The sequence below is a fragment of the Cytobacillus gottheilii genome, from assembly GCF_900166665.1.
Classification (GTDB): Bacteria; Bacillota; Bacilli; order Bacillales; family Cytobacillaceae; genus Cytobacillus; species Cytobacillus gottheilii_A.
The window spans coordinates 802,766-860,436 of the sequence record NZ_LT800494.1; the positions used below are offsets into that span (position 1 = coordinate 802,766).

Below are 57,671 nucleotides of genomic sequence, written 5' to 3' on the forward strand. Positions count from 1 at the left end.
CAGCCTGCAGCGGGAGTGCTTGTTGGTAAAGGGTGAAAATTATCTTAGTGATCATCAGTCGGTGCTTTTATTGGCTCTTACTATGCTTGATCAGGAAGTAACTTTTAAAGTCCTATCAGAGAAGGAAGAAATCATAAGCAAGGTGATTTATCAGCTGACAAATGCAAAACCGGCACAGCTAGAGCAAGCTGACTATATTTTTGTTTTACATGATGCAGAAGCAGGAGCATTAGAACAGGCAATACATATGGCGAAGGAAGGCACTTTATATAACCCTCATCTATCAGCAAGCATCATTGCTGAAACAAAGTCTGTCAGCAGTGGAGAAGAGTTTCTGCTAAAAGGGCCTGGAATTCCGGAAAGTATTGTGATTGCAACAGATCTGCCTCGTGGATGGGCAAAAAAGCGCGCTGCTAAAAACAAAGAATATCCGCTGGGCATTGATCTCTTCCTTATTGATGCAGATCAGCAATTACTGGCAATTCCCCGGACAGCTCAAATGACTGAAAAACAGGTGATGATCTAATGGGTTATGTAGCAGTAAAGGGTGGAACAGAAGCGATCGAAGAGTCAATCAAACGTTTGCAGTACGAAAGAGTGAAAAGCGGAAAAAGCATTGAAGTGGAAAAGATTCAAGCAGGTATGCGGGGGCTTGTCGACCAAGTGATGTCTGAGAGCAGCCTCTATGATGAGACTTTGGCTGCATTGGCAATTAAGCAGGCAGAGGGCAATCCTGAAGAAGCCGTGTTTTTATTAAGAGCATACCGGTCGACCGTTCCAAGAAAGCATTATTCAAGAAGTATTGAATCACATCAAATGTTTATTGAACGAAGGATTTCAGCAAGTTTTAAAGACATTCCCGGCGGCCAAATTCTAGGAGCCACAACAGATTATACACATCGGCTTCTAAATTTTGATCTTTCACAGGAAAATGACGATGAGGCTCTAAAATGGCTGAACAGCAATGTGCAAAGTGTAAATTCAGAGGAAAAGGTAAAAACGTTTCCGAAGGTGCTCGATTATTTGAGAAATGAAGGATTAATTATTCCCTGTGAAAATAATGATGAAACCCCTGATGATATTACAAGAGAAAGCTTGGAATTCCCAGCCAGCCGCAGTGCAAGACTGCAGGTTCTGACAAGAGGTCAAACGGGGACCATTACTTCCTTAGGATATGCGGTCATTCGCGGCTATGGAACCACTCACCCTACAGTAGGAGAGCTTCGTGTTGGGACACTGCCGGTAACGGTGGGGCTTCCTCAGCTTGGAACTGACGAAATAGATGAAAATGATGTTTATTATATTGGGGAACTGAAAGCGACAGAGGTTGAGATGCTTATGCCAGTAACAGCTGAGAAGGAGCTTGGGAAAAACGAAATGGAATTCGAAATTGGCTATGGCTTTTGCTTTGGCCAGAATGAAACAAAAGCGATTGCAATGGGAATCCTGGATTATTGTCTTGAGCATCCGAATACCGATTTTCCTAGCCATAATGAAGAATTTGTTTTGTATCATATTGATTCTGTTGAATCAACTGGGTTTATCTCGCATTTAAAAATGCCTCATTACGTAACATTCCAATCTAAGCTGGATTCTGTACGGAAAACAAAGCAGCAGGAAAAAGAAGAGGTGGCAAGTGTATGAAAAATGCTTATAATTTTGCCTTTTTCGATGAAGGCTCGAAAAAAGAGATTCGCAGAGCCACTCTAAAGGCCATTGCAATCCCTGGTTATCAAGTTCCATTTGCATCCAGAGAAATGCCGATTGGGCGTGGATGGGGAACGGGCGGACTGCAGTTGACTCTTTCTCTAATCGGCAAAGAGGATACTTTAAAAGTGATTGATCAAGGCTCAGATGAATCGGTCAATGCAGTGAGCATTAAAAAACTTATCTTTGATACAACTAGGGTGCCAACGACAGACCGGACTGCAGAAGCCACTTTGATACAGTCCCGCCACCGCATTCCTGAGGTGCCGTTAACCAAAAAGCAAATTCTAATTCTGCAGGTGCCCACTCCAGAACCACTGCGTTCTTATGAACCAAGTGAAATGGAAACGAAAAAGCTTCATGGTGAAAAAGAATATAGCGGTGCATGGCTTATGCTGTTTGAACAAATTATGAAGTATGGAAACATGACAACTGGAGCCGATCATCCTGTCCTCGTAAATAATCGTTATGTGATGGCACCAAGTCCGATACCGAGGTTTGATAATCCTAAAATGGAAGATAGTGAAGCGCTTATTCTTCTTGGAGCAGGCAGGGAGAAAAAGGTATATGCTATTCCTCCTTACACGAAGGTAAAATCATTGGATTTTGAAGATTACCCGTTTCAAAAAGAAGAGTTTTCTGGAAAACAATGCCGTCTATGCGGCGCTGCAGATGTTTTTTTAGATGAATTGATTGATGAAGAAACATCAGAAACCGTCTATCAATGCAATGATACAAGCTATTGTTTGGATACGTTAAATGGAGTCCAAGGAATGGAGGCAGTCAATGAATCAATTTGAAAAGCCAGTATTATCGGTGAAAAATTTAAATAAGCAATTCGGGAAAGGCTGCTCGCATTGCAGGCAAGCTGATTCGCCTTCTCTTATTAAAAATTACTGCCGGGTTTGCGGAACGGTGTATGCGTGCAGAGAGGTTTCGTTTGATGTATTTCCCGGAGAAGTGCTTGGCATTGTCGGTGAAAGCGGGAGCGGCAAGTCAACATTAATGCAGTGCCTGTATTTCGATCAGCCAGTGTCCAGTGGGGAAGCCTATATGAATTCCTATGAAAATGGACATCAAAATCTTTTCGGGGAATCCTCCCAGCAGCAGCGGTATATTCGCAATCATATGATCGGAAAGGTGTATCAAAATCCGCTGCTTGGCTTAAAAATGGATTTCTCCTCCATCGGAAATATAGCAGAAAAGCTGATTGCAGCAGGAGGCACAAATGTAGGTGTTATGGAAGAAAGAGGAAGTGACCTGCTGAACCAGGTAAATATTCCTGTGCATCGCAGGAAGGAAGCACCAAAGAACTTTTCAGGTGGAATGCAGCAGCGTGTGCAAATCGCAAAAGCATTATCAAATAAGCCTCCGTTGCTGCTGCTTGATGAAGTAACTACAGGTCTGGATTTGTCTGTACAGGCAAATGTACTTGATTTGATCAAAGGTCTTCAGCATGAACTGCAAATCAGTATTGTTCTTGTATCGCATGATCTCGGGGTGATCCGCATGCTTGCAGACCGAACACTCGTTATGCTCGAAGGAAGAGTGATTGAACAAGGTTTGACAGATCAAATTCTAGAGGATCCGCAGCATGCATATACGCAGCAGCTCGTTCATTCTCTGCTATAAGAAAGGGGGACACATGAAATGTATATCATTACAAACGCTCAGATCATTACAGAAGAAGGTATTTTAATTGGATATGATCTTTTTATACAGCATGACATCATTCAGAGCATCGCTCCAAGAGGCAGTCTCAAGTTTGAAGAAGGCATCGAAATCATTGATGCTGCGGGAGGGTATGTCTCACCAGGATTTATTGATATACATTCAGATTATATTGAACATATGGCTGCACCTAGACCTACATCGCTCATGAATTTTAATATTAGTTTGCGGGAAACAGAGAAAGAATTAATCACACACGGCGTCACAACCATGTTTCATTCCCTCTCTATGTTAAAAGAAACAGAGTACGACTATAAGCCGATCAGAGAGCCTGAAAATGTCCGCAAACTCATTGATATTATCGATCAGAGCCATCATATCAAGCATTTAGTCCGGCATCGATTTCATGCCCGTTTTGAGATTGATAATGTGAAAGAAGTAGACAATCTGAAACAATATATTGCTGAAGGAAAGGTTCATCTCGTTTCCTTTATGGATCATACTCCGGGGCAGGGGCAGTATCGTCATTTAGAAATCTATAGAAACACCGTGAAAAGCTATAACAACTTGAATGATGCAAGCATTGATGTGCTCATTCACAATCATCAAACAAAAGAAAAGCTGTCGATTGAAGATATGCGAGACATTGCCGAATTTGCCAGAAAGCATGATGTGGCAGTTGCTTCTCATGATGATGATTCATTGGAAAAACTGGATTTAGTAGAGAGTTTTGGAACAAGTATCAGTGAATTTCCAATCACACTTGAAGTAGCGAAGAGAGCACAAGAACTTGGGATGTATACCATTGCCGGTGCACCGAATGTGATGCTAGGCGGATCACACAGCGGGAATCTATCAGCTGCCGAAGCAATTCAGGATGGTGCAATCGATATTTTATGCAGTGATTATTATCCTGCTGCCATACTTCATTCCATCTTCAGGCTCGTTCATGAATATGGAATGGACTTGGCGGAGATGATCAAGCTTGTCAGCATCAATCCCGCAAAAGCGGTCAATATGGAACATGAACTAGGTTCGATTGCAGAAGGGAAAAAAGCAGATCTGTTAATCATTGAAACCATCAGTGATGATTTTCCGGTAATCACAAGTGTATTTGTAGATGGGAAGCTGATACAAAAGACGAATTACCGTGTGTGATGGTGCGGCAGGCGTTTAACCATGGAAAGCGGGTGAGAATATGAATGCTTTATTAGAAATCAACAATCTATCAAAATCGTTTCAGCTTCATCAGCTCAATAAGAATATTAAGGCTGTTGAGGGGATCGATTTGCTGGTAAATGAAGGAGAGTTTGTTGGAATAACAGGGAAAAGCGGCAGTGGAAAGTCAACTATTTTAAAAAGCATATATGGTACATACCGAATTAAAAGCGGAAGTATAATCTATCAATCTGCTCAATTTGGAAAGATTGATTTAGCACATGCAACCCAGCGGCAAATGCTGTATTTACGCAAGCATGAGATTGGCTATGTCTCACAATTTTTAAATGTGATGCCTAGAACAACAGTGAGAGAGCTTGTGCAGCAATCCATTCTCGAGCGCGGAGTCTTCCTTACACAGGCAAAAGAAGAGACAGAAAAGATCCTTTCGCATTTTGAATTGGATAAAGAGCTGTGGGATAGCTACCCAACAACCTTTTCAGGTGGGGAGAAGCTCAGAGTTAATATTGCCAGAGCGATGGTGAAAAAACCGCGATTGCTTTTACTGGATGAACCAACGGCGAGTCTCGATCAGGAATCAAAGCTCAAAGTGAAAATCCTCATGGAGCAGTTAATGGCGGAAGGAACCACGATGCTTGGCATTTTCCATGATCTCGAGTTTATGAATCATCTCTGCAACCGGGAATACAACATGCACAATGGTGTTGTTCTAAGTTAATATTTACTATTCATTAACAAAATAATACAGAGTATTAACAATATTCGACATGAAGTTAATAGTAGCTTGACATCTTCTTTTTATAATGAGATCGAATGCGAAAAAAATAAAAATGTGTGGGGAGAATGATGATGAAGAAAAGGATGTTGTTTATTTTACTTACGTTCGTAATGATCGTGGCTGCAGGTTGTTCATCTTCAGCAAATTCAGAAGGTGGCACATTAACAATTGCTTGGCTTCCAAATGAATCTGGAGCTGATCTTGAAGCGGCTCGTGATGAGATTGGAAAGGTAATTGCTGAAAAAACAGGTATGGAAGTAGAACATCAAACAACAACTGACTATATTGTCGCAATTGAAGCAATTGCAAACGGAAATGCAGATATGGCATTCCTTGGTGCTCAAGGATTTATCGAAGCAAATAATAAAAATGATAAAGTGCTTCCACTTGTTGTGCCAACAGGTCCTTCCGGTACATTAGATGACGCTGTCTACCACAGCTGGTTAGCAGCAGAAAAGGCAAATGCTGAACAATACAAAGATGGCGATGCTTATGCGATTGACAACATCCAAGGAAAGAAATTCTCCTTTGTTTCCAACAGTTCAACATCAGGTTTTAAAGTTCCTTCTACAGGAATTGTTGATTATTTCTCACAAAAAGACGAGTTTAAAGATCTAACAGCTGAAGATTTACTTGAAGGCGGTTCAGACAAATTCTTTAGCGAAGTATTATATGGCGGTTCTCACCAAGGCTCTGCAGTCAACCTATTATCAGGCAAATCAGAGATTTCGGCATTCTGTGATACATGTGTGAATAACTATGTTGAATTAGCTGATGGCGATGAAAATACAGCTGGTGCTGTTTATAAAGTTAAAGAAGATGCTGCGGAACCATTTAATACAGTAACAGGAAAAGAATTCACTCTTATTTCTGTAACGCCTGTTCTAAATGCACCGTTTGTTATTAACACAGACAATATTAATGAAGAGCTTCAGGCTGAGCTTTTAGAAATCATGACTTCAGATGACATTACAAATAACGAAAAAGTATTCATTCCAGAGGATTCAGATTTCTCAGGGTTGTTCTCCAAGACAGCGGACGAGCGTTTAGTTGAAGTAGAGAATTCATGGTTTGATCCAATTCGTGAGCTATCCAAATAAAGAATAGGTTAGGAGAGTTAACATATGAGCGCCTTGCTTGAAGTGAAAAATATTTCGAAGCATTTCGGTAAAGACACGAAGGCATTATCAGATGTTAGCTTCTCCGTCCAAGAAGGAGAGTTTGTTTCAATCATCGGACCATCCGGTGCAGGGAAATCAACTCTCCTTCGCTGTATCAATCGCATGGTTGATCCAACAAGCGGAGAAGTGCTTTTCGAAGATGCCAATTTAGTAGAACTGAAAAAGAAAGAGCTGAAAATGACACGCACAAAAATAGGCATGATCTTTCAGCATTACAATCTAGTAAATCGTCTGAGTGTCATTGAAAACACACTGCACGGCGTCCTTGGCAAAAAGTCAGTCATTGCTGGTGCCTTAGGATTATATAATCAGCAGGAAAAAGAACGAGCGGTGGAGTTATTAAAAATCCTTGGTTTAGAGGACCATATTTACAAGCGGGCAGATCAGCTGAGCGGAGGACAAAAGCAGCGTGTCGGAATTGCTCGTGCGCTTATTCAGGATCCGCATATGATGCTATGTGACGAGCCGATTGCTTCACTGGATCCGAATTCAGCTAAAATCATTATGGATCATTTGCAGAATATTTCACGAACAATGGGAATCACAGTACTAGTTAATCTCCACCAGGTGGATGTTGCACTAAAGTATTCCGACAAAATTATCGGTGTAAATGGCGGAAAAGTCGTCTTTAATGGAGTGCCAGAAGAAATAACAAAAGAAGATATTCAGCGTATCTACGGTTCGGAAGCTGAGGATCTTATTTTTGATATAGGAGGCATCCATGCAAGCTGATTATTTCAAAAAGAAAAGGCTTAGTTCACTTTCTTTTTTCGTCGTGTTAGCAATTATTACCGTAATGGCCATCATCATTACGGAATACAACGTGGTAAAAGGATTTACTTCTCTTCCACAAGCTGTACAGTGGGCATTAGGCAACTTTTACCCAACTGTTGAATCATTAGAAAAGCTGCCTGATATTATGGACAAACTGATCGAAACATTGCTAGTTTCTGTTGCGGCAACAACCATTGGTGCCCTGTTTGCCTTGATTTTTGCTGTGCTAGGCTCTAATACAACTAGAGTAAATGCCTTTTTTGGCAGTATTTGCAGAGGTGTCGCGACTGTTTTTCGTAATATCGATGTTGCAGCATGGGCGATGATTTTGCTGTTTTCTTTTGGACAAAGCTCCTTAACGGGTTATTTTGCCTTATTTTTTGGCTCATTTGGTTTTCTGACAAGAGCCTTTGTAGAAACGATTGACGAAGTGAGCAGCGGTTCTGTAGAAGCCTTGAGGGCAACTGGAGCAGGCTACTTTTCGATCATTTCTCAGTCTGTTATTCCTGCCAGCATTCCGCAAATGATTAGCTGGATTCTATTTATGATTGAAACAAATGTGCGCAGTGCTACCCTTATTGGCTTGTTAACAGGATCGGGAATCGGATTTACGTTTAATCTCTATTATAAAAGTTTGAATTATGATATTGCAGCTTTAGTTGTGATTAGCATTATGGCAGCTATTCTTTGCATAGAGGCGATCTCAAACTATGTAAGGAGAGTGATTCTTTAATGGAAGTAAATGAGCATGTAAAAACAGATCACTTAGTAGAAGCTTCACCGAAAAAACCGATCAAAATTAAAGTGAAGACCAAATCGTCTTTCATTATCCGATTGACCCTTTTTTTACTGGCATTTCTAACTGTTTTTGCATTTTTTACTTTTGACTATAAAGAAATTAATGTAATAGATGCAATGGGAGCAACTTTGGTCAACATTAAGACCATGTTTCTGGAACCTCATTTTGCACGGTTTTCCTTCACACATGCATTGTACCAAGTATTAATCACGTTAGGATTAGCGTTCTTAACAACCATTTTCGGCGCCATTATTGCGTTATTTCTCGGCTTGCTGGCAGCTGAGAATTTAACTTCGAGAAGAGTTTCAACCGTCATAAAAACTGGAGTTGCCATCATTCGTGCTATTCCAACCGTCTTATGGGTACTGATTTTTGCTGTTGCTGCAGGGCTGGGAAGTGTGGCAGCTGTTGTCGGCATGACCTTCCACTCTGTAAGCTACTTAGTTAAAGCATACTCTGAATCATTTGAAGAGCTGGATAAAGGTGTCATTGAAGCACTTCAAGCAAGCGGAGCAAGCTGGTGGCATATTATTTTCCAAGCGGTCATTCCATCATCTCTCACCTATTTAATTTCATGGACATTTCTGCGATTCGAAATTAATTTTGCAGTTGCCGTGGCCATGGGTGCAGCAGCTGGAGCAGGAGGAATTGGATTTGAAATGTTTATGGCAAGTAACTTCTATCTTGATATTAGAGAAATTGGCACCATTACCTTCTTCATACTAGCTGTAGCGATTCTTCTTGAAGTGGTTGCTGTTAGATTTAAGAGAAAACTGAAGGTGAATGTGTAAGGGAAAGTGGCTGAGACAATTGTATTCAGTTCAACAATAGATCCGAATGATTAGCGTTCTAATCCATTCGGATTTTTTGTATGTTCAGAAAGCGAAGAGAAGGAGTTGCTGATCCCCACCAGCTGGAGTTATGATGACATCTGAATAATCATGGTAACTAACATAGCTTGAAAATAGACGGAGGAATTCCGCTTATTGAATAAAAATCTAGGAAAATAGCTAAAATAGACGGAGAAACTCCGACTATTGACCCCTAAAACTTGAAAAAGTAAGGTTTTTCTTTGAATAAACGGATATTCTCCGTTTAAATCTAGCTCAAAAGAGGGTTTTCGAGAATTAGCCGGAAAATCTCCGCTTATTTATAGAAGCTTACGAGTTTAAGTACCATAGGTCATACTTAACTGTACAGAAGGCTGCAAGCCTTCAGGATGATTCGTCATTTTGGTTGCTTTGTTCCTGTATTCTTTTTACGAAAGAATCAGACTAGGACAGATTGCCATGTTGTTTTATAATAATAGTAAGATTCTGATATAACGTTTGGGGGATATAGCATGGCTAAAATAAAATCTATACAGATCGACGGGGAAAATATATTTTATTTTAATAGTGCCATCTATGTGTTCCATACGAATTCCAGCTGTACCCTGCAATTAGATATAATTGTTAGTGAAATTACGATAAAAAAATATAATGATAGAGAAAATCATATTATAGAAGTAGAATTGGAGAATGGCAGTCTGATTACTTCATTTATGACCGTGAATATATTGCCGGGAAGGATACCTCACTTGAATTTTGTCAGTGAAGTGGAGAATGCTGATGAATATAGTGAATTGCCGGCAGTTCACGAAAACGATCTTGATTTTCCGGATATAGAACAAGGCATTACATTAGAAGAAATTCGTAAAGTAGAAATGCCATATGAAAAGGTTGCCTTAAAACTTACTTTGCCTATAGATCAAGCTGAATGGCTGCAGCAGAAATCAAAAAAGGAATTGAATGTAATTTTTAAAGAGATGTTAGAGGGAAGAATGAAATAAGAACCATAACTTATTATACTTGCATCGCATAGAATATGCGGTGTTTTTGTTTGTCTAAAAAATGAAAGTGCAAAATGAGAAACTTTTATTGACAAGGAATGTCATTTTTCATAAAGTTAACTATATTAATAGTTCATGTATTGAATAATTAAAGTGGAGAATAATTTCAAAAAGAGGTGAATATATACATGGGGGAACATTCTATAAAAGATCTGATTGATCGTTATATTGAAATTTCATTTATTGTAAACCGCTGTGGACAGAGCCTGGTGAAAAGCCAGGTTGGCAATGACTTAACGTATGATCAGCATTATACATTGCGTCATATTTATAAATCTGGTTCTTGTACTTCATCAGAGCTTGCCGAAGTGTTTGATGTGAAAAAAAGCGCAATTACAGCCATTATTACAAGGCTGTGGGAAAAAGGACTAATACTGCGGACACGGGATGAGAGTGATCGCAGGGTGGTCTATTTGACGCTGACAGACAAAGCAAAGGAATTGTTTGAAGATACAGAAGAACGTATTCAGAAATTAGTAGAGTCGTTGATCAATAACTTTGAAGAAGACGAAATCAATCAATTTATGGATTCGTTTGAGAAGCTTAAGAATTTTATGCTGCAAAGTAAAGAAAATATTCAGACGGGGGATATAAAGTGAGTACAATCATCAAACGAAAGTGGTTTGTCATCATTGCATGGATTGCCATTGTTGCTGGACTTTTTCTTGCTGCGCCGAGCATGGGAGACCTTGTTCGTGAGAAAGGTCAAATTACCGTGCCAGATGAATACTCTTCAGCAATTGCTGGTGATATCATGTCAGAAGTGCAAAAAGATGAGGGTGGCGGCAATGATACAGGAGTCGCATTGGTTTTTCATAACGAAAATAAGCTGAATGAAGAAGATATTAAAGAGGCTGAGAGAGCGATTCGGTTACTGGAAGACGAGCAAGAAGAGCTCGGAATTACAGAGATTCTGACTCATTTTAACGAAGATTCACTCAGAGATCAGCTTGTGTCAGAAGACGGAAAAGCAATATTGGCTCAAGTTACCGTGAATTGGAATGACCGTGAAGCAAAAGAGCTAAGCGAAGCTCTATATGCTGCAGTTGAGGATGTAAAGGTCGATCATTATTATACAAGTGAATGGATGATTAGTGAGGATGTAATGACGAGCTCACAGGAAGGACTGAAGAAAACAGAGGGCATTACAGTTGTATTCATATTAGCTGTTTTACTGCTTGTGTTCAGATCGGTCATAGCACCGTTAATCCCGCTTGTCACAGTTGGACTCACCTATTTGGCATCTCAGTCAATTGTCGGTTTTCTTGTAGATCACTTCGACTTTCCGATATCAAGCTACACACAAATTTTCCTTGTAGCCGTTCTTTTCGGAATAGGAACAGATTATTGTATTTTGCTGTTAAGTCGTTATAAAGAAGAATTAAGTCATTCAGAGAGTATAGCTGATGCAATTATAGCTACTTACAAAAATGCTGGAAGAACGGTATTTTTTAGTGGTGTAGCAGTGATGATTGGATTTGCAGCGATTGGTTTTTCGCAATTTATTCTTTATCAGTCAGCGGCCGCTGTGGCAATTGGGGTAGCGATTTTACTGGTTGCCCTTTTTACCATCGTTCCATTCTTTATGGCAGTCCTGGGCAAAAAGCTGTTTTGGCCATCAAAAGGATCGGCAGAGCATGCTGACAGCAAGCTTTGGGGAACGGTTGGCAAGTTCTCTCTAGCAAGGCCATTTATTGCCTTGCTGATCGTTGCTGTGGTATGTGTACCTTTCCTAGCCACATATGATGGAGAGCTTTCCTTTAATTCGCTTGAGGAAATTAGCGGAGATGTGAATTCCATCAAAGCATTTAATGCGATTTCTGACAGCTTTAGTCCTGGTGAATCCATGCCAACACAGGTTGTTATCCGCAATGACGAAGAAATGGATTCAGCTGAGTATATTAGTCTGGCAGAGAAAATCAGCGATGAGCTATCACACATTGATTTAGTTCAAAGTGTCCGCTCTGTTTCAAGACCAACCGGAGAGGTGATGGATGATTTATATGTCAGCTCTCAGGCGGAAACACTCGGAGATGGAATTGGAGATGGCCGTGACGGAGTTGAACAAATTCGGGACGGCTTGAATGAAGCAAATACAATGCTTACAGATCAGGCTCCAGAGCTCGAAAAATCGACAGATGGAATCAATCAATTAATAGATGGAACAAATCAGGCGAAAACAGGCCTGGAAACCATCCAGACAAACCTTGCAACGATTGAGCAGGGAATGCGTGAAGCTTCAATGGGCTCAACTGAGATTATTGCAGGATTAGGAAATTTAAAAGCCGGGGTTCTGCAGCTAGCAGGTGGATATGAAGAATTGAGCACTGGTTATGAGGATGCCGCTAAAAATTTAGTTCAAGTATCAGATGGCCTATCACAAGCAAATTTAGCTTTATTCAATCACTTAGAAGGAAAATATGCAGACTTAGGTGAAGATGCTATGTACCAGCAGCTGAAAGGGCAGATTACGTCAATTCAGGGAGGACTTCCGCAAATAGCAGACGGAATCACTCAAGCAAACCTTGCATTCCAAAAAGCAAATGAAGAGCAAAACAATATCGTCGCAGGATTTGATCAACTACTTGCAGGACTAGAACAGCAGCAGGCGGGCTTAGAAGAAATGGCTAATGGCCAAGGGCAAATTGTCGGCAGGATGCCTGAGTTAACTGATGGTTTAGCTGGTATTACGACTGGACAGGAACAATTGCTTGCAGGCTTTGGAGATCTTGGCGGACAGATCGGCGAATTAACAGACGGCCTTGGCCAAAGTGTTGATGGTTTAACAGAAGTATCTGATGGACTTGGGTCTGCGCAAGACTATTTAACAGGATTATCAACTGGTTCAGACGCATTTTATTTACCCGAAGAAGTGCTTGGCAGTGGCGATTTTGCTCAAGTGTTAGATGTCTATTTATCAAAAGATCGAAAGGTAATGACATTGGATGTGATTTTCGAAGCGAATCCGTATTCGAATGATGCGATCAGTCAAATTCCTGAAATTAAGGACACTGTTGAAAAAGCAACCAAAGGAACGAAGCTTGAAAATGCAGTGGTCGCCGTTGGGGGACCAACAAGCATGAATGCTGATTTAGGAACAATGAGTGATCAGGATTACACCCGCACAGTTATTTTAATGCTTGCTGGTATAGCGATTATTCTTGTTTTCTTGTTCCGATCACTTATCATGCCACTATATTTAATCGGCTCACTGATTCTGACATACTATACTTCTATGGCGATCAATGAAGTGATTTTTGTCAATATTCTTGGCTATTCAGGCATAAGCTGGGCTGTTCCATTCTTTGCTTTTGTTATCCTAGTAGCACTTGGTGTGGATTACAGTATCTTCCTGATGGATCGTTTCAATGAATATCGAGACTTGTCTGTATCAGAAGCGATGCTGCTATCTATGAAAAAGATGGGTACGGTAATCATTTCGGCCGCTGTTATCTTAGGCGGGACTTTTGCGGCGATGATGCCTTCTGGAATGCTGTCGCTGCTGCAAATTGCAGCAATAGTCATTGTAGGATTATTCCTCTATGCACTTGTCATTCTGCCATTGTTTATCCCGGTAATGGTGAAAAATTTTGGTGCTGCCAACTGGTGGCCGTTTAAAAGGTAAAGAATCTGAAAGGCAGCGATTTCCTATTATGGAGTTGCTGCCTTTTTTATTTTTGTATGGTCAAATAAAAAAAGAGGCTGGGACATAAGTATTTAACAGACCCAGAGAACCGAATGGTTAGGAAGTCATCTTTCTAATCATTCGGTTTTTTATTTATGATTATAAAATACATTTTATTAACATGAGTGAAATGGAGCGAAGGACACTCGACTCCTGTGGGCAATAGAGGAAAAGGTGAGACCCCGCAGGAGCTTGCTCCGAGGAGGCTCAGCTTTTGATCCCACGAAAAAACAGGGTCCGCAGCGCAGGTGGAACGGACTTGTTTAAATACCCAAACCAAGATATATTGAATATTCGTATTTTAGAAAGATTAATTTCATTTTGTCCCAGCCTCTCCTTTTAAAAGAGATTAATGAATCTCAACTGAACCGCTTGTTACTCGAACATTGACTTCATGTGTCCCGGCTCCGCTTTTACCAGTAAAGCCATGATCGCTTTCGGATTTATTTTCTAATGGGAGGTTTGCGGATATATGCCCGCTATTATATTCGCCGTTTATGGTATAGTCTCCATCATCTGGTAAATCAAGCTGAAGTCGTCCAGAGCTTGCGCGAAGATCAATATCATCTGTAACCTCTTTAAAGGAAGCTGTTAATCGGCCGGAGGATAACTCTCCTGTTAATCCGCCAGTCATGTTATCTAGTGAGAAATCTCCAGAACTTAGATTTGCCTTAATATCAGCAGCTGTTATGCTGTCCCCATCAATTCTTCCGGAAGATGCTTTAAGGGATACATTTTCTGCAGAGACATTGTTAATATCAGCTTTTCCGGAACTTATGGAAAAGTCACTTACTTTAGCTTCAATACCATCAACGCTCATCACGCCAGAAGTAGCCTCAAGTGAAACGGTTTCTGCTAGGATGTTTTGCACGTTTATTTTACCTGAACCTAATTTGACATCCATCTCGTCAAGCTGCCAATCATTTTCACCATTTACGTCAATCGTACCAGATCCGCCTCTAATGGATAAAGTGCGGTCAAATGTCTCAGGAACATGAATGACGACCGTTGCTGTTCTATTAAAGGGGCTGCTGAACCAAGACTTCCGTTCATATTTTATTTTCAGCGTGTCGCCTTCTTCAGTGATCTTTACTTCCCCTTTTCCTTCAAGCTCTGTTTCTAAATCAGCACCGTTCGTTTTTTGAATTGTTGCATTTGCACCTTCTAACTCAATGGAAATTTCTTCGATATTGGAATTGACTTTGCCATTAGCTGCACTGCTTCCAAGCGGCAGCCATTGATACGCAGTAGTGGCGATCACATATAAGCTCACTAATACTAAAAATATGATAAAGATTCTTTTCATAAATCCTCCTTGTTGTACTCTGTTTTCCTTATTTTACTATAAAATAAGGGAAGCGGTATTGAGCCGCAGCAGGATTCTGATATAAGACTTAAGGAGTATAAGGACTGAGGTGCAGCATGGATTTGAAGATCATTGAAATGACGAAGAGTTACGAAATGGAAGCGAAAGCGCTAATACTCGATGGATTTCTAGAAAGATTCGGCTTTATTGATCATAATCTAAATCCCGATCTTAACCATATCTATGAACATTATTGTTTAGACGGTTCTGTATTTCTCATAGGACTCTTACATAATGAATTAGTTTGTACAGGAGCATTGACCAAAGAAGCTGAAGGGACAGGACGGATTCAAAGAATGTCGGTTAAACGAACCTTAAGAGGTAAAGGTCTGGCAAAAAAAATGCTAAAAGCTCTTGAACAAAAAGCGTTGAATTTACATTATAGCAAACTGGTGCTTGAAACGAATAGGAACTGGGAAAGCGCAATAAACCTATACAAAAGCAACGGTTATAGCCTGGAGGAAGAAGAAAATCAATTTGTTCATCTTTATAAAATGTTGTGAAGACTTGCTTGAAAAGCAAAAGCAGTTTTTTTCTCTGAGCCTTTCAAAATTTGAGTATAAATAGTTATCTTTCTAAAAAAAAGAAAACCTTTTGCTTATTCAGCAGTCTAATATATATAGAAATTAGGGCAGGGGGGAACGGTGTGGAGCTCGAAAAGGCTGTCAGAAAAGCTCGGCGAGGAAATGATGAGGCATTCCTTTTCATCATTAACACCATTAAATTAGATTTATATAAAACAGCATATGCATATCTTCACAATCAGGAGGATGCCCTTGAAGCTGTCCAGGAAGTCACAGTTCGGATTTATCAAGAGATCAAAAAATTACGGAAAGAAGCTTTCTTTAAAACTTGGGCAATCAAAATTATGATCAATTATTGCAATGACGTGCTGCGAAAAAGAAAGCATACAGTGCTGAATGATGAACTTGTGCATGTGAGCGGTAAAGCGGATAGCTATACATTGTTAGAAATAGAGGATGCCATGAACCAGTTAGATCAGCGTTCTCGAGAAATTCTGACACTGAAATATTTTCATGATATGAAACTCAAAGATATCGCCATTACTTTGGAATGCCCGGAAGGAACAGTAAAAACCTGGCTGCACAAAGCCTTAAAATCATTGCGGAAACTGCTGGATGAGAAAGGCGGAATGTCAAATGTTTGAGAAAGAAGAGCAAAATCTAATTGGATGGAAAAAGGCGTATGATGAATTACAATATCCTGTAGAAGATATAGATGCTGCCATTCAAGCAGGTTTTCAGAAAGGCAGGCAGCAAAAGAAGAATGTTATGCGAAAAAGATGGCTATATAGTACTGCGGCTGCAGCTGTATTCTTCATCACCTTCTTTGTCAGCATCCGCTACTCAAATGTATTGGCAAACTATATTGCGGTTATTCCAGGCATGGAAAAGGTCGTCGAGATGATCCGCTATGATAAAGGGTTATTAGCTGCCGTTGAGAATGACTATGTGCAGGAGATTGGCGTTTCTCAGGAAAGGAATGGCCTGAAGGTAAATATAGATCATGTCATTGCAGATGAATATGGAATGGTTCTTTTTTATTCGATTGAGTCAAATGACAACCAAACGAACTTTCAAGTCCATAACTTAGAACTGAAAAGTGCTAAAGGAAAAGACCCAGTGATGGCTACGAGCGGATATGGTGTTGATGTTCCAAATGATACTCCAAGAAATAAAGTAGATACTACTGCAGAGCTGTTTTTCAGTGAACCATTAGAAACAACTGATTTTATATTAGCTATAGAAGTAGGAACTGGCACGCAAAAAGAGCAATTCGAGATTCCTTTTTCTTTAAATAAATCGCTGGAGCAAAAGAGAACTTATGAAGTCAATAAGACTGTATCAATTGAGCAGCAGAACATTACTATAAAACAAGTGGAAATCTACCCGCTTAGGGTAGCTGTTACCTTAGAAATGGATGACCGCAATAGTAAAAAAATACTATCATTTGATGATTTAAGACTTGTTGACGAACATGGGGAAGCATGGACAAAAATTTCCAACGGTGTTACCGCTAATTATATAAATGAAAATGAACAGATTTTATATTTGCAAAGTAATTATTTTAAGGAACCAGAAGAGATATTTATTGTTCTAAATAGCTTGCAGGCGATTGATCGTGAGGATGATACTGTAGTTATTGACACAAGCACAGAGAAAATATTAAAACAGCCTAAGGGAGAGCTTCTTTCAGATTTGGAGATTATCGGGAATGAGTTGTGGTTTAAGCTGAAAACCGAGAGAGAGTTTAATTACTCGTTATTTATGTTGTCCTCTAAAGATGCTAAAGGAAATGAATACAATCATGGAAGCATGATTGAAGGACATATTGAAAATGGAATGCAAAGAATGGGATTACGACTTAATTCCACTAATATAGCAAATCCACTAACACTTGAAATCTCTGCCTATCCGTTATGGATTAAAGGAGATGCGAAAGTAAAGGTGAAATAGTGGTAATGTGACGTCTTATAAACAAGTGAAGCTGATGGGAAAATGATTCGTTTCCCATCGGCTTTTCTTTTTCTGGCAATCCTTATGAATGCAAGTCTGTTTTATCCTTTTGATCTTTATTTCGCTTGTTTCCTTTGCTGTTATCGCCGCTTACGATATGAGCTGTATCATTGCTTGGTGAGTTTTGATTTCTGCTGCCTTTGTTAGGTTTTCTAGTCATGTAGGTTTCCTCCTGTCTTTTGTTGAGGCATAACATTAGTACGTACTTGGTTTTCCCGGTTAAGGAAAAGATCATGAGTGGAAATCCGTGTAAAAATGATTTGTTTGGTAAAGATAAGAACAGGGAAAATACTCACCATTATCATGGACAAAGCTATATATAATGCTCATTGTCACAGAATTGTAAAAGTACGAGCAATTCGCTTTACAGTTCGTAGGGCATGTAATATGATAGCTAATGCTGACAAAACTAATCGGGATTAGGGGGTTTATAGAATGAAAAAGAATTCTATCTTATTGATATTAATGTTAAGCCTTGCTTTGCTTCTTGCTGCATGCGGAAATAATGCAGCAGATCCGGAAAATACGGGCGGAGCAGATGAAAATACAAGTGAAGAAGATTTACTGGCAAAGGTTAAGGATGAGGGAGAATTGCTCATTGGAACAGAGGGTACATATCCTCCATTTACGTTCCATGATGATAGCGGAGAATTAACAGGTTTTGATGTTGAGATCGCCAAAGAGGTTGCAGAGCGTCTTGGTGTTGAACCAGTGTTTATGGAAACACAATGGGATGCCATGTTTGCAGGCTTAGATTCAAAGCGATTTGATATGATTGCCAACCAAGTTGGAATTAGACCGGATCGCCAGGAAAAATATGATTTCTCAGAGCATTATATCACTTCTGCTGGTGTATTAATTACCCATAATGATAACGATACGATTAAAGATTTTGAGCATATTGAAGGATTAAAAGCAGCGCAATCCATGACAAGTAACTATGCCGATATTGCTCGTGAATATGGTGCAGAAATCGTGGGAGTAGAAGGATTTAATCAAGCGATTGAGCTTATCAACTCTCAGCGTGCTGATGTCACGATTAACGATAATTTATCTTTCTTAGATTTTAAAAAACAAAAACCCGATGCTCCAGTGAAAATGGTAGCTTCTATGGATGATGCGTCTCAAAGCGGTTTCATGTTCCGAAAAGGAAATGAATCATTTATTGAAGAAGTCAACAAAGCATTAGAAGAAATGATTGAAGACGGAACCTATTTAGAAATCTCTGAGAAATGGTTTGGTGAAGATGTACTTAACTAGTATTTTTACGGATCCAGAACGGATTGACCGTCTGATTAGTATCGCTAAAAGCTCCCTTCTGCCTTTGCTGGAGGGAGCCATTTCCTATACGATTCCGCTGACACTGATTGCTTTTGTCATCGGACTTTCATTGGCGATTTTAACGGCATTAGCAAGAATTTCCTCGGTGAAAATATTACAAGTGATCGCCAGAATTTATGTTTCAGCCATTAGAGGAACCCCGCTCTTAGTGCAATTATTTATCATTTTTTATGGGCTTCCGACAATCGGTGTTATTATTGATCCATTTCCTTCAGCGGTCATTGGTTTTTCCTTAAATGTAGGTGCTTATGCATCTGAAATTATTCGAGCAGCGATTCTTTCGATCCCAAAAGGACAATGGGAAGCTGGCTATTCCATGGGGATGTCTTATCAGCAGCTGCTAAAACGAATTATTTTACCGCAGGCTTCACGGGTATCGATTCCGCCGTTATCGAATACGTTTATAAGCTTGGTAAAGGATACATCTTTGGCTTCCATGATCCTTGTCACGGAAATGTTTAGAAGGGCGCAAGAAATTGCAGCAACGAATTATGAATTTTTACTGCTATATTCAATGGCTGCATTAATCTATTGGGTGATTTGCTTTGTCCTTTCCATTTTACAAGGATTTATGGAGAAAAGACTAAATCGATATGTGTCATAAGCATCCTGTATGTAGGAGAAGGAGTTTTGATCAGTGATTACAATAAAAGGACTGCATAAGAAGTTTGATGAATTGGAAGTGCTCAAAGGCATTGACCTGCAGGTAGATCGTGGTAAGGTTGTTGTGGTCATTGGTCCTTCAGGATCAGGTAAAACAACATTGCTGCGCTGCATGAATGTGCTGGAAACCCCAACAACTGGGGAGATTTCAATTGATCATCAAACATTAGATTTTACGAAATCTGTGTCAAAAAAAGCCATTCCTGCTTTTAGAAGGCTGACGGGTATGGTTTTTCAAAGCTACAATTTATTTCCTCATATGACAGCACTCGGCAACGTAATGGAAGGTCCTTTAACCGTAAAGGGTGAAAATAAAGAAGCTGTCAGAAAAAGAGCAGAGGAATTACTATCAAAAGTTGGTCTGGGAGATAAGCTTGATTACTATCCGTTTCAATTATCGGGCGGTCAGCAGCAGCGTGTCGGAATCGCTCGTGCACTGGCTATGGAACCAAAAGTAATGCTATTTGATGAGCCGACTTCTGCACTCGACCCAGAACTTGTCGGAGAAGTGCTTAAGGTCATGAAAAACCTAGCTTCTGAAGGAATGACGATGGTTGTGGTTACCCATGAAATGAGATTTGCAGAAGAAGCTGCAGACGAGGTAATCTTTATGGACGGCGGCCGCATTATCGAACGAGGAGCCCCAAGCCAAATCTTTACGAATCCAAAAGAAGAACGAACAAAGCAATTTCTCAATATGATTCAATGAGCATGACCCCGTGGATGGAAACGGGGTTCTTTGTTTTTTAATAGAGAGTGAGATTAAAGTGAATGATCGAAAAAAGAAGAGAAATGATCGAAAGTGTGTGGGAAATGATTAAGGAATTTCGGGAATGCTCGATATTTTCTCTAGATTGATTTAAAAAGTCTAGAGATTGACCGAAAACACCAGGATATACAAGCAGGGGTATTTAGCAATATGCCTTTCAATTGAACGAAAAGCCCGCCTGAAAGCGATTATTCTGAGGTTGAAATTAAAATCACTAAAAAACAGCCATTTTTCCAAAAAAAAAATGCTCCCATTATGGAAGCAATTAAAAGGGGGATTTACACTTGTACAAATAGTATGAGCAAATCTTTTTCATTCTATACATAAATTTTTGAAAATTTTTAAAAGGGAGAATACTAAGCGTGAGTTAATTTAAAAAATCATTAATCTGATAGATAACTCCACTCTCGGTTTCTGTGTCTAGAAGAAGGGAGACAAAAATATTTGCGACCGTTTCCGGTGCACGGAGAAGACCGTCTTCCTTATAACCTTGAAATTTAGCAATGTCAGTAAATTGTTCTTCGCTGGAGGAACGGATTTCTCCTTGCATATCTGTATCCATAATGCCTGGGTTAAAGGCAAAAATTTTATGGTGTGTGCCAGCTGTTTCTTGTTCGAGCGCGACCGTTTGTGTAAACATATTTAGAGCAGCCTTTGTACTGCAGTACACACTCCAGCCTTCGATCGGACGCTGGGCAGCACCAGAAGTAATATTTGCTATAGTCACTTTTTTATCTGTTATTTTAAGCAGCTTATTCGTCATGATGATAGGAGAAATCAGATTGATTTGGGTGCTATCAGTAACAGTTTGAGGGTGTAAATGACCAGCTGTATGTATGGGCGCCACTGTTCCCGCATTTTGGATTAGGAAGATTTCTTCCGTGTCAGGCTGGTTCACCTTTTCATACACCTTTGTAAATGTGTCTTCCACTTCTGATCCTTCTGCGAGATTACAAGGGAAGTGATAATAGCTTTGTCCATTGTCAGCAGCAATGGTGTGTAGTGTGCTGTTCTCTGAACGGGAAATCGATATAATCGAATACCCTTCTTCCGCAAGTTTTTGAGAGATCGCTGCACCCAGACCCCTTGAAGCTCCTGTTACAATCGCAATCTTTTTCATGAAATCACTCCTTCTATTTTCTATTATCTGCAAGTATTAGTCTATTTCATTAAAACAAAGAAGGAGATGATGTGAAAGTAAATCAGCTTGATTTAGGTATATTGTTAGTGTGAATATAAAAATCTGTATGTATAGCCAGAACAGCAAAAAAGCACAGATTTATAAATCCATGCTTCTTCACTCATTATCCTCAATTTAATACCATTCCATTTAAAAAGTGTTTTGTTTCTTCTGCTGGGGAGTTTAAGACATCTGCCGTGCACCCGATCTGACCTAGTTTGCCATCTATTAAAACAGCGAGCCGGTCTGTCAGAAATTTAATCTCTTCTAAATCATGACTGACAAACACGGCTGTGGTTTCTGTTTCTTGCAGTAGGCGCTTCAAGTCTTTTAATAGTTTTACCTTAGAAGGATAGTCAAGAGCAGAAAAGGGCTCATCCATAAATAGAATCTTTGGCTGTAAAACTAGAGCTCGGGCAAGGTTTACCCGCTGCGCTTCACCGCCTGAAAGAAAGCGGATATTTTTATTGGCTAAATGAGAAATGGATAGCTGCTCAAGCCAATATTCGGTGCGCTCTTTTATAATTGATTTAGGGATCCTTCTTAATCTTAATCCGCTGGATACATTTTTGGCTGCCGTCGTATCCAGGAGAAGGCTTTGCTGCATAACCACAGCAAGTTCTCTTCTCTTTTGAAGAGGTATAGATGTAGCGGTATATGGTTCTCTTTCAAATTGGATCGTTCCGCTAGTCTGTGATTCAAGAAAGGACATAAGCTTAATCAGCGTACTTTTTCCTGCTCCGTTTGGACCCATGATGCCGAGAATTTCACTTTTATATAAGGCAAGATCCTCTATTTTTAGATAGGTTTTAGCTGCTCTCTGGAAAAGAATATTGTGAACAGATAAGATCGGTTTTTTCATTGCATCTGCTTCCTTTGCTGGAGAATTGTAAGCAGGAATGTAATCGCAAAAGCTAGCCCCATTAAGATGAAGGAGAGGGCAAGCGCTACATCAAAATTACCTTTTGAAACTTCCATCACTATGGATGTTGTTAAGATTCTTGTCTCGCCAAGAATGTTGCCGCCTACCATCATGGCTGCTCCCACCTCGGCAATCACGCGGCCAAAGCCCGCCATTATAGCAGCCATAATGGCAATTTTGGTTTCCTTCATTAAAAGAAGGATCATTTGTACTTTAGAAGCACCAAGCGCTTTAATTTGCAGAAGAAGTTTTTTGTCTATTTGCTGAAAAGCACTTGATGTTAATCCAATAACAATAGGCAGTGAAACGAGTATTTGAGCTATTACAATCGCAAATGGGCTATATAATAAGGAGAAAGAGCCGAGCGGGCCATTTCGCCACAGCAGCATCGTAATCCATAGTCCAGCAACCACGGGAGGCAATCCCATCCCAATGTTTATTAGGGATAGGAGAAGACCCCTGCCGCGAAATGTTGAGAGGCCAAGCGCTACTCCGAGCGGAATGCCGACAATCGTGCTGAAGATGATCGCTGATAAGGACACGCGGAGGGTGAGCAGTGTAATTTCTACTAATTGCATATCACCTGTTGCCAGCATGCTAAACGCTTGTTTTAGACCCTCTATCAGCATTTCCATCTGTATCCTCTCCAGCCTGTATTTTTATTCTGTATATTTAAAGAATAATGCTTCACCATATTCGTCTTTTCCAAACTCTTCTATTATTTTTTGTGTCTCATCCTTGATCATAAAATTCACAAAGGCTTCTGCGCCTTCTGCAAATACTTTGCCGTGCTTCTTAGGGTTTACTTGCATAACGTGGTAAATATTTAATAAATCTTCATCGCCTTCAACAAGGATTCCTAAGCCCAGTGTATCCTGATGAGCCAAAAATGTAGCTCGATCAGTTAATACATAGCCGCCTCTTTCAGCGGCAATTTGCAGAGTATCACCCATGCCTTGTCCTGTTTCTATATATTCGCTGTTTTCTGCTAGTGCAGCTAGTGTAATACCAGCAGCCTCCCAAATGCCAAGTTCTTTTTTATGTGTGCCGGAATCATCACCACGAGAAATAAATACGGCGTTTTTTTCAAAAACTTTCCTAAATGCCTCTTGAACTGAAAGACCCGAAATTCCAGCAGGATCTTCACTAGGTCCGATCACAATAAAATCATTGTACATAACTCGTTTGCGATTAATCGCATCTCCACTGTCTACAATCTCCTGTTCGGCTGCAGGTGCATGAACTAATAGAACATCTGCTTCACCTTGTGTGCCCATTTCAAGTGCCTGGCCGGTGCCAACAGCAATAGTTTTCACATTGATGTTTTCTTCTTCTTCAAACAGGGGGATTAATTTATCCAGTAACCCGCTATCCTGTGTACTGGTAGTGGTCGCCAAGATTAAGTCCTTTGTTTCTTCAGCGCTTTGTGTTTGATCATTCGATTCAGCGGGAGAGCTTTGGCATCCCGCTGCGAATAAAAGCATTGCAATCAGAATAGTTAATAATGATAAGCGATATCGTTTCAAGTTCAAACCTCCCATTTTCTGCTGTCATAAGTAATACGGCCAAACTGACTGTCATCATAACCTTCAAGGGCATTTATATATTCCCTAAAACTAGTCAGCTGCAGTAAATCAATAATATGCTGTAAAGCGATTTCATTTTGTTGAGTCCACTTAAAGATTAAATCAAACTGTTCAACTGCAGCTGGAATAAAGTGTAGGTTTAGCCTGCTGGCAGCTGTTTTAATGCCAAAGGTTACATCCGCATTTCCGCTGCTGATATGAGATGCTGCTGATAAATGCGTCCATTCTTCGTGCTCATATCCATTGATTACAAGTGGATTTATCTTTTTCTCTGAGAGAATCGTATCAAGTAAAAATCGAGTGCCAGAACCTTTTTGGCGGTTCACAAAAATTAGATCATTTCTTACCAGATCATTAAAGCCTTTCATATTCTTAGGGTTACCTGCTGCAGTAATAAGTCCTTGTTCACGGGCAGCAAGCCTCATTACGGTAATTTTTTCATGAACAAATAACTGTTGAATAAACGGGAGATTATAAGTTTTAGAAACTGGATCGAGCAAATGGACAGCTGCAATATCACATCTTCCTTTATATAGCTCCATTAACCCTTCAAGACTGCCAATATAGGAAGGCTGAATACTAATATCAAAATCTTCCTTTGACACATATTGAACAAATGATTCTACTAAAAAATCATGGCTGCCTGCTAAGCGAAGCTGAATGGATTGAGAGTGATTCGCTTCAACGGGCATTTCTCCCGTCTTTAATCGATTCAGTTCCCGTTCTTCAATCCGCATTTTTTTCCCAACTTTAAATGCAGCAAGCTCTCCTCTTTTAATTAGTTCGTAAACCGTATGTTTGGATATTTTTAAAAATGCAGCTACCTCATCTGGTGTATATATTTTGTTATGCAAGCATCATCCCCTCTTTCGTACTACATAACAAAATTACTATGGATAAGAAATGAAAGATGTGACTTTTGTTATGTTTGGTTAAGTTATGTTGTGAAAATATCGGTTTTGTCACAGAACGTTCAAAACTAACGGGATGACGGGATCATTTGGAACATGTATACTTTTCGGTGCAATGGGAATTATGGGTTTAGCTTTATGAGGCAGAAATAATGCTGAGAGCACAATGCTGTTACAAGGTGATTATGGGGGATGCAGCTGAGGCCAGGAGACGGATTAATTCAAAAACGTAAAGTGTTCGCGGATACCACGCACTTAGTGAGGAGCACTTTACTAATTTCATACATTTATCACATTTGAGTAGTATGTTCAAATTATTCTCGTTAGCAGAAAGAGGGAAATAAAATGAAAAAGTGGATATTTAGCTTAGGGTTGCTTTCGGTTGTTTTGGCGGGCTGTGGCAATGATGGTGGAGAGGATCGTGCGGATAACGAAGCTGTTCCTGCGATTATTGAAGCAAGCTTAGAGGTTCCAGAAAATGCTGAGGTAGGGAACGAAGTATCATTTACTGTGACGGTCATGCAAGCTAATGAGCCTGTCGATGATGCAGATGAGGTCGTTTTTGAAATTTGGAAAGGCGAAGAGCGTGAGCAAAGTGAGGAGCTGGAGGCTGTCTCTGAAGGTGAAGGGAAATATACGGTAAAGAAATCTTTTGAGGAAGATGGCATTTATTCTGTTCAATCACATGTAACGGCAAGAGATTTGCACACCATGCCGAAGAAAACGATTATGGTAGGAAATACCGAAGCTGCAGATCAAGGTGAACAGGATGAAGAAGAAAGTTCACACGACCACGAAGACCACGAAGACCACGAAACAGAATAAGAACAGCAGCAAATTTCTTAGAAATGAGCTTTAAAAAGAAGAAAAGATATAAGAGACTGTAACATAAGCAGTAACCTACAATGAAAATCCGCAAGATTAGGGCTAGTTTTCTAATTATTCGGATTTTTTTATTGCTTAATATCAATCCTCTAAATCAGAGTAATATGGAACGGGCCTTTATTTAAAGCATAACGCAAGCTTTCCGAAATGTATTCTCATTTTTTTACAGCCTCTGTTTATATTGATTTCAATTCGCAAATCCCCGCTAAAGGACGTTTCATTTTATAATAGAAGAAACAGAGGAACAATGGGGAGAGAATATGATGACAAGTACACACCTGCATTTTCTTACATCAGTAGGGGTAAAGAAACCAAATAGCATTCGTAACAAAGATGTAATGTGTCCGTTCTGTGCAAGAGAGCTTCTGACCGATATTATTGATACTGATGGTCCCATTATGTTATTAAAAAATAAGTATCCTGTATTACAAAGATCTTTTCAAACGGTTCTAATTGAAACAGATGATTGCGATGCGGAGCTATCAAACTACTCAAACGAGCATTTATACCGCCTTTTCCAATTTGCCTTCAATCATTGGATAAAGATGGAGGAATCAGGGAAATATGAGTCTGTCTTGTTATTCAAAAATCATGGTCCACTATCCGGAGGCAGTATTGCTCATTCCCATATGCAAATCATCGGTCTTGAAGATGTCGATTATACAATTGATATAAAGACTGAAGATTTTATTGGTTTAGAGATAGACAGCAGTGGCGGTACAGAATTTACATTGTCCACTCTTCCGAAAATTGGATTTTATGAATTTAATGTGAAGCTTGGTGAACGAAACGAAATGGAGACATTTGCTCGTTATGTTCAAACAGCCGCACACTATATTCTTACGAATTTTCCGTTTCATTGTAATAGCTATAATCTTTTCTTCTATAAGCTAGGGGAGGAGAGATATGCCAAAATTGTTCCGCGATTCGTTACAAGTCCATTATATATTGGATTTTCAATTCCGCAGATCCCGGATAATCTAGAATGGATGAAAGAGGATATAAAAAAGCACTATTTTACAAATACAGAGCACATCCATACTTGAAAATTTAACCATACACATTTAGAAGTTGTGATTTATTCACTTTAAAAATATAATGAAATATTGAGTGCAAACGAAATATGATTGCATGTTGAAGTTCATTTTATATTGTAAATCACAGATTATGAATTTGTGCAAATTGTATTTGGTTTAAAGGAGAATCAGCATGACTTCTAATAGAAATACACCCCCTAGGCTGGATTTTAGCCTTGTTCTTATACTAATGCTTTTATTTCTTGTTTCTTGTGTGTCTATTTATAGCGCCCAAACAACAGGTCAATATTTAGAGAATTTCCTTCTGAAGCAAATTGTCTGGTATGTCGTTGGGACATGCATCATTGCTGCAGTGATTACATTTGATTCTGATCAATTGCAAAAAATATCTTGGTATACATATGGTCTGGGGCTTGCGCTGCTCGGCTTTTTAATAGTTGCCCCAACATCCATTGCGCCTGTTATAAATGGTGCTAAGGCATGGTATGTACTTCCAGGCTTAGGCTCTATTCAGCCAGCAGAGCTAGTGAAAGTATTTTTAATCGTAATGCTGGCAAAAATAATTGATCATCATCATCAAAAAAACATCGTCAAGACCATTACGACCGATCTCTGGCTTCTGATTAAGATTATAGGAATTACTGCAGCACCCCTGCTTCTTGTCATGATGCAGCCTGACTTAGGAACAGGCTTGGTACTTATAGCTATAATGCTTGGCTTGATTTTTATCTCAGGTATCACCTGGAAACTGCTTCTGCCCATTTTTGGAACAGGTATAACGCTTGTAGGAACTATTTTTTACTTTGTTCTTTGGCATCCGGAAATATTAGAAAAGTACTTAGGTGTGAAAGAATATCAATTTGGCAGAATCTATTCTTGGATTGATCCTTATAATTATCAAAGTTCAACTGGATTCCAGTTAACACGCTCCCTGCTCGCCATTGGTTCAGGCGAAACAACGGGGAAAGGGTATGGCACAAGAGAAGTCTATTTGCCCGAAAGTCATACCGATTTTATATTTAGTATTATCGGAGAAGAATTTGGGTTTATCGGAGCAAGTGTCGTTATAAGCTTATTTTTCCTGCTTATATATCATCTGACTAAAATCGGCATGGAAACGAAGAATAAGTTTTATACGTATATATGTGTTGGCGTTATCAGTATGATTACCTTTCATGTGTTTCAGAATATCGGCATGACCATTGGAGTGCTGCCAATTACGGGTATCCCGCTTCCATTCATAAGCTATGGCGGAAGCTCCTTGATGGGGAATATGCTCGCAATGGGTCTTATATTCTCGATCCGTTACCATTATAAGAAATATATGTTTTCTAATACAGACTAAAAAGAGCGGCATATATGCCGCTCTTTTTTAATCTATAACACCTGTTTCTTCAATTGTCACATCAGCTTTTATGCGGATATCGAGATTAGCATAATTATCTTTAAACTTTTTTAAGTCGAAACCTCTCGTCTGCGTCCGATAGTATTTTCCAATACCAATTGGATCCGTTCCTTTTTCCTGAAATCTTTGAACAAGCTTGCTGCATTCCCTTTCAATCTTATCATTGACCGCTTTTTCAATTTCCTTCACAATCTGTTTTGTAAGTTTATCACCAGTAAATTCTTTAACAATACCTGTAACATTAATATGAATGGTCAATTTATCCCGATCGCTATCATCTATTTTGAAATGATGTTTTGAGTTAATACTATGAACAGATGCTTCGTTATCTTTTGATAAATCAACATTAAAGTATCCGCTGCTGTATTTATCTACTAATAATTTAAAATAAAACATATCATCCTTTTCAATAAAATCAACTGCAGAATCATCCTTAAAGATGGTCATCCCTGAGATTTCAACTTGTTTTTTGCTTTTTTGATGGAGCTGCGGCAAATATACATCTTTTCCTTCCTGATAAAAATCATGTAGAAAAAGATGCAGGTTTGATTTTGGAATATCACGTTCATTAATATTATGTGATAATAAATTGTATAAGTAATTTCCGTTGCCTCTTGAGCCATACTCCCCTTTTAACAATTCCTGCGCGCTGCCGCTTGACGTTGTCAGAAAGATTCTCGACCCAACAGTGGCATCTCGCTGAAAAGCATCAATAAAATCAATAATGCCATTTTCCGCGAAATTTTCTTCAAAGACGACGATCCGGATGCCGCCTGTTACGAGTGGTTCAGAGGATTGTTTTTGAGCGTCTGACAAAACACTTCTTCTTAAAGTAGATTCTGATATATAGGTAATATTTTTAATGGATTGATCTGGAAGATAATCTTGAACCAGATAAGTGCCAATAAAACGATCCTTTTCTATCTTGTCAAAGCCTGCTCCAACAATAATATTTACATCATCGATAATTTCAGGCTCGACACAGCCTGCTAAAAGAAGCAGAAGAGCACAAAAGATGAACACTCTTACTATTTTCATTGCTTTTTCACCTTCTTTGCAATCTTAACGGCTGCAAGTAACATAGGTAAATAAATAAAATTTATGATAAAACCTATTTTTCCAGTATAGTCATTAAGTATATTGATGGAAGCGCGTGTCTGAAAAAGGGAGCAGAGTATAACTATTATTCCAGCTATAAACAGAATTCCTTTTCTTTGCTGTACATGAAAGAGCCTCTTCAAAATTCGCGAGGCTGCCCATAGAGAGATGCATATATTTGGCAGGATGATTAAGTTCCAGTTGGCAATTCCGATATATTCAAACCGCTCAACAAATGGAAATCTTGTGATTTGCCAAATAGAAAGAGTGGCCCATATATTCTTTTGAAGCTGCCCTTCGGAAAAATAGCCGAAAGTCATTATGGCTAGAACAACGTAGAGAAGGGTCGTCGTTAAAATAGCTAAATGCGCCCATTTTTTCGACTGTCCTGGATTCTTAATAAAGGGATAAATAAACAATACAATTTCAAATCCAATATAAGTTAAGGACATAGCATAGGACCCCATGACGATATCTTTAATGGAATGGTCCCACACCGGCAACAGTGAAGTGAAATCTGAGAATTTAAAGGTAAAGCCAAATGTCAGCACAAGATAAGCTGGCAGCACGAGTCCAAAGAAGGCTACCCCGGTAACTGTCCGAAACCCGCCTGAAACAATATAAACACAGAGAATTAAAAATCCTAAAGCATACCAAAACGTTCCCATCTCAGGGAAAATCCACGTTTGAATGACTTCAATGTAGGTTCTCATTACTGTCAGCATATACAGCATAAAATAAAGGATAAAAAAACTGCTTAAAAGTCTACCGAAAAACTTACCGGCAAAGTATTCATGAGCGGTTACAATATCTCCATCAACGGTCTCTGCTATTTTGTAAATGGCCCACATCACTCCATGAATGACAAACCCAGCGATAATAATTGATATCCATCCATCATAACCAGCAAAATTAGCAATAATTCTCTGAAAACCAAGCACACCAATTCCAACCTGCATGGACATGACCAAATAAAAAACAAGAAATGGAGATATTTGCAACCTTTCTGGAACTGGATGACTTGCCATCTGATTTCACCTCTTCGTTGAAATTGTCACATAGGAATGGGGTGTTTAGTATGTTACTTTCATGAGCAAGCCGCTTCCGCTTTTCTAGATGTCCAGCTCCAGCGGCTAGCCCCTCGAGGTCTTAAGTCGACCCATCCAAAAGGTCAAAGAGCGACCTTTAGGCTGTTTCGCCTTAAGCTTGTCGGGGCTGAGCAAGCCGCTTCCGCTTTTCTAGATGTCCAGCTCCAGCGGCTAGCCCCTCGAGGTCTTAAGTCATCCCATCCAAAAGGTCAAAGACCGACCTTTAGGCTGTGCTGCCTTAAGCTTGTCGGGGCTGGGCAAGCCGCTTCCGCTTTTCTAGATGTCCAGCTCCAGCGGCTAGCCCCTCGAGGTCTTAAGTCATCCCATCCCAAAGGTCAAAGATCGACCTTTAGGCTGTTTCGCCTTAAGCTTGTCGGGGCTGAGCAAGCCGCTTCCGCTTTTCTACTTGTCCAGCTCCGGGCGCTAGGGGCTCGAGGTCTTAAGTCAATCTGTCCTAAAGGTCAAAGACCGACCTTTATGCCATCTTGCCTTAAGCTTGTCGCCCCTGGGCAAGCGCCCTCCGCTTTTCTATTCATCTATGTCTTTTATTTGTTTGGCTTTGTTTTTGCTGAAGCGGATTGGTTTTTCGGTTCTTAGGAAGCCTGGCCGAACGGTTAGTTTGTTGAAGTGCAGTCGAATGACGGCATCTTTAAAGTCCCGTGCTCTGGGTGGGTAGAGCGGTTCTAAAAATGGTCTTCCAAGAGATGTAAGCCTCAGCAAATGAGTTAATAAGAAACAAAATGTAAATACGACTCCAACTAATCCCCATATACTCGCCAGTAAGATAAATGGAAATCGCAATACACGAATCGTATTGCCTATTTTGTAAACAGGTGTTGTAAACGAAGCAAGCGCTGCTAAAGCGACGATAATAAGCAGGACATTACTTGTAATTCCCGCTTCAACTGAGGCTGTCCCAATAACGATCCCGCCAACGATACCAATTGTCTGGCCAACCTTTGTCGGCAGCCTGGCACCTGCTTCTCTAAGGAGCTCAATCGTTAATTCAAGAAAAAGTGCTTCGAGAACAGGCGGCAGCGGAATTTCCCGCCTTGATGTTACCAGTGTTGCCAATAAGTCCTTTGGAATCAGTTCATGATGGTATGTAAGAGCTGCTACATAAACAGGTGTAGCTAGAATTGAAAAGAGGACGGCAAAAACCCTTACTAAGCGGAAAAAGGATGCCAGGATCCAATTGAGGAAATAATCCTCAAACGCTGAAAAGAACTCAACTAATGTAGTAGGCGTGATCAGCACATGTGGTGAACCGTCCACAATAATGGCGATTTTTCCTTCTCCTAAAATGGCAGCAACACGGTCTGGTCTTTCCGTGTCGAGCAATTGGGGAAATGGTGAATTGGAATTGTCAGCAATCAATTGAACGATATAGGAACTATCAACAATGACATCCATTTCAACTTCCTGCAGCCGCTGCCTTACCGTATTCACATTATCAACATTTGTAAGTCCGTCCACATAAATAATGGCTACCCGTGTTTTAGACATACTTCCAATCGTGACTTCTTCACATACTAATTCCTTTATTGGCAGCCTTTTTCTAATTAAGTTTAAATTTTGCCCTAATGATTCAACGAATGCCTCTTTTGGACCAATAACAGAGAATTCTATTTCAGGCTGGGTTATGCTGCGGACAATTTCTTTCTGGGCTGCAATAAATGCAAAACAATCTGGCTGCCTTTCCGATCGCACTAAAACATAACCGTTAAATAGCTTCTGCTCAATTTTTGAAAAATCATCACTAATTTCAATATCTGTTACAGGAACAATTTCTTTTAAATCCCGAATTGTTTTAAATTCACCCTCCAATAAAAAAGGAAGGGCGTCTTTTTGAAGAATTTGCTCATCGACTAGTGATGTCATAAATGTGAAGCTAAATTTCATTTCATGTTTTTGATTAATATAATAACTTTTCTTATAATCAGCAGACTTACACAGTGATGTTTCCCAGTTTTTTTCATCTTGAGTTTTAGAGAAATGCTTTTTAAACCAATTTTTCATAGGATCACCATTTGTTTTGGCATAGGCTTATTCTTACCGGAAATGGAAAACTTATGAATGGAATTTTAAATTGATTACATTGAATGAGAGGGAGGAAGGAAATAAAAAAAGAAACCCGTTGGCAGCGGATTTCTTTTTGATATGAAACTCCTTTACGAAAGAGGGGGGTAAGGGAGTTGCAAACTTGGTGTAATGTTGTCTGTCTATTGAAGCTGTTGACGAGCAATGCAGCTTCAATTACACTGTAAATGAAAATCATTTTCATTTATGGGTTTATCATAATATAAACCTTAGAAGGTGTCAACTAATAATTGAAAATGATTATCAAGATCATTTAGGGGGTATATAGTAGATGGATAAACAATTGAAGGAACAGTTAGATGGATTGCTTGAAAAATATACAGAGCTATTAATTGGAGATACAAGTTTAGAAAATCAGAGTAAAGTGGAAGCATGGATTCTCTATTCTTTTATAGCAAAATCAATGCCCCCGCTCGTCAAACATTGGAATGCCACTTATCCTGAGGGGAAAGAAGCGATTAAAAAGGTTATTGAAGAAATTAAACAGCTAAACGAAGAACATAAAGAGAGCAATAAATAGCGAGTGCGGCTATTAAGGGGGCAAGAGGTAAAAGTTCTCCATAAGAAAATCAGATAGGATATCTCTTAAGTCGGAAAAGAAATTCAGCAATCAGACCCTGTCTAACAAAACGCACTATAATGCCATCCTATAAAAAGCCGTACCATCATTGATACGGCTAAAGTATTTACTGCAGTGTATTTCCGCCATTGCCATATGGGAATTGGCTTGAGTATCCTTGGAATTGCTGAAACGATTGCTGCAGCTTTTGAGGTTCTGCGGCTTCAAGCTTGTACCAGCCTTTTTGGAACATTAGGTTATAGAGATTGCGCTGTTCATTTTGCGTGTCAGTGAAGATATTGAGCACATCCTGATAGAGAGCCTGATGACTAGCTTCATTTAGAAAAGTACAATACGAATCTGTCATGTACTTTTCCATCGTCAGCAGATCACTTGTGAAATCACGATCATTCATTTGCGGAGTTTTAGGAATTTGAGTTTCTGGATTTTGTACCTTTTGCTGATTCTGGTTCATTATTATACCTCCCAGTTATTGCTGCATGCCAGCAGGTGGCTGATTTTGCTGATTCAAATGACTAAGAATCCGCTCATAATGCTGTTGATGCATTTGTCCGCATCGTTCCATGGCTGCTTTGATTTCTTGGTCCTGACATTGTGAAGCATAGAAGTGAGCTTTTTTCATAGCCAGTAAGTTCCATGAAAGCATATCTGTTAAGTATAAAGAATCTTTTGAAGATATGATTTGCGGAGGCTGAGGCATGATCGTTTGCCCATATTGTGTTCCCATATTTTGCTGCTGCATTCATAATCCCTCCAACACGAAAGAAGTTTTGTTCGCGATTATCTTTCCACATCAAATTGTAATTATGCAGGTATATCAATTCGACATTTTTTTTACATAGTTATTTTCAGAATATTTAAAAGATGATAAAATAAAAGAGGTCAGGCTGTCTGCACGATTACTAAAATTGGTAAAGTGATACAAACGATACTCCTCCGAATGCTTCAGCTTTGACAGACCCATGTTTTTATCAAGCTATAAGGAGAAGTTTAATCTGCTGACTTTCCTATAGGTTTTTAAAAGATGTTATATCAAATCTATGACATTCGAGGAGGAACTGAATGATGACGATGTTAAGAGATGTTTTTTTATTTTTATCAAAAAATAAAAGATTAAGCATGCTTGGTAAAAAATATGGTTTTCGTTTCGGTGCCTCGCGTTTTATTGCAGGGAAAAACATAGCAGAAGCCATACAAGTCATAAAAGAACTGGATAGAAAAGGATTAGCAGTTACAGTAGATTGCCTTGGAGAATTTGTTGACAATGAAGCAGAAGCAAACGAAGCGGCCAGTCATATGGTGAGACTAATTAAGACGTTGGGAAAAGAGTCACTAGATGCGGAGATTTCTGTCAAACTAACATCACTAGGACTAGATCTGTCGAATGAAATTGTTCTAAGAAACATGCGACGTATCCTAGAGACAGCAGAACAGCATCAGATTTTTGTAACCATAGATATGGAAGATTCTTTACGATGCCAGCAGACATTGCAAATATATAAATTGCTCAAATCGACGTTTAAAGATATTGGTACTGTCATTCAAGCTTACTTACACAGGACAATAGAAGACATGCAGCAATTAGAACATTATTCTCCCAATCTGAGATTGGTAAAAGGTGCATATAAAGAATCACCTGAAGTAGCACTTTCGGAAAAGCAGGCAATTGATGAAAATTTTAAACGAATTATTGAAATTCATTTGCGAAATGGCCATTATACGGCAATTGCTACACATGATGATCGCATTATTGAATATACAAAACAGCTTGTGAGAAAATATCAGATCCCTCATAGTCAGTTTGAATTTCAACTGCTTTATGGTGTTAGAGTGGACCGGCAGCTTGAGCTTAGCCGTCAAGGATATAAAGTGCGCCTCTATGTCCCGTTTGGGGATGATTGGTTTGGCTACTATATGAGGAGAATGGCTGAGTATCCAGCAAATGCTTTTACAAATAAAAAAAGGCTATAAGTAAAATAGCAGGAATTCCTCTGCTCCAAAAGGAGTGTAAATAATATTTCTATAAGACAGGCTGTCTGCAAACGCTCGCTTTCTTAGGTCTGATAAAAAGACTCTATATTACAGCTAACTTTAAGAATGGGCAAGCGTTTTAAACAGCCTGAAAACGTTCAATTCGTCATTAGGTTCCTTACAGCTTTGTTTTTTACCAAAAGACATACTGATTTCAATGTAGGGAGAGCAATAGAGTTCTTACGTTGTTTTGTCTTTTCGATTAGCTGTAAAACTATTTTTTGTATTGATTATTTTGGCTATTCACCTTGCCGCCCCCATCTTCTTCCACGGTTGGACCGGCATTCCCCTTAATGCTTGCAGCACTTACTCCTGCTTTTGAAGGATTCTTCTTTCTTCTCGCCATATAAATCACCTCCTATATAGCTTAGCTTTCATATGAACTAAATTGCGTTACTTTTAAAATGAATATACTCGTTTATAAATTTTTTCATTTTTCGGCTATTAATGATTGCGTAAATTTTGCAAATATTTTATTATTATAATTAACAGAACACATTCAGTGATCTTTTTTTTGAAGTAAAAATGAATGATTGTTCATTCAAAACGTTCTAAAGGGGGAAGTAAAGTTGATTCAGCAAATTAAAAAAGCAGCTGTACTTGGATCAGGTGTAATGGGATCAGGTATTGCAGCGCATCTTGCCAATATCGGAATTCCGACCTTATTACTTGATATTGCTCCGAAGGAATTAACAGAGGCTGAAAGTGCCAAAGGACTCAAATTAGAAGATCGTGCTGTCCGCAATCGTATTAGTGAAACAGGAAGACAAAAGCTGCTGAAGCAAAAACCAGCACCTTTTACAGCTAAGAAAAATATCAGTTTGATAGAAGCTGGGAATTTTGAAGACGATATGGAACGGTTAAATGAGGTTGACTGGATCATTGAAGTGGTCGTAGAGAATTTAGCAATTAAAAAGCAAGTGTTTGATCTTGTTGACCACTATCGAAAGCCTGGAAGTATAGTCAGCTCAAACACGTCAGGCATTTCGGTTGAGAAGATGGCAGAAGGCCGTTCAGACGATTTTAAGAAACATTTTCTAGGGACCCATTTCTTCAACCCGCCGCGATATTTAAAGCTCCTTGAAGTGATACCGACAGCAGAAACAAATCCAGAAGTTCTTTCCTTTATGAAAACATTTGGCGAAGATGTTCTCGGAAAAGGTGTTGTTGAAGCAAAAGATACGCCGAACTTTATTGCCAATCGCATAGGAACGTATGGGTTGCTCGTAACGGTTCAGGAAATGCTGAATGGCGGCTATAGCGTAGGAGAAGTAGATTCAGTCACAGGCCCGCTCATTGGCAGACCGAAAAGTGCAACATTCAGAACACTTGATGTCGTAGGGTTAGATACATTCGCACATGTTGCCAAAAATGTATTTGATCAGGTAGATGGTGCCGAGAAAAAGGTATTTGAAATACCCGATTTTATACAAAAGATGCTGGAAAATGGCTGGTACGGAAGTAAATCTGGTCAAGGCTTTTATTTGAAGCAAGGGAAAGAAATACTTGAATTAAATCCAGAGACATTGGAATATATCCCTCGTCAAAAATTAAAAACCGCAGCTGTAGAGATGAGTAAGCAGCAAAAAGGAACAGCGAATAAAATGAAAGCGCTTGTATACGCTGATGATCGTGCCGGTCAGCTGCTTTGGAATATACTAAGCCCCGTTTTCGCCTATTCTGCACAATTGTACGGTGAAATTGCAGATGATCTACAAGCTATAGATTCTGCAATGAAATGGGGATTTGGCTGGGAGTTAGGTCCGTTTGAAGCCTGGGATGCCCTTGGAGTTGAAAAAGCTGTTCAGAAAATGAAAGATTCAAACATAGATGTTCCGGCATGGGTAACGGACATGCTCGCAAAAGGATTTACTTCCTTCTATAAAGAGGAAGATGGAGATCTCTTCTTTTATCATGATGGGGAGTATCAGCCTGTTCAAGAGAACGAAAAGGTCATTAACCTAAAACGCCTGAAAAAGAAAAATGGCGTCATTAAAAAGAATACTGGTGCTAGCCTAATCGATCTTGGAGATGGTGTAGCCTTGCTGGAATTCCACTCGCAAAGCAATGCCATTGGACTAGATATTCTGCAGATGATCAATTTTGCTGTTGATGAGGTTGAAAAGAATTACAAAGGACTTGTAATCGGAAATCAAGGAAAGAACTTCTGTGTTGGTGCCAATCTTGGCATGATTTTAATGGAAGCACAGGACGACAATATTTACGAATTGGATATGGTTGTAAGACACTTTCAAAATGCCATGATGAAAATTAAATATAGTTCAAAACCTGTAGTCGCAGCTCCATTTGCGATTGTATTAGGAGGAGGAGCAGAGGTTTGTCTGCCTGCTGCACATATCCAGGCATCGAGTGAGACTTACATGGGACTAGTTGAAGCTGGTGTCGGCCTGATCCCTGGCGGAGGAGGCAATAAAGAGCTTTATATCAAGCATTTAAGCAGCATGCCTAATGGAGTTGACTACGATCTTCAGCAGGTTGCCAATCGAGTGTTCGAAACGATTGCGATGGCTAAAGTCTCTACCTCTGGTGAGGAGGCAAGAGAAAATAATTTCTTGAATAGCGCAGATGGAGTAAGTGTGAATGGAGACCATTTACTTTATGATGCCAAACAAGCTGTCATTTCTCTTCATTCACAAGGATATACAGCGCCAGCTCGCAGAAAAGTGCCAGTCGTAGGGGAAACAGGCTATGCAACTCTACTATTAGGTGCACAATCAATGGTTCGCTCAGGATATATATCAGAGCATGATTTAAAGATTGCCAAAAAGCTGGCTTTTGTCATTGCTGGCGGCAAGGTGCCGTACGGAACAGAGGTTGATGAACAGTATTTGCTGGATTTAGAACGAGAAGCCTTTTTAAGTCTTGTAGCTGAACCGAAATCTCAGCAGCGCATGCAGCATATGCTTTTAAAAGGTAAACCGCTTCGTAATTAATGAGAAGTTTCATAGATTCATAACAGATGAAAGTGAGGGAATAGCATGAGAGAAGCTGTTATTGTTGCTGGTGCACGGACACCGGTAGGAAAGGCGAAAAAAGGAAGCCTTGCTGCCGTGAGGCCGGATGATCTCGGTGCACTGGTTGTAAAAGAAACACTAAAACGTGCCGGCAATTACGAAGGAAACATAGACGATCTGATCATTGGCTGTGCGATGCCGGAAGCAGAACAAGGAATGAATATGGCAAGAAATATAGGAGCATTAGCGGGTTTGCCGCATACAGTTCCAGCTATAACGATTAATCGTTATTGTTCATCAGGACTTCAATCGATTGCATATGCAGCCGAAAAAATTATGCTTGGAAATGCAGATACCATTATAGCAGGCGGCGCAGAGTCGATGAGCTTAGTGCCGATGATGGGACATGTGGTTCGTCCAAATGTAAAACTGGCGGAAAATGCACCTGAATATTATATGAGCATGGGGCATACAGCAGAAGAAGTAGCAAATAAATACGGTATATCCCGTGAAGACCAGGATGCCTTTGCTGTCCGCAGTCACCAAAGAGCAGCCAAAGCGCTTCAAGAGGGAAAATTTAATGATGAAATTGTTCCGGTAGATGTAACCAGGCGGACTGTTGGCGATGATCATAAGTTAATAGAAAAGCAGTTTCAATTTACTCAAGATGAAGGAGTCCGTTCTGAGTCTACGGTTTCAACTTTGGCAAAACTTCGTCCAGCCTTTTCGGTAAAAGGAACAGTTACAGCAGGAAATTCATCTCAAACAAGTGATGGAGCAGCGGCTGTAATGGTAATGGATCGGGAGAAGGCTCAGGGATTAGGATTATCGCCAATGGTGAAGTTTAGAAGTTTTGCAGTTGGAGGAGTTCCACCAGAGGTAATGGGAATTGGTCCAATTGTAGCGATTCCAAAGGCTTTAAAGCTTGCTGGATTAGAGCTAAGCGATATCGGCCTATTCGAATTGAACGAAGCATTCGCCTCTCAGTCGATTCAGATCATTCGTGAGCTTGGATTGGATGAGGAGAAGGTTAACGTCAATGGAGGCGCCATTGCTCTTGGTCACCCGCTAGGCTGCACAGGCACCAAACTAACACTTTCATTAATACATGAAATGAAACGGCGCAATCAGCAATTTGGTGTTGTTACGATGTGTATTGGCGGAGGAATGGGCGCAGCGGGAGTATTTGAATTAATTTAAGGACATAGGATCTAGCAGTATACATTTTAAAAAAAATAGAAGCTGAATGGAGGATAACAATGTCAAACCAAACCGAAAAAGCGATTAAAGGCGGAAGCTTTTTAATTGAAGATGTCTCATATGAAAATGTGTTTACACCAGAGGACTATACAGACGAACAAATTATGATTGCCAAAACAACAGAGGAGTACGTAATCAACGAGGTGCTTCCAGAAGTCGAGCATCTTGAAAACCATGAATTCGAACGCTCTGTAAAGCTATTAAAACAAGCTGGAGAACTTGGACTGCTTGGAGCAGATGTGCCTGAAGAATACGGCGGACTTGGTCTCGATAAAATTAGCTCCGCTTTAATTGCTGAAAAAATGTCTCGTGCCGGCGGATTCTCTATTTCTCACGGAGCACATGTTGGAATTGGTTCTCTGCCAATCGTGCTATTTGGAAATGAAGAGCAAAAACAAAAATACCTTCCTCCCCTTGCAACTGGAGAAAAGCTCGCAGCTTATGCTTTAACTGAGCCTGGCTCTGGATCAGACGCATTGGGAGCAAGAACAACGGCTAAACTGAACGAAGAAGGAACTCATTATGTGTTAAATGGTGAAAAACAGTGGATCACAAACGCTGGTTTTGCAGATGTATTTGTTGTATATGCCAAAATTGATGGAGAACACTTTTCAGCCTTTATTGTCGAGAGAGAATATGAAGGTGTGTCTGTTGGACCAGAAGAAAAGAAAATGGGGATTAAGAGCTCATCAACACGAACATTAATCCTTGAAGATGCGCTTGTGCCGAAAGAAAACCTGCTCGGTGAATATGGAAAAGGTCATATTATTGCGTTTAATATTTTAAATATCGGCCGTTATAAATTAGGTGTAGGAGCTGTTGGTGCATCTAAGCGGGCATTTGAGGTAACGGTAGAATACACAAACCAGCGCCAGCAGTTTAAAACGCCTATTTCCCAATTTAACTTAACAAAAGAGAAGTTTGGTACAATGGCTTCCAAATTGTATGCGGCAGAAAGCTCTGTTTATCGAACAGTAGGTTTGTTTGAAGACCGCATGAGCAGATTGACAGAAGAAGAAGTAAAGGATGGCAAAGAAGTAGCGAAATCGATTGCTGAATATGCAATTGAATGCTCATTAAATAAGTTTTTCGCAACTGAAGTCCTCGATTATGTAGCTGATGAAGGTGTCCAGCTTCATGGCGGCTATGGTTTCATGGCTGAATATGAAATTGAAAGAATCTATCGTGATTCAAGAATCAACCGCATCTTTGAAGGGACAAATGAGATTAACCGTTTGTTAGTTCCTGGCACCTATTTGCGTAAAGCGTTCAAAGGCGAGCTGCCATTATTCCAGAAAGCACAAGCGCTTCAAGAGGAGCTAATGATGCTGATGCCTGAAGAGCCGGGTGACGAACCACTTGCACAGGAAAAATATTTAGTGAAAAACGCTAAGAAAATTGGCCTTCTGGCAGCTGGTTTAGCGGCACAAAAATATGGAAAAGAACTAGAAAAAGAGCAAGAAATTTTAGTCAATGTCGCTGATATCGTATCAAATGCTTATGCAATGGAATCGGCTGTTCTGCGTACGGAAAAAGCCATTGCGGCAAAAGGGGCAGAGAAAAACAACCAGAAACTTCTTTATACGCAAATCTTCTGTCAGGAAGCATTTAACGAAATTGAGCAAATTGCAAAAGAGACACTTGTGGCAGTCGAAAATGGTGATGGACTGCGTATGATGCTCTCAGCACTGCGGAAATTCACTCGTCATACTCCTGTTAACGTGGTCGCTAAGAAACGCGAAGCATCAGAGAAAATTATTGACGCTGAGCGCTACGTGCTTTAAGAGGTGTGCTCCCTTCAATATGGAGGGAGTTTTTTATATGAAGCTAATTGCTAAACATCCTCATCTAACTGGTCAATTCACTGTTATTTCTAGTTGGAGGGGATATATTAATCAATCCTTGGGACTTAGCTAGATACCTAATTTGTTATGAAAAACAGGTCATTTATGATACTATTCTTTTGAAGATAATAGTTTTAACACTAGCAAGGATATGTTAAGATTGGTGGTGAAATATATGGCGCATACATTTTATTGGTACCCTAAATGTGGTACATGCCGTAATGCAAAAAAATGGCTTGATGAGCATCAAATTTCTTATGAAGCAATACATATTGCCGACAATCCGCCTTCTCGCGATGAGCTTGCAGAGCTTTATCAAAAAAGCGGATTAGAGCTAAAAAAATTCTTTAATACAAGTGGCATGAAGTATCGTGAGCTTGGCTTAAAGGATAAAGTAAAAACCGCATCTGAAGATGAGCTTTTGGACATCTTAGCTTCAGACGGAATGCTCATCAAAAGGCCAATTCTAACCGACGGATCAAAGGTGACGGTTGGTTTTAAAGAAGATGAGTATGCAAAAACGTGGCTCGCTTAACCAAAGATTTACGTACCGGGAGCTATAAAAGCTTATACTGGTTTAATTTCAGAACGAGATCAAATTTGAATAGTGTCTAGCAGCAGAGCAAGGCGCTTGCACTTTTCTAAGTGTCTAGTTCCAGCGCCTAGCCCCTCGAGGTCTTAAGTCAATTCAGCCTAAAGGTCAAAGAACGACCTTCAGTCTGGCTCGCCTTAAGCTTGTCGGGGCTGAGCAAGGCGCTTGCACTTTTCTTTAGATCATAGATACACATACAAATGGAGGGATAGTAATGAGTGCACCAAAAGAATTACGATATTCAAAAGAGCATGAATGGGTTAAAACAGAGGGAGAAAAAGTCCGTATTGGAATAACAGACTTTGCACAATCTGAGCTTGGTGACATCGTATTTGTTGAGCTTCCAGAAGTGGGCGATGAATTAAAAGTCAACGAACCTTTCGGCAGTGTGGAATCTGTAAAAACAGTTTCTGAACTATATGCACCAGTAAGCGGTAAAGTTGTCGAAGTCAACGAAGAATTAAGCGACAATCCAGAATTCGTAAATGAATCTCCATATGAAAATGCTTGGATGGTAGTAGTAGAGCTGTCAGATGCTAGTGAAGTTGACAGCCTGATGGATTCTGAGCAATATGATGAAATGGTTAAAGAAGATTAATATAAGCGGAGCCAGCCTTTTTAAGGGCTGGCTTTTATTATATGCTTTTTGCATTTCTAATAGAGAAAACATTAAAAACATCGAATGTTTTCTCCGTGCCTTCTAAAAGGAATATTACACATTTGTATAGAATAGTGAATATAGTACATAAAATATACAAATTAGGGCGGCAATATAATCCTACTACTCCAAGGTGATGAATATGTTTGATTACAATTCTGAAAAGGTTATTATTGTGGAAGGTACTTCTGATAAACGAAAAGTGAAGGACATTATTCGAGAACCGGTTGAGATCATCTGCACCAATGGCACTATTAGCGTTACAAAGCTGGATGAACTGATTGATGAGTTATTTGATAAGGATGTATATATACTGGTAGATGCTGATGATGCGGGTGAAAAACTGAGAAAGCAGTTTAAGCGTGAAATGCCAGAAGCGGCCCATCTTTATATTGATAAAATGTACAGAGAGGTTGCCACAGCACCGGTACATCACTTGGCGACCGTTCTTTTAGGTGCTAATATTGATGTTTACACAGAGTTTTTAGATAGAGGTTGAATGTTATGCTTGAATGGACGCAACAAGAGATTGAAAATGCACTGAAAAATGATTTTTCAGGATTTATTTATTTGTACACCCCCATGTGCGGTACATGTCAAATGGCTGGGAAGATGCTTACTGTTGTAGATGAATTATTACCAGAATCTTCAATAAGGAAGGCAGATCTTAACTATATGCCGAAACTTGCTGAGCAGTGGAATGTCGAAAGTGTTCCATGTCTTGTATTTGTTCAACATGGAGATGCGACGGAAAAAATATATGCTTTTCATTCAGTTCCATACTTATTGGAAAAAATGTCTGGCGCATAAAAAAATGGCTGGGAGCGGGCTCCTAGCCTTTATTTTATTTCAAAGGCTCTTTGGCGGATGTGTTGCTGTTTTATTATCCTTGTTGATCGAAGTGTGCTATCGCAATGTTCAGCTGAGAATAAGAGTGGCCCAAAGGAAGGAAAAGTCTTCGCCAAGAGGAGGGCTTAGCTTCAGCCCCACCAGCATGCCGGAAAGGGATTGTCCCAGTAGTGAAATAAAAGCCTGTTATAAATCAAGAGAGGTTGCAAAATAAGCTTTCTCTATTAAATGAATATTGTTTTTTAGTAAATGTATCGTTTTATCATCGAAATATATTTACAATTGCCGCTTTTAAGAATATTATATTTAGGGATGCGAAATATCAACCAAATTTCTAAAGAAGTCTTGAGGCGATAAGAGCATGTTCTATAAAGAGTGGGTACATCAAATAAAAGGCTATAATCAAAATATCCGGCATGCTTTTCTAGCCAATATTTTCACACAAATTGGTTTAGGTATTTTTATGGTTATTTACAATTTTTATGTACGTGAATTAGGCTATTCGGATGGAATGAATGGTCAAGTGATTTCGATGACATCACTTGCAACTGCGATCATCCTAATTCCAGCAGGTTTACTAAGCGATCGGTTTGGCAGAAAAAATATTATGCTTTACGGTGCAATCGCAACAGGAGCCGTCTTAATGATCCGCAGCCTGGCGGAAGGACCGGCAATGTTATTATCCGCTGCTTTTGCAACAGGACTGACATCAGCTTTTTTACAAGTCTCCAGTATTCCGTGGCTTGCTGAAAATTCCCGAGCAGAACAGCGGGTGCATTTATTCAGCATTCATTTTGCTATTATGACAGGCGCAAATGTTATTGGTAACCTGAGCGGCGGGCTGTTAACGGATTTCTTTTCATTGTTTATGACGCAATTGAACGGAATTCGTGTTACGCTCTTGCTCGGCGGCGTTATTTTTTTGATTGGTATCTTCCCGATTATAAAGTTTCAAGAAAGCCGCAAGGTAACAAATTCTATTGATAAATCTAAATCGAACTCCATAAAGGCTGCCTTATCGGCGAAAAAAGACAGTATGAAGATTGTCATACTTTTCGCGGTTGCACAGTTAATTATTGGTGTTGGAGCAGGGCTAGTTATTCCTTATTTGAACCTATATTTCTCTGACAGGTTTTCTGCTTCAAACTCAGCAGTTGGTTTGATTATTTCATTAGGGCAGGCAATGACTGCCGTAGCAATGATTATTGGGCCAAAAGTTGTTCAAAAATTTGGTGAGGTAAAAGCAGTTGTGATCCTGCAGCTATCTTCACTGCCGTTTTTACTTTTGACTGCTTATACTGAACAGCTCTGGCTTGCAGCAGTAGGGTTTTTGTTCAGGCAGGCATTGATGAATGCGGGAAATCCAATTCAAATGTCACTAATGATGTCTAAAGTGGACGATTCAATGAAAGGTTTCGCCAGCTCAGTGAATCAGATGGTCTTTAATTTGGGCTGGGCAGTGATGGGGCCAGTATCGACAGGTATTGTCATGATATATGGCTCCTATTGGGGATATGCTACCGTCTTTACGATTACTGCAGTGTTGTATTTAATAGGCTCTATCTATTTCTTCCTAGTATTTAAACGCTATAATCCTAAAAAAGTTGCACAAATGACAGCATAGCTTGCTTTTAACTGACATATTTCTCAGGAAATAATCCCAGACAATACCGTAATGGATGCGGTCATTGTCTTTTTTTTGGTTAATTTGTTGAAAAGTTTTTAAAGGATTAAGACTCAGTTCCGCGGAATAAGCTTACATAGACTAAAGAATTTTGAGGTGTACTCAATGGAACAGCTGGCTAAATCCTTTATACAAGAATTAGAGCAAAAACAGCATGTCTTTCAACTATTGCAGAATCGAAACCTGACGGTGCATTTTCATAGCGAGACTGAACATCTATATTTACGTATTGATGGGGGAAGGGCTGATATTACTTCTCAAATGGAGTGTGAGATGGAAATTCATGGTCCTAAAGCGACTATGACTCATCTTTTTCAGCGGAAAATAAAGCTGCGTCAAATGATGAAAGAACAGCCAATCCAAATAAGAGGCCCTTTCCGCAGTATTCTATTATTAGAAACAATTTTATATCTTGGAAAAAATTAATGGTTTTTGGTTGACTGTTTTTTTTCTGTATGCTAAAATTTCAAACAAATATGAAAATTGAATATTCTTATCAAGAGAGGTGGAGGGACTGGCCCTGCGAAACCCGGCAACCGGTTAATTACACGGTGCTAATTCCAGCAGAGCAAATGCTCTGAAAGATAAGAAGAGTTGTGAATTCCAGACCCTCTTCTTCTTGAAGAGGGTCTTTTGCTGTTACGAAGATTCATAACAGCAAAGCCAGCATGATGATACTCAAGATGCAAACCAATTAAAAGGGAGAGATCGACATGACTGAAAGCAAAAAAAATTATCGTTTTGAAACATTGGGTATTCATGGAGGATTAGCGCCGGATCCAGTAACCGGTGCTCGGGCAGTTCCGATTTATCAAAATAATGCTTATCAATTCAAAAGTACTGACCATGCTGCAAACCTTTTTGGACTAAAGGAACCAGGTTATATTTATACACGGATACATAATCCGACTGTAAGTGTGTTCGAGGAAAGAGTTGCACTGCTTGAAGGTGGCATTGGCGCATTGGCTGTTTCAAGTGGTCAGGCTGCGATTACTTTATCTATTTTAAATATTGCTGGTGCTGGAGACGAAATTGTCGCTGCATCAAACCTATATGGTGGTACCTATAATTTATTTGCAGTAACATTGCCTAAATATGGGATAAATGTGAAGTTTGTTGATCCACAAGATCCAGAAGCTTTTAGAGAGGCAATTACGAATAAGACGAAAGCGATATTTGCAGAAACGATTGGCAATCCAAGTTTAAAAGTGCTCGATATTGAAGCAGTAGCAACTATTGCTCATGAAAATGGCATACCGCTAATTATTGATAATACTTTTCCTACTCCATATCTGTGCAGGCCGATCGAATTTGGTGCTGATATTGTGATCCACTCTGCTACCAAATGGCTACTTGGCAATGGAACAACAATGGGAGGAATTATTGTGGATGGCGGCAAGTTTGACTGGAATTCACCGAAATTCCCAGGCTTTACGGAACCAGATCCAAGCTATCATAACTTAGTTTATAGCGAGGCGCTTGGTGAGGCAGCATATATTACAAAGGCGCGTGTTCAGCTGCTGCGTGATCTTGGGCCTGCTTTAAGTCCGCAAAATGCATTCCAATTCACTTTAGGAATTGAAACTTTACACGTACGGATGAAGGAGCATGTGGCAAATACAAAGAAAATTATCAGCTATCTCAAGAGCCATCCTGCTATAAATTGGCTCTTATATCCTGGAGACGATGATCATCCAGATAAGGCTTTAGCAGATAAATATCTGCCAAAAGGTGCAGGGTCCGTTGTTGTTTTTGGAATTAAGGGCGGAAGAGAAGCTGGTGCTGCTTTAATCAATAACCTTAATCTTTGGGCACATGTAGCCAATGTAGGTGATGCGAAAAGTTTAATTATACACCCTGCAAGCACAACCCATCAGCAGCTGGATGATGAGGCTTTAAAAATTGCGGGAGTCCCAGAAGATTTAATCCGCATATCTGTGGGAATTGAAAATGCAGAAGATCTAATTGAGGATTTAGAACAGGCAATTGAGGCGGCAACAGGAATCACAACACTTGCTGCTAAAGCTTAAAGAAATTGTGATCAAGGGAAATATAAAATGTCTTGGAATTCACTTTTTTAGTTGACACCCTTATCATCCCCATGATATGATAGCATTCGTAATTTATAAATGAATGTAAACGAATTGAATATAAATGTTTAGCTCTTATCAAGAGAGGTGGAGGGAAGTGCCCTATGAAGCCCGGCAACCGTCATGAAAATGAAATGGTGCCAATTCACTCAAAGCTTATGGCTTTGATAGATGAGAGAAAGGACTTATTTTTAATGCCTTTCTGCTCATAACAGAAAGGCATTTTTATTTTTTGCTAGTTTTCAAGAATTGGAAAACTTAACTGGTTAAAGATATTTTAATGTGTTTTCTGAAATTGAGGAGAATGAAAGGCATTGTCCAATCAAAAACTATTGTATAGGCAATGTCAGGAATGAGAGGGTGAAACAACAAGTGATTTCTATAAAAAATGCAAAGAAAATATTTGCAACGAAAAAAGGGAAGGTCAACGCGGTTGATCAAGTGAACCTTGAAATTAAAGAAGGCGAAATTTTTGGAGTGATTGGCTACAGTGGAGCGGGAAAAAGTACGTTAATCCGTATGCTAAATGGATTGGAAATTCCTACTGAAGGCAGTGTAGTCGTTGCTAATAACGAAGTTTCACGCATTAAAGGCAGTGACTTAAGAAAGGCCAGACAAGAGATCAGTATGATTTTCCAGCATTTTAATCTGCTATGGTCCAGGAATGTTAGAGAGAATATTGCCTTTCCACTTGAGATTGCCGGCGTTTCGAAGCAGGAAAGAATAAAAAGAGTGGATGAACTCATTCGTCTTGTTGGTTTAGAGGGGAGAGAGGATGCATATCCTTCCCAGCTGAGCGGTGGGCAAAAGCAAAGAGTTGGCATTGCAAGAGCACTGGCGAATAATCCTAAGGTGCTGCTGTGCGATGAGGCCACATCTGCGTTAGATCCACAAACAACAGACTCAATTCTTGAACTGCTTGTCGATATAAATGAACGACTTGGCTTAACCATTGTACTAATTACACATGAAATGCATGTGATTCGCAAAATCTGCCATCGTGTAGCTGTGATGGAGAATGGTCAGATTGTTGAAGAAGGACCTGTTCTTGAAGTATTTAAAAACCCAACTGCACCGATTACAAAGAGGTTTGTACAGCAAGTGACTGAACCGGAAGAGACGAAGGAAACCGTACAGCATTTACTCGACCTTTATCCTCAGGGGCAAGTCATTCAGCTGGGTTTTGTTGGAGAGGCTGCAGAACAGCCGCTTATTACGAATTTAATTCGTCATTACTCGGTTACAGTGAATATTCTGCAAGGGAAAATATCACAAACACAAAAGGGTTCTTATGGAACATTATTTATTCATCTAGATGGGGAACAGACGGAAATTGCTAAGGCAATCGACTATATCCATTCCCAGAATATTGGAGTGGAGGTGATTTCTAATGCTTAGTTCACTCATTCCAAATGTCCAATGGGATAAAATGTGGGAAGCTACACTAGAAACATTATATATGACGGCTATATCGGTTTTTGCAACCTTTATCCTAGGTACTATTTTAGGATTGCTGCTCTTTTTAACAGCCAAAGGAAATATTTGGGCTAATGCTCCTGTTAATAAAGTCATTAGTGCCTTTGTTAATATCTTTAGGTCTATTCCATTTATTATCTTAATTGTACTATTGGTTCCTTTTACAAAGCTGATCTTAGGCACAATGATAGGTCAAAATGCAGCATTGCCGGCTCTTATTATCGGGGCAGCGCCATTTTATGCAAGAATGGTTGAAATAGGTTTGAGGGAAATTGATAAAGGGGTTATTGAAGCAGCGAAATCGATGGGTGCTAAAACTAGCACAATTATCTGGAAAGTTCTTCTCCCTGAATCAATGCCTGCATTGGTTTCTGGTATCACTGTTACTGCTATTGCGTTAGTAGGCTATACAGCCATGGCTGGTGTAATCGGTGCAGGCGGACTTGGAAATCTCGCTTATTTAGAAGGCTTCCAGCGCACCCGTGCTGATGTGACGCTTGTAGCAACAATTATTATATTAATTATTGTATTTATCATCCAATTCATTGGTGATTTTATAACTTCAAAATTAGACAAACGATAGGAGAGAAAAAAGATGAAAAAATGGTTATCAATTTTATTAGCCTTAACAGTAGCACTAATTATTTCTGCTTGCGGCACTTCTGATGAAGGTACTGAGGGAGACAATGCAGGCGGCGGAGAAGAAGCAGAAACAACAACACTTAAAGTTGGAGCTTCAAACGTTCCTCATGCTGAAATTTTAGAAGAAGCGAAACCTCTTTTAGAAGAGAAAGGCTTTGAATTAGACATCACTACATTCCAAGATTATATCTTACCAAACCAAGCTTTAGAGGCTGAAGATATTGATGCGAACTACTTCCAGCATATCCCTTATCTTGAGTCGCAAATTGCTGAGAATGGTTATGATTTCGTAAACGCTGGCGGAATTCACATTGAGCCTATTGGTGTTTACTCTCAAAAATATGACAGCTTGGATGAACTTCCTGATGGCGCAACAATTATTATGAGTAACTCTGTTGCTGACCATGGCCGTATTCTTTCATTATTAGAACAGCAAGGGTTAATCACGCTAAAAGAAGGCGTTGAAAAAACAGCAGCAACAATCGAAGATATCGAAGAAAACAGCAAGAACTTAGAGTTTGATACTGAATATGAAGCATCTCTTCTTCCGCAAATTTACAACAACGGTGAAGGTGACGCGGTTCTAATTAACTCTAACTATGCAATTGATGCTGGATTAAATCCAATTGAAGATTCTATTGCGATCGAAGACAAAGAATCTCCATATGTTAACGTAATCGCTGTTCGCAGTGGAGATGAAGAAAGCGAAGCAATCAAGGCATTAGTAGAAGTTCTTCACTCACAAGAAATTCAAGATTTCATCCTTGAAAAATATGAAGGTGCAGTTGTACCTGTATCTGAATAATGTTTAAAAGCTCCTGTGTATGCAGGGGCTTTTTGTTTGTCTTGATTTTGCGGCTGCGGATACAATTTGTGTTTGGCGGATAAAGTGCTCTTTTTGGCGAATATAAATTTTTTACGGCGGATAAATCCCATATTACAGCGGATAAATTAAAATAACGGCGGATAAATTCCATGTTACAGCGTATAAATCAAAATAACGGCTGAAAACATACTTCCAACTTCTCTTAACATCCAGGACAATGGCGGTGTCAGCAAAAATCGCAGGCATTTCCTTTTGGCAAAAAACAAGAGGATTTTTCCCCCTTCTGTACCCCAATAATCACCAAGTTATCTAATGTGTAAAATCACAGCTATTTAGAACCTTGCTTTAAACAAGATTATACTTCAGCAAATAAACGAACCGACTCCTTCAAGTGACCTTCAGACTGAACCAGCGACATATATAACGATATATCAGGTTTTACCGCAATTGTGTCGGGTATACAGTCAATGATACGATTTAAAAGTAAATAATCCGTACAGCGGAAATTTGAAAGGAATGGTTCGTTATTAACCAGCTAAACCTAAATTATACGAGTGAAATGGAAAAGGCCATGCGTGGAGCCCATGGAGTCGGATATGAGGTTTACAGCCAAAAGCATGGTGTGCGAATGGAAGTTGAAGAAAAGCGGCAAAAGGAATATGTAGAAAGTCAGCGAATGGTTGCCGATTTAGAAAGAAAAGTACATTCTTAATGTTATATATATAGGAAGAAACCAGCTCAGCTTTTGAGCTGGTTTTTTTCCATTCATGATCAATCCAGGATTTTAATTGAAAAAGTTTTAAATGATTTGATCTCTTTATTTCTTCCTATTTTCACATACATTCTTAGTCAGTCGCAGAAAATAGTCAGATAGGAATTACAGTATTGGGACGCTTCAGAAGGGAGTGAATTAACTATAGGGCATACATAGACTAAAAAGTTTTAAAAAACGAAAAAAAACTCTATAATTAGACATATTCTCACATTCGAAAGACGAATGTTCTGAAAGAGTTGATATCACTTTTCATTTGTTATAAGATTGTAATGAGAATAAAATGAGAATAAAACTAAGAGGTTTGCGGCATAGCCGATTTATACAAATCTTTCATAATTGACGGAGGTATTATTATGGCAGCATCAACTTTAACAATTAAAGACCTTCATGTTGAAATTGAAGGCAAAGAGATATTAAAAGGTGTTAATCTTGAAGTCAAAGGCGGAGAGATTCACGCAATCATGGGACCAAACGGAACAGGGAAATCTACATTATCTTCTGCGATTATGGGTCACCCGAAATATGAAGTTACATCTGGCAGCATCGTAATGGATGGTGAAGATGTGTTAGAAATGGAAGTAGATGAGCGTGCTCAAGCAGGTCTATTTCTTGCTATGCAATATCCAAGCGAGATTAGCGGTGTAACAAATGCTGACTTCTTGCGTTCTGCAATGAACAGCCGCCGTGAGGAAGGAAACGAAATTTCATTAATGAAGTTTATCCGTCAAATGGATAGCAAAATGGAATTCCTTGAAATGGACGTAGATATGGCTCAGCGTTACCTAAACGAAGGATTCTCTGGCGGAGAGAAAAAACGTAATGAAATCCTTCAATTAATGATGCTTGAACCCAAAATTGCTATCCTGGATGAAATTGACTCAGGATTAGATATCGATGCATTAAAAGTGGTTTCTAAAGGAATCAATGAAATGCGCGGCGAAGATTTCGGCTGCTTAATTATTACTCACTATCAGCGTCTTCTTAACTATATTACGCCTGATCATGTACACGTAATGATGCAAGGCCGCATTGTAAAATCCGGTGGCCCTGAGCTGGCACAGCGTTTAGAGGCAGAAGGATATGACTGGATTAAAAAGGAACTTGGCATCGAAGACGAAACAGTTGGGCAAGAAGCGTAACAGTTAGGAGGATCACTATGTCAACTGAAATTAAATTACCATTTGACAAGGAGTATGTCAGCTCCTTTTCAAAAGATATGGGCGAACCGGCGTGGCTGACTGAACTTCGCACAACAGCTCTTGCTGATGCGGAAAACCTGCCAATGCCAAAGCCAGATAAAACTAAAATAGATAAATGGAATTTCACGCAATTTACAAAGCACCTTGTAGCCAGTGAGGATTATACCTCTTTAAACGAGCTGCCTGAGGAAGTTAGAAGCTTGATTAACTTAGAGGCACAAGAACAAAGCCTTTATATTCAGCGCAATAACAGACCGACATATCTTTCAGTAACAAAAGAGATGCAGGAAAAAGGTGTTATTTTTACAGATATCTTTACAGCTGCAAGAGAGCATGGCGACCTGCTGCAGAAGTACTTTATGACAGATGCAGTAAAAGTGAACGAGCATAAGCTTACTGCTTTACATGCAGCATTATTGAACGGCGGAGCGTTCTTATATATTCCGAAAAATGTTGAGATTACTGAGCCAATCCAAGCTGTTTATATCCATGATGACAAGGAAGCAAACTTGTTCAACCATGTTTTAATTGTAGCGGATGACAATAGCTCAGTTACGTATGTTGAAAACTACGTATCAACTGTTGCTGAAGCAGACGGAATCTTTAATATTGTGACAGAAGTAATTGCTGGTGCAAATGCAAAGGTTCAATATGGAGCAGTCGATACACTTGCTAAAGGCACAACGGTTTATGTCAATCGCCGCGGAAAAGCCGGCAGAGATGCACGGATTGAATGGGCGCTAGGTTTGATGAATGACGGGAATACTATTTCTGAGAATATCACGAATTTAATCGGTGATGGTTCATTTGGGGATACAAAAACGGTTGTTGTTGGACGCGGTGAACAAACACAAAACTTTACGACAAGCATCGTGCATTTTGGAAAAAATTCCGAAGGCTATATTTTAAAACATGGTGTTATGAAAGATGCTGCAACTTCCATCTTTAATGGCATCGGAAAAATTGAGCATGGCGCATCTAAGTCAAATGCTGAGCAAGAATCAAGAGTTCTTATGCTGAGTGAAAAAGCACGCGGAGATGCCAACCCGATCCTGCTTATCGATGAAGATGATGTTACTGCTGGTCATGCTGCATCTGTAGGCCGTGTGGATCCGCTTCAGCTTTATTATTTAATGAGCCGCGGTATTTCGCAAACAGAAGCAGAGCGACTAGTCATCCATGGCTTCTTGGCACCTGTTGTTAATGCCCTTCCAATCGAAGGAGTTAAAGCGCAATTAACAGAGGTAATTGAAAGGAAAGTAAAATAATGAATATAATGGACATTCGCCAAATGTTTCCGATCCTGCATCAGGAGGTTAACGGCAGTCCGTTAGTCTATTTGGACAGTGCGGCAACGTCACAAAAGCCAATTCAGGTTATTGAAGCGATTGACAACTATTATCGCCAATATAACTCCAATGTCCATAGAGGTGTTCACACTCTCGGGACAAAGGCAACTGATGGCTATGAAGGTGCACGTGAAAAGGTCCGTAAGTTCATCAATGCAAAATCAACTGAAGAAGTAATCTTTACACGAGGAACTACTACTTCTCTGAATACAGTAGCTGCAAGCTATGCTCGAGCAAATCTGCAGGAGGGGGACGAAATTGTCATCTCCTATATGGAGCATCACAGCAATATCATTCCATGGCAGCAGGTTGCAAAAGCAACAGGAGCTATATTAAAATATTTGCCTCTTCAAGAAGATGGAACGATCGCTCTTGAAGATGTGAAGAATACAGTTACAGACCAGACAAAGATTGTATCAATTATGCATGTTTCAAATGTTCTTGGGGTCATTAACCCGATTAAAGAAATTGCACAGATTGCTCATCAGCATGGAGCTGTAATGGTTGTTGATGGGGCGCAAAGTGCACCGCATATGAAGGTTGATGTCCAAGATCTGGACTGCGACTTTTTCGCCATGTCAGGCCACAAAATGTGCGGGCCAACAGGCATCGGTATTTTATACGGGAAGAAGAAGCTTTTGGAAAACATGGAGCCAATTGAGTTTGGCGGTGAAATGATTGACTTTGTTGGTTTACAGGAATCAACGTGGAAAGAGCTTCCTTGGAAGTTTGAAGGTGGTACCCCTATCATAGCAGGTGCAATTGGTCTGGGAGCAGCGATCGACTTTTTAGAGGAAATTGGACGTGACAACATCGAGGCGCATGAGCATAAGCTTGCTGCGTATGCGATGGAGCAGATGTCTGCTATAGAAGGCATGACCATCTTTGGACCAAAAGATGCTTCGAAAAAAGCAGGTGTTGTTACCTTTAATATTGATGAAGTTCATCCTCACGATGTGGCAACGGTACTGGATGCGGATGGAATTGCTGTCAGAGCCGGACATCATTGTGCACAGCCGCTTATGAAATGGCTGAAGGTATCAGCAACTGCCCGGGCAAGCTTCTATCTGTATAATTCAGAGGAAGATATTGATCGGCTCGTTCACGGGCTTGTCAAAACAAAGGAGTATTTTAGCGATGTCTTTTAATAACTTAGATACCCTTTACCGTCAAGTCATTATGGATCATTATAAAAACCCGCGCAATAAAGGGATTTTAGAAGATGACAGTTTAACCATTCATATGAATAACCCAACTTGCGGAGACAGAATTCAATTGACGCTGAAAGTGGAGGACGGCATCGTAGCAGACGCAAAGTTTGACGGTGAAGGCTGCTCCATTTCAATGTCCTCTGCTTCTATGATGACTCAGGCTATAAAGGGAAAAACCTTTGAAGATGCGGTTAAGTTATCGAAGATTTTTTCTGATATGATGCAAGGCAAGGATTATGACGATGAGATTGATCTTGGTGATATTGAAGCACTGCAAGGAGTTTCTAAATTCCCTGCCCGAATTAAATGTGCTACATTGCCATGGAAGGCAATGGAAAAGGGTATTAATGAATCAGAACAATAAAACAAGTTTGGGATAAAATATAGCTAAAGGATGATTCCTGAGGCAAAGAATGGAGGAATACGACGATGGCAAAAAAGATGCCTGACATTGGCGATTACAAGTACGGATTTGCCGATAAAGACGTTTCCATTTTCCGATCAAAACGCGGGTTAACAAAAGAGATTGTTGAAGAAATTTCAAAAATGAAGGAAGAGCCTCAATGGATGCTGGACTTCCGCTTAAAATCATTAGAGCACTTCTACAACATGCCGATGCCGCAATGGGGCGGAGATTTAGCGTCATTAAACTTTGATGAAATCACTTATTATGTAAAGCCTTCTGAAAAGACTGAGCGTTCTTGGGATGAAGTTCCAGATGAAATCAAGCAAACGTTTGATAAGCTTGGAATTCCTGAAGCAGAGCAAAAGTATTTAGCAGGTGTATCTGCACAATACGAATCAGAGGTTGTTTACCATAACATGCAGGAAGATCTTGAAGCGATGGGAATTGTATTTAAGGATACTGACTCTGCACTTCGCGAAAACGAAGAGATTTTCAAAGAGCACTGGGCAAAGGTTATTCCGCCAACAGACAATAAGTTTGCGGCTTTAAACTCTGCTGTGTGGTCAGGTGGATCTTTCATCTATGTTCCAAAAGGGATCAAAGTTGAAACACCACTGCAAGCATACTTCCGCATTAACTCTGAGAACATGGGGCAATTCGAACGTACGCTGATCATCGTTGATGAAGGCGCACATGTGCACTATGTAGAAGGCTGTACAGCTCCTGTGTATACAACAAACTCACTTCATAGTGCGGTTGTTGAAATCATCATTAAAAAGGATGCATACTGCCGTTATACAACAATCCAAAACTGGGCAAACAATGTTTATAACCTTGTTACAAAGCGTGCAGTTTGTGACGCAAATGCAACAATGGAATGGATCGATGGAAATATCGGTTCTAAATTAACAATGAAATACCCAGCTGTTATTTTAAAAGGAGAAGGCGCACGCGGAATGACTCTTTCCATCGCACTAGCAGGTAAAGGTCAGCATCAGGATGCAGGAGCAAAAATGATTCACCTTGCACCAAACACGTCTTCAACCATCGTTTCAAAATCCATCTCGAAACAAGGCGGAAAAGTAACATACCGCGGAATCGTTCAATTTGGACGCAAAGCAGATGGAGCACGTGCAAACATTGAGTGTGATACGTTAATCATGGATAATCAATCAACATCTGATACCATTCCATATAACGAAATCTTAAACGACAATATTTCACTTGAGCATGAAGCGAAAGTTTCTAAAGTATCTGAAGAGCAGCTGTTCTACCTAATGAGCCGCGGAATCTCTGAAGAAGAAGCAACAGAAATGATCGTAATGGGCTTCATCGAGCCATTTACAAAAGAACTTCCAATGGAATATGCAGTAGAAATGAACCGTCTTATCAAGTTCGAGATGGAAGGATCTATTGGATAATCCTGTAGATAAAAAGACGAACCTTCGTGGTTCGTCTTTTTTTTATCCATTTGTGGAGTTTGGCGAATAAATAGGTGATGTTGGCGAAAATATTTATTTAACGGCGAATAAATGCATCCTAATGGCGAAAAAATTCTTTTGAAGGCGAATAACCTGTTTTTACATGATCTAATCCGCTTGAATGCTGCATGAAAAATCTCTCCAAAATTCATATTAGTTCCCATATGTTGGTTGGTTGGAATGGAATATTCGAGAGGAGCGGGCAAGATAAGACTCCTATGGAGCGGAGCCGTTAGAGATGGACCATACGCCTCCTTATATAGGAAGTACTGTGTTATGGAATAACACTAGATCTTGAAAAATACCCATTAAAATAACTTATTAATTATTCAAACAATCATTTGACCATTAGAATAATTTTGCATATACTAATATTCAAATGAATGTTTGAATGAGGAGGCTATATTTTGAAACACGATGATATTTGCGAAGTGACTTGTGTGGATGAGGTAAAAGTAAATCGAGTCAAAAATTCTATCCAGCAGAAGGATACGATGTCTGTTGCACAAATATTTAAAGCTCTTTCTGATGATACGAGGATTAGAATTGCTTTTGCTTTATGCGAAGAAGATGAACTTTGTGTATGCGATGTTGCTAATATTGTTGGCAGCACAATGGCTACTGCGTCTCACCATTTACGTCATCTTAAAAACCTTGGTCTGGCAAAGTATCAGAAACGAGGTAAACTCGTGTATTATTCCTTGGATGACGAGCATGTCAGACAATTGATTCAAATAGCCTTTGCACATCAGCTGGAGGGAAAGCTTCATGAATAACTCCGAATTACAGAAAAGTGTTTACCGCGTTCAAGGCTTCACCTGAGCAGGCTGCGCGACAAAGTTCGAAAAGAACGTCAAACACCTGGATGGTGTTTCTAATGCAAATGTTAATTTTGGTGCATCTAAGCTTACTGTTTATGGTGAGACAACGATTGAAGTACTCGAAAAAGCAGGAGCTTTTGAAAACTTAAGACTGTATCCTGAAAAACAAAAAGTTGAAGAGAAAAAGATTCCATTTTTCCAAAAACACGGGACAGTCATCGCATCGCTTATATTCCTGTTAATAGGCTGGATGGCTGCAGAAATATCAGGTGAAAATAGCATTGTTTCTATACTAGCATATGCCAGTTCTATTTTAGTGGGCGGTTATCGGCTCTTTAAAACAGGAGTTATGAATTTATTCCGTTTAGA

General features: G+C 39.7%; 59 protein-coding genes and 2 riboswitches (2 of these 61 running past the window's edge). Of the genes, 45 read left to right on the forward strand and 14 right to left on the reverse strand.

The features are described from left to right. From phnH to B7E07_RS03960, 13 genes are all read left to right on the forward strand, one after another. A protein-coding gene (gene phnH, locus B7E07_RS03900) for a phosphonate C-P lyase system protein PhnH (protein WP_080844161.1) crosses the window boundary here: on the forward strand, positions 1–526 show its 3' portion. 80 nt of this gene lie to the left of the window's left edge; 526 of the gene's 606 nt are visible here — the last part of the coding sequence; its start codon lies off the left edge, out of view; its stop codon occupies positions 524–526. Continuing rightward, complete coding sequence (locus B7E07_RS03905) at positions 526–1,644, forward strand: carbon-phosphorus lyase complex subunit PhnI (RefSeq protein WP_080844162.1); 1,119 nt, start codon at positions 526–528, stop codon at positions 1,642–1,644. Before phnH ends, B7E07_RS03905 begins: the two co-directional genes overlap by 1 nt. After that, positions 1,641–2,507, forward strand: a complete 867-nt coding sequence (locus B7E07_RS03910) for an alpha-D-ribose 1-methylphosphonate 5-phosphate C-P-lyase PhnJ (protein ID WP_080844163.1) — start codon at positions 1,641–1,643, stop codon at positions 2,505–2,507. Before B7E07_RS03905 ends, B7E07_RS03910 begins: the two co-directional genes overlap by 4 nt. Continuing rightward, a complete protein-coding gene (locus B7E07_RS03915; protein ID WP_080844164.1) occupies positions 2,494–3,339 on the forward strand; it encodes an ATP-binding cassette domain-containing protein in 846 nt (281 codons plus the stop codon). Before B7E07_RS03910 ends, B7E07_RS03915 begins: the two co-directional genes overlap by 14 nt. 18 nt (positions 3,340–3,357) lie before the next feature. After that, positions 3,358–4,536, forward strand: coding sequence for a phosphonate metabolism protein PhnM (phnM, locus tag B7E07_RS03920; protein ID WP_080844165.1), 1,179 nt, complete (start codon positions 3,358–3,360; stop codon positions 4,534–4,536). 40 nt (positions 4,537–4,576) lie between these two features. Then, on the forward strand, positions 4,577–5,275 hold the full coding sequence (phnL, locus tag B7E07_RS03925) for a phosphonate C-P lyase system protein PhnL (protein ID WP_080844166.1): 699 nt from the start codon (positions 4,577–4,579) through the stop codon (positions 5,273–5,275). Positions 5,276–5,406: 131 nt separating this feature from the next. After that, positions 5,407–6,435, forward strand: coding sequence for a PhnD/SsuA/transferrin family substrate-binding protein (locus B7E07_RS03930; protein ID WP_080844167.1), 1,029 nt, complete (start codon positions 5,407–5,409; stop codon positions 6,433–6,435). A 24-nt stretch (positions 6,436–6,459) separates the two neighbouring features. Next, complete coding sequence (gene phnC / locus B7E07_RS03935; protein WP_080844168.1) at positions 6,460–7,248, forward strand: phosphonate ABC transporter ATP-binding protein; 789 nt, start codon at positions 6,460–6,462, stop codon at positions 7,246–7,248. Continuing rightward, positions 7,238–8,023, forward strand: coding sequence for a PhnE/PtxC family ABC transporter permease (locus tag B7E07_RS03940; RefSeq protein ID WP_080844169.1), 786 nt, complete (start codon positions 7,238–7,240; stop codon positions 8,021–8,023). The genes phnC and B7E07_RS03940 overlap by 11 nt, the downstream gene beginning before the upstream one ends. Then, positions 8,023–8,880 carry a PhnE/PtxC family ABC transporter permease gene (locus B7E07_RS03945; protein ID WP_080844170.1) on the forward strand — a complete coding sequence of 286 codons (858 nt, stop codon included), beginning with the start codon at positions 8,023–8,025 and terminating at the stop codon, positions 8,878–8,880. The genes B7E07_RS03940 and B7E07_RS03945 overlap by 1 nt, the downstream gene beginning before the upstream one ends. Positions 8,881–9,431: 551 nt before the next feature. Then, a complete protein-coding gene (locus B7E07_RS03950; RefSeq protein ID WP_080844171.1) occupies positions 9,432–9,920 on the forward strand; it encodes a hypothetical protein in 489 nt (162 codons plus the stop codon). Between the two features lie 188 nt (positions 9,921–10,108). Then, positions 10,109–10,579 (forward strand): MarR family winged helix-turn-helix transcriptional regulator, encoded by a 471-nt coding sequence (locus B7E07_RS03955; RefSeq protein ID WP_080844172.1) that lies wholly within the window; start codon positions 10,109–10,111, stop codon positions 10,577–10,579. Further along, positions 10,576–13,605, forward strand: a complete 3,030-nt coding sequence (locus tag B7E07_RS03960; RefSeq protein ID WP_139785567.1) for an MMPL family transporter — start codon at positions 10,576–10,578, stop codon at positions 13,603–13,605. Before B7E07_RS03955 ends, B7E07_RS03960 begins: the two co-directional genes overlap by 4 nt. Before the next feature lie 409 nt (positions 13,606–14,014). Here B7E07_RS03960 and B7E07_RS03965 read toward each other — a convergent pair whose 3' ends face one another. Continuing rightward, positions 14,015–14,971, reverse strand: coding sequence for a DUF4097 family beta strand repeat-containing protein (locus B7E07_RS03965; RefSeq protein ID WP_080844173.1), 957 nt, complete (start codon positions 14,969–14,971; stop codon positions 14,015–14,017). A gap of 122 nt (positions 14,972–15,093) precedes the next feature. Here B7E07_RS03965 and B7E07_RS03970 point away from each other — a divergent pair, with 122 nt between their 5' ends. From B7E07_RS03970 to B7E07_RS03980, 3 genes are all read left to right on the forward strand, one after another. Further along, a complete protein-coding gene (locus tag B7E07_RS03970) occupies positions 15,094–15,534 on the forward strand; it encodes a GNAT family N-acetyltransferase (RefSeq protein WP_373886039.1) in 441 nt (146 codons plus the stop codon). A gap of 143 nt (positions 15,535–15,677) precedes the next feature. Continuing rightward, a complete protein-coding gene (locus tag B7E07_RS03975) occupies positions 15,678–16,199 on the forward strand; it encodes a sigma-70 family RNA polymerase sigma factor (protein ID WP_080844175.1) in 522 nt (173 codons plus the stop codon). Beyond that, positions 16,192–17,508: a DUF4179 domain-containing protein gene (locus B7E07_RS03980; protein ID WP_176215109.1), complete on the forward strand. Its 1,317-nt coding sequence runs from the start codon at positions 16,192–16,194 to the stop codon at positions 17,506–17,508. Before B7E07_RS03975 ends, B7E07_RS03980 begins: the two co-directional genes overlap by 8 nt. Positions 17,509–17,590: 82 nt before the next feature. On the opposite strand, the gene B7E07_RS23485 is transcribed toward B7E07_RS03980, so the two are convergent. After that, positions 17,591–17,728: a hypothetical protein gene (locus B7E07_RS23485; RefSeq protein WP_176215110.1), complete on the reverse strand. Its 138-nt coding sequence runs from the start codon at positions 17,726–17,728 to the stop codon at positions 17,591–17,593. Positions 17,729–18,003: 275 nt separating this feature from the next. Between B7E07_RS23485 and B7E07_RS03985 the strand changes: the two genes are divergently transcribed. The 3 genes from B7E07_RS03985 to B7E07_RS03995 are packed head-to-tail and all read left to right on the forward strand — an operon-like array spanning position 18,004 to position 20,281. Next, positions 18,004–18,828, forward strand: a complete 825-nt coding sequence (locus B7E07_RS03985; RefSeq protein ID WP_080844177.1) for an amino acid ABC transporter substrate-binding protein — start codon at positions 18,004–18,006, stop codon at positions 18,826–18,828. After that, on the forward strand, positions 18,815–19,513 hold the full coding sequence (locus B7E07_RS03990) for an amino acid ABC transporter permease (RefSeq protein WP_080844178.1): 699 nt from the start codon (positions 18,815–18,817) through the stop codon (positions 19,511–19,513). The genes B7E07_RS03985 and B7E07_RS03990 overlap by 14 nt, the downstream gene beginning before the upstream one ends. A gap of 33 nt (positions 19,514–19,546) precedes the next feature. Then, complete coding sequence (locus tag B7E07_RS03995) at positions 19,547–20,281, forward strand: amino acid ABC transporter ATP-binding protein (RefSeq protein ID WP_080844179.1); 735 nt, start codon at positions 19,547–19,549, stop codon at positions 20,279–20,281. A gap of 427 nt (positions 20,282–20,708) precedes the next feature. Here the strand turns inward: B7E07_RS03995 and B7E07_RS04000 are convergent, their stop codons facing one another. From B7E07_RS04000 to B7E07_RS04020, 5 genes are all read right to left on the reverse strand, one after another. Beyond that, positions 20,709–21,461, reverse strand: a complete 753-nt coding sequence (locus B7E07_RS04000; protein ID WP_080844180.1) for a (S)-benzoin forming benzil reductase — start codon at positions 21,459–21,461, stop codon at positions 20,709–20,711. Between the two features lie 190 nt (positions 21,462–21,651). Then, positions 21,652–22,383 (reverse strand): ATP-binding cassette domain-containing protein, encoded by a 732-nt coding sequence (locus tag B7E07_RS04005; RefSeq protein ID WP_080844181.1) that lies wholly within the window; start codon positions 22,381–22,383, stop codon positions 21,652–21,654. Further along, complete coding sequence (locus B7E07_RS04010) at positions 22,380–23,078, reverse strand: ABC transporter permease (protein ID WP_080844182.1); 699 nt, start codon at positions 23,076–23,078, stop codon at positions 22,380–22,382. Before B7E07_RS04010 ends, B7E07_RS04005 begins: the two co-directional genes overlap by 4 nt. A 24-nt stretch (positions 23,079–23,102) precedes the next feature. After that, positions 23,103–23,969: an ABC transporter substrate-binding protein gene (locus B7E07_RS04015; RefSeq protein WP_257391392.1), complete on the reverse strand. Its 867-nt coding sequence runs from the start codon at positions 23,967–23,969 to the stop codon at positions 23,103–23,105. A gap of 2 nt (positions 23,970–23,971) precedes the next feature. Then, positions 23,972–24,883, reverse strand: a complete 912-nt coding sequence (locus tag B7E07_RS04020; protein WP_080844184.1) for a helix-turn-helix transcriptional regulator — start codon at positions 24,881–24,883, stop codon at positions 23,972–23,974. 402 nt (positions 24,884–25,285) lie between these two features. Here B7E07_RS04020 and B7E07_RS04025 point away from each other — a divergent pair, with 402 nt between their 5' ends. From B7E07_RS04025 to B7E07_RS04035, 3 genes are all read left to right on the forward strand, one after another. Next, positions 25,286–25,765, forward strand: coding sequence for a FixH family protein (locus B7E07_RS04025; protein ID WP_080844185.1), 480 nt, complete (start codon positions 25,286–25,288; stop codon positions 25,763–25,765). A 323-nt stretch (positions 25,766–26,088) separates the two neighbouring features. Beyond that, on the forward strand, positions 26,089–26,871 hold the full coding sequence (locus B7E07_RS04030) for a DUF4931 domain-containing protein (RefSeq protein WP_080844186.1): 783 nt from the start codon (positions 26,089–26,091) through the stop codon (positions 26,869–26,871). A 163-nt stretch (positions 26,872–27,034) separates the two neighbouring features. Further along, the gene (locus tag B7E07_RS04035; RefSeq protein ID WP_080844187.1) at positions 27,035–28,207 is read left to right on the forward strand and encodes an FtsW/RodA/SpoVE family cell cycle protein; all 1,173 of its coding nucleotides are present in this window, start codon (positions 27,035–27,037) and stop codon (positions 28,205–28,207) included. Positions 28,208–28,234: 27 nt separating this feature from the next. Here B7E07_RS04035 and B7E07_RS04040 read toward each other — a convergent pair whose 3' ends face one another. The 3 genes from B7E07_RS04040 to B7E07_RS04055 form a co-directional block, all read right to left on the reverse strand. Then, on the reverse strand, positions 28,235–29,305 hold the full coding sequence (locus B7E07_RS04040; RefSeq protein ID WP_080844188.1) for a Ger(x)C family spore germination protein: 1,071 nt from the start codon (positions 29,303–29,305) through the stop codon (positions 28,235–28,237). Then, a complete protein-coding gene (locus tag B7E07_RS04045) occupies positions 29,302–30,393 on the reverse strand; it encodes a GerAB/ArcD/ProY family transporter (protein WP_080844189.1) in 1,092 nt (363 codons plus the stop codon). The genes B7E07_RS04040 and B7E07_RS04045 overlap by 4 nt, the downstream gene beginning before the upstream one ends. A 588-nt stretch (positions 30,394–30,981) precedes the next feature. Continuing rightward, positions 30,982–32,472, reverse strand: a complete 1,491-nt coding sequence (locus B7E07_RS04055; RefSeq protein WP_080844191.1) for a spore germination protein — start codon at positions 32,470–32,472, stop codon at positions 30,982–30,984. Between the two features lie 352 nt (positions 32,473–32,824). Here B7E07_RS04055 and B7E07_RS04060 point away from each other — a divergent pair, with 352 nt between their 5' ends. Then, positions 32,825–33,073, forward strand: a complete 249-nt coding sequence (locus B7E07_RS04060; RefSeq protein WP_080844192.1) for a DUF2573 family protein — start codon at positions 32,825–32,827, stop codon at positions 33,071–33,073. Positions 33,074–33,239: 166 nt separating this feature from the next. On the opposite strand, the gene B7E07_RS04065 is transcribed toward B7E07_RS04060, so the two are convergent. Then, on the reverse strand, positions 33,240–33,587 hold the full coding sequence (locus B7E07_RS04065) for a spore coat protein (RefSeq protein WP_080844193.1): 348 nt from the start codon (positions 33,585–33,587) through the stop codon (positions 33,240–33,242). 15 nt (positions 33,588–33,602) lie between these two features. Then, positions 33,603–33,875, reverse strand: coding sequence for a hypothetical protein (locus B7E07_RS04070; protein ID WP_080844194.1), 273 nt, complete (start codon positions 33,873–33,875; stop codon positions 33,603–33,605). Between the two features lie 320 nt (positions 33,876–34,195). Here B7E07_RS04070 and B7E07_RS04075 point away from each other — a divergent pair, with 320 nt between their 5' ends. Further along, positions 34,196–35,104 (forward strand): proline dehydrogenase family protein, encoded by a 909-nt coding sequence (locus B7E07_RS04075; protein ID WP_080844195.1) that lies wholly within the window; start codon positions 34,196–34,198, stop codon positions 35,102–35,104. A 274-nt stretch (positions 35,105–35,378) separates the two neighbouring features. Here the strand turns inward: B7E07_RS04075 and B7E07_RS04080 are convergent, their stop codons facing one another. Beyond that, on the reverse strand, positions 35,379–35,510 hold the full coding sequence (locus B7E07_RS04080) for a YuzL family protein (protein ID WP_080844196.1): 132 nt from the start codon (positions 35,508–35,510) through the stop codon (positions 35,379–35,381). A gap of 226 nt (positions 35,511–35,736) precedes the next feature. Between B7E07_RS04080 and B7E07_RS04085 the strand changes: the two genes are divergently transcribed. The 13 genes from B7E07_RS04085 to B7E07_RS04145 all read left to right on the forward strand — a co-directional run bounded on the left by B7E07_RS04085 (position 35,737) and on the right by B7E07_RS04145 (position 50,039). Then, positions 35,737–38,118 (forward strand): 3-hydroxyacyl-CoA dehydrogenase/enoyl-CoA hydratase family protein, encoded by a 2,382-nt coding sequence (locus B7E07_RS04085; protein WP_176215277.1) that lies wholly within the window; start codon positions 35,737–35,739, stop codon positions 38,116–38,118. A gap of 45 nt (positions 38,119–38,163) precedes the next feature. Then, a complete protein-coding gene (locus tag B7E07_RS04090) occupies positions 38,164–39,339 on the forward strand; it encodes an acetyl-CoA C-acetyltransferase (protein WP_080844198.1) in 1,176 nt (391 codons plus the stop codon). 59 nt (positions 39,340–39,398) lie between these two features. Next, positions 39,399–41,183 carry an acyl-CoA dehydrogenase family protein gene (locus tag B7E07_RS04095; protein ID WP_080844199.1) on the forward strand — a complete coding sequence of 595 codons (1,785 nt, stop codon included), beginning with the start codon at positions 39,399–39,401 and terminating at the stop codon, positions 41,181–41,183. A gap of 235 nt (positions 41,184–41,418) precedes the next feature. After that, positions 41,419–41,778: an arsenate reductase family protein gene (locus B7E07_RS04100; RefSeq protein ID WP_080844200.1), complete on the forward strand. Its 360-nt coding sequence runs from the start codon at positions 41,419–41,421 to the stop codon at positions 41,776–41,778. A gap of 271 nt (positions 41,779–42,049) precedes the next feature. After that, the gene (gene gcvH / locus B7E07_RS04105) at positions 42,050–42,433 is read left to right on the forward strand and encodes a glycine cleavage system protein GcvH (RefSeq protein ID WP_066442756.1); all 384 of its coding nucleotides are present in this window, start codon (positions 42,050–42,052) and stop codon (positions 42,431–42,433) included. 196 nt (positions 42,434–42,629) lie between these two features. Then, positions 42,630–42,992 carry a toprim domain-containing protein gene (locus tag B7E07_RS04110; protein ID WP_080844201.1) on the forward strand — a complete coding sequence of 121 codons (363 nt, stop codon included), beginning with the start codon at positions 42,630–42,632 and terminating at the stop codon, positions 42,990–42,992. 5 nt (positions 42,993–42,997) lie between these two features. Beyond that, positions 42,998–43,303, forward strand: a complete 306-nt coding sequence (locus B7E07_RS04115; protein WP_080844202.1) for a thioredoxin family protein — start codon at positions 42,998–43,000, stop codon at positions 43,301–43,303. A 400-nt stretch (positions 43,304–43,703) separates the two neighbouring features. Beyond that, positions 43,704–44,966 (forward strand): MFS transporter, encoded by a 1,263-nt coding sequence (locus B7E07_RS04120; RefSeq protein ID WP_080844203.1) that lies wholly within the window; start codon positions 43,704–43,706, stop codon positions 44,964–44,966. Positions 44,967–45,131: 165 nt separating this feature from the next. Then, complete coding sequence (locus B7E07_RS04125; RefSeq protein WP_080844204.1) at positions 45,132–45,452, forward strand: hypothetical protein; 321 nt, start codon at positions 45,132–45,134, stop codon at positions 45,450–45,452. 64 nt (positions 45,453–45,516) lie between these two features. Then, positions 45,517–45,617, forward strand: a riboswitch (SAM riboswitch). Positions 45,618–45,739: 122 nt separating this feature from the next. Then, positions 45,740–47,056: an O-acetylhomoserine aminocarboxypropyltransferase/cysteine synthase family protein gene (locus B7E07_RS04130; RefSeq protein ID WP_080844205.1), complete on the forward strand. Its 1,317-nt coding sequence runs from the start codon at positions 45,740–45,742 to the stop codon at positions 47,054–47,056. Positions 47,057–47,188: 132 nt separating this feature from the next. Further along, positions 47,189–47,294: riboswitch (SAM riboswitch) on the forward strand. Positions 47,295–47,488: 194 nt separating this feature from the next. Beyond that, positions 47,489–48,514, forward strand: a complete 1,026-nt coding sequence (locus tag B7E07_RS04135) for a methionine ABC transporter ATP-binding protein (RefSeq protein ID WP_080844206.1) — start codon at positions 47,489–47,491, stop codon at positions 48,512–48,514. Then, positions 48,507–49,175: a methionine ABC transporter permease gene (locus B7E07_RS04140; protein WP_080844207.1), complete on the forward strand. Its 669-nt coding sequence runs from the start codon at positions 48,507–48,509 to the stop codon at positions 49,173–49,175. Before B7E07_RS04135 ends, B7E07_RS04140 begins: the two co-directional genes overlap by 8 nt. A gap of 12 nt (positions 49,176–49,187) precedes the next feature. Next, the gene (locus B7E07_RS04145) at positions 49,188–50,039 is read left to right on the forward strand and encodes a MetQ/NlpA family ABC transporter substrate-binding protein (protein ID WP_080844208.1); all 852 of its coding nucleotides are present in this window, start codon (positions 49,188–49,190) and stop codon (positions 50,037–50,039) included. A 132-nt stretch (positions 50,040–50,171) separates the two neighbouring features. Here B7E07_RS04145 and B7E07_RS24365 read toward each other — a convergent pair whose 3' ends face one another. Continuing rightward, on the reverse strand, positions 50,172–50,306 hold the full coding sequence (locus B7E07_RS24365) for a hypothetical protein (RefSeq protein WP_257391393.1): 135 nt from the start codon (positions 50,304–50,306) through the stop codon (positions 50,172–50,174). Between the two features lie 313 nt (positions 50,307–50,619). On the opposite strand from B7E07_RS24365, the gene B7E07_RS23490 reads away from it, so the two are divergent. From B7E07_RS23490 to B7E07_RS04180, 8 genes are all read left to right on the forward strand, one after another. Beyond that, a complete protein-coding gene (locus tag B7E07_RS23490) occupies positions 50,620–50,772 on the forward strand; it encodes a hypothetical protein (protein WP_218970397.1) in 153 nt (50 codons plus the stop codon). Positions 50,773–51,188: 416 nt separating this feature from the next. After that, a complete protein-coding gene (gene sufC / locus B7E07_RS04150) occupies positions 51,189–51,974 on the forward strand; it encodes a Fe-S cluster assembly ATPase SufC (RefSeq protein WP_080844209.1) in 786 nt (261 codons plus the stop codon). 17 nt (positions 51,975–51,991) lie between these two features. Next, positions 51,992–53,302: a Fe-S cluster assembly protein SufD gene (gene sufD, locus B7E07_RS04155; RefSeq protein ID WP_080844210.1), complete on the forward strand. Its 1,311-nt coding sequence runs from the start codon at positions 51,992–51,994 to the stop codon at positions 53,300–53,302. After that, positions 53,302–54,531 carry a cysteine desulfurase gene (locus B7E07_RS04160; protein WP_080844211.1) on the forward strand — a complete coding sequence of 410 codons (1,230 nt, stop codon included), beginning with the start codon at positions 53,302–53,304 and terminating at the stop codon, positions 54,529–54,531. Before sufD ends, B7E07_RS04160 begins: the two co-directional genes overlap by 1 nt. Beyond that, positions 54,521–54,958, forward strand: coding sequence for a Fe-S cluster assembly sulfur transfer protein SufU (gene sufU, locus B7E07_RS04165; RefSeq protein WP_080844212.1), 438 nt, complete (start codon positions 54,521–54,523; stop codon positions 54,956–54,958). Before B7E07_RS04160 ends, sufU begins: the two co-directional genes overlap by 11 nt. 65 nt (positions 54,959–55,023) lie before the next feature. Beyond that, entirely contained in the window at positions 55,024–56,421 is a 1,398-nt protein-coding gene (sufB, locus tag B7E07_RS04170; protein ID WP_066442768.1) for a Fe-S cluster assembly protein SufB, read from the forward strand. 467 nt (positions 56,422–56,888) lie between these two features. Beyond that, a complete protein-coding gene (locus tag B7E07_RS04175) occupies positions 56,889–57,257 on the forward strand; it encodes an ArsR/SmtB family transcription factor (protein WP_080844213.1) in 369 nt (122 codons plus the stop codon). Then, on the forward strand, positions 57,250–57,671 hold the beginning of the coding sequence (locus B7E07_RS04180; protein WP_139785569.1) for a heavy metal translocating P-type ATPase. 1,705 nt of this gene lie beyond the right edge of the window; the window shows 422 of its 2,127 coding nt (coding positions 1–422); the start codon lies at positions 57,250–57,252; the stop codon falls past the right edge of the window. Before B7E07_RS04175 ends, B7E07_RS04180 begins: the two co-directional genes overlap by 8 nt.

Coding starts and splice junctions, on each gene's coding strand:
- sufB (WP_066442768.1), top strand. CDS start 55,024: ATGGCAAAAAAGATGCCTGACATTGGCGATTACAAGTACGGATTTGCC.
- sufD (WP_080844210.1), top strand. CDS start 51,992: ATGTCAACTGAAATTAAATTACCATTTGACAAGGAGTATGTCAGCTCC.
- B7E07_RS04120 (WP_080844203.1), top strand. CDS start 43,704: ATGTTCTATAAAGAGTGGGTACATCAAATAAAAGGCTATAATCAAAAT.
- B7E07_RS04030 (WP_080844186.1), top strand. CDS start 26,089: ATGACAAGTACACACCTGCATTTTCTTACATCAGTAGGGGTAAAGAAA.
- sufU (WP_080844212.1), top strand. CDS start 54,521: ATGTCTTTTAATAACTTAGATACCCTTTACCGTCAAGTCATTATGGAT.
- B7E07_RS04070 (WP_080844194.1), bottom strand. CDS start 33,875: ATGCAGCAGCAAAATATGGGAACACAATATGGGCAAACGATCATGCCT.
- B7E07_RS03985 (WP_080844177.1), top strand. CDS start 18,004: ATGAAAAAGAATTCTATCTTATTGATATTAATGTTAAGCCTTGCTTTG.
- B7E07_RS04130 (WP_080844205.1), top strand. CDS start 45,740: ATGACTGAAAGCAAAAAAAATTATCGTTTTGAAACATTGGGTATTCAT.
- B7E07_RS03965 (WP_080844173.1), bottom strand. CDS start 14,971: ATGAAAAGAATCTTTATCATATTTTTAGTATTAGTGAGCTTATATGTG.
- B7E07_RS03910 (WP_080844163.1), top strand. CDS start 1,641: ATGAAAAATGCTTATAATTTTGCCTTTTTCGATGAAGGCTCGAAAAAA.
- B7E07_RS03955 (WP_080844172.1), top strand. CDS start 10,109: ATGGGGGAACATTCTATAAAAGATCTGATTGATCGTTATATTGAAATT.
- B7E07_RS03905 (WP_080844162.1), top strand. CDS start 526: ATGGGTTATGTAGCAGTAAAGGGTGGAACAGAAGCGATCGAAGAGTCA.
- B7E07_RS23490 (WP_218970397.1), top strand. CDS start 50,620: ATGGAAAAGGCCATGCGTGGAGCCCATGGAGTCGGATATGAGGTTTAC.
- B7E07_RS23485 (WP_176215110.1), bottom strand. CDS start 17,728: ATGACTAGAAAACCTAACAAAGGCAGCAGAAATCAAAACTCACCAAGC.
- phnL (WP_080844166.1), top strand. CDS start 4,577: ATGAATGCTTTATTAGAAATCAACAATCTATCAAAATCGTTTCAGCTT.
- B7E07_RS03915 (WP_080844164.1), top strand. CDS start 2,494: ATGAATCAATTTGAAAAGCCAGTATTATCGGTGAAAAATTTAAATAAG.
- phnC (WP_080844168.1), top strand. CDS start 6,460: ATGAGCGCCTTGCTTGAAGTGAAAAATATTTCGAAGCATTTCGGTAAA.
- B7E07_RS03940 (WP_080844169.1), top strand. CDS start 7,238: ATGCAAGCTGATTATTTCAAAAAGAAAAGGCTTAGTTCACTTTCTTTT.
- B7E07_RS04100 (WP_080844200.1), top strand. CDS start 41,419: ATGGCGCATACATTTTATTGGTACCCTAAATGTGGTACATGCCGTAAT.
- B7E07_RS04115 (WP_080844202.1), top strand. CDS start 42,998: ATGCTTGAATGGACGCAACAAGAGATTGAAAATGCACTGAAAAATGAT.
- B7E07_RS03950 (WP_080844171.1), top strand. CDS start 9,432: ATGGCTAAAATAAAATCTATACAGATCGACGGGGAAAATATATTTTAT.
- B7E07_RS04035 (WP_080844187.1), top strand. CDS start 27,035: ATGACTTCTAATAGAAATACACCCCCTAGGCTGGATTTTAGCCTTGTT.
- B7E07_RS04110 (WP_080844201.1), top strand. CDS start 42,630: ATGAATATGTTTGATTACAATTCTGAAAAGGTTATTATTGTGGAAGGT.
- B7E07_RS04010 (WP_080844182.1), bottom strand. CDS start 23,078: ATGGAAATGCTGATAGAGGGTCTAAAACAAGCGTTTAGCATGCTGGCA.
- sufC (WP_080844209.1), top strand. CDS start 51,189: ATGGCAGCATCAACTTTAACAATTAAAGACCTTCATGTTGAAATTGAA.
- B7E07_RS04055 (WP_080844191.1), bottom strand. CDS start 32,472: ATGAAAAATTGGTTTAAAAAGCATTTCTCTAAAACTCAAGATGAAAAA.
- B7E07_RS04000 (WP_080844180.1), bottom strand. CDS start 21,461: ATGAAAAAGATTGCGATTGTAACAGGAGCTTCAAGGGGTCTGGGTGCA.
- B7E07_RS03945 (WP_080844170.1), top strand. CDS start 8,023: ATGGAAGTAAATGAGCATGTAAAAACAGATCACTTAGTAGAAGCTTCA.
- B7E07_RS04040 (WP_080844188.1), bottom strand. CDS start 29,305: ATGAAAATAGTAAGAGTGTTCATCTTTTGTGCTCTTCTGCTTCTTTTA.
- phnM (WP_080844165.1), top strand. CDS start 3,358: ATGTATATCATTACAAACGCTCAGATCATTACAGAAGAAGGTATTTTA.
- B7E07_RS04045 (WP_080844189.1), bottom strand. CDS start 30,393: ATGGCAAGTCATCCAGTTCCAGAAAGGTTGCAAATATCTCCATTTCTT.
- B7E07_RS04140 (WP_080844207.1), top strand. CDS start 48,507: ATGCTTAGTTCACTCATTCCAAATGTCCAATGGGATAAAATGTGGGAA.
- B7E07_RS03980 (WP_176215109.1), top strand. CDS start 16,192: ATGTTTGAGAAAGAAGAGCAAAATCTAATTGGATGGAAAAAGGCGTAT.
- B7E07_RS04075 (WP_080844195.1), top strand. CDS start 34,196: ATGATGACGATGTTAAGAGATGTTTTTTTATTTTTATCAAAAAATAAA.
- B7E07_RS04005 (WP_080844181.1), bottom strand. CDS start 22,383: ATGAAAAAACCGATCTTATCTGTTCACAATATTCTTTTCCAGAGAGCA.
- B7E07_RS04160 (WP_080844211.1), top strand. CDS start 53,302: ATGAATATAATGGACATTCGCCAAATGTTTCCGATCCTGCATCAGGAG.
- B7E07_RS03990 (WP_080844178.1), top strand. CDS start 18,815: ATGTACTTAACTAGTATTTTTACGGATCCAGAACGGATTGACCGTCTG.
- B7E07_RS04095 (WP_080844199.1), top strand. CDS start 39,399: ATGTCAAACCAAACCGAAAAAGCGATTAAAGGCGGAAGCTTTTTAATT.
- B7E07_RS03930 (WP_080844167.1), top strand. CDS start 5,407: ATGAAGAAAAGGATGTTGTTTATTTTACTTACGTTCGTAATGATCGTG.
- gcvH (WP_066442756.1), top strand. CDS start 42,050: ATGAGTGCACCAAAAGAATTACGATATTCAAAAGAGCATGAATGGGTT.
- B7E07_RS04025 (WP_080844185.1), top strand. CDS start 25,286: ATGAAAAAGTGGATATTTAGCTTAGGGTTGCTTTCGGTTGTTTTGGCG.
- B7E07_RS04145 (WP_080844208.1), top strand. CDS start 49,188: ATGAAAAAATGGTTATCAATTTTATTAGCCTTAACAGTAGCACTAATT.
- B7E07_RS04065 (WP_080844193.1), bottom strand. CDS start 33,587: ATGAACCAGAATCAGCAAAAGGTACAAAATCCAGAAACTCAAATTCCT.
- B7E07_RS04090 (WP_080844198.1), top strand. CDS start 38,164: ATGAGAGAAGCTGTTATTGTTGCTGGTGCACGGACACCGGTAGGAAAG.
- B7E07_RS24365 (WP_257391393.1), bottom strand. CDS start 50,306: ATGCCTGCGATTTTTGCTGACACCGCCATTGTCCTGGATGTTAAGAGA.
- B7E07_RS04080 (WP_080844196.1), bottom strand. CDS start 35,510: ATGGCGAGAAGAAAGAAGAATCCTTCAAAAGCAGGAGTAAGTGCTGCA.
- B7E07_RS04060 (WP_080844192.1), top strand. CDS start 32,825: ATGGATAAACAATTGAAGGAACAGTTAGATGGATTGCTTGAAAAATAT.
- B7E07_RS04125 (WP_080844204.1), top strand. CDS start 45,132: ATGGAACAGCTGGCTAAATCCTTTATACAAGAATTAGAGCAAAAACAG.